This window comes from Priestia sp. YIM B13490 (assembly GCF_042787735.1).
Classification (GTDB): Bacteria; Bacillota; Bacilli; order Bacillales; family Bacillaceae_H; genus Priestia; species Priestia megaterium.
Map to the genome: position 1 here is coordinate 287736 of NZ_JBHZOT010000006.1, position 55000 is coordinate 342735.

Consider the following 55000-nt stretch of genomic DNA (forward strand, 5'->3'; position numbering starts at 1 on the left):
CTTGTCGGTTATAATCTTCTGTTTCGAACTGACGGTCAGCCATTTCATTTGTATCAGGCTGCTTTTTAGGCTGTTTTTTTGAATTCATTTTCACCACTCCTATTTAATAAAGTGAGACCACGGTTAGTGTGCGATGAAAGGAAATACATTATACATGCAAAAAGAGCTTCGGTTCGTCGAAGCTCTTTCTTTCATATTATTATTGTTTTTTATCTAAGAAGATTTTTTCAATATCATCAAGTACGATATTAGCTGCTAACACACCGCCTGCTGTATTCCAAGTAGCATCATCTACTTTATGAACATGGTCTTCTTGAGCTACTTTTAACTTTTTGAAAAGCGGATCGTTTATCCATTCTTTTTCAAGCTTTGTTGCTTCGCCGTCTCCCGTTTCATAAGAGAAGTAGAATAGCTGATCGCCGTCCATTGCCGGAATGCGTTCTTTTGTTGCATTCATTTCAGCAAAATCATTTTTGTCTTGAGATTCAGGGCGAGCAAAGCCAAGCTGATCTAAAATAACGCCTGAGAACGAATCTTTATGATAGATACGAACGTCTCCAGCTGTAAAGCGTACAACTGAGATTTTTTGTTTTAACTGATCACCAAGACGTTTCTTTAAATCTGCTACGCGATTGTCATAGTCAGCTAATACTTCTTTACCTTTTTCTTCTTTATTCACAGCTTTTGCATATAACTTAAAGTTTGATTTCCAGTCTCCGCGCAGCTCTTCAGAAAATACAGTCGGAGCAATTTGACTCAGCTGATCGTATACTTTTTCTTGGCGCATCTTATTTCCGATAATCAAGTCAGGTTTTAAAGCTGCGATTGCTTCTAAGCTTGGTTCGCTTTCTGTACCTACACTTTTAACGCCTTTCATCTGACCTTTAATATGGTCATACCACGGATTTCCTAACCATGATTGAACAGCACCCACAGGCTTTACACCCATTGCAAGAAGAGCTTCAGTACCTTCGTTTGTTAAAACGACCACTCGTTTAGGTGTTCCTTTAATCTCTGTTTTATCCATTGCGTGTTTTACTGTATAAGTTTCGCCAGAACCCTCAGTTTTTTCTTTTTTATTATCGTCAGCGCTGTTTGAATTACCGCAGGCTGCCAGCACAAGCAGTGTCATAATGGTAAGAATAGATAACAAATATGACAACTTGCCTTTAGAATATGTATTCACATCTCTTCCTCCTCTTAAGTGATAATGATTTTCATTAACAATTAAGATAATATTCTAACTTTTAAGCGGTGTCAATTAAAAATTGAAAATGATTCTCAAAATCATTGACACTTTTTTCAATGTTTCCTAAACTAAAGGTTAGATATATATAGGAATCATCTTAGAGGAGAGCAATGAAAATGATGCTACGCAGTGTTCAAATGAAAGTAATGGGGCTCATCATTGGAATCATGCTGCTTTTAATCTGTATTGGATTAAGTATCGTACTCGGATACACAGATACAAGTATCAAGACAGCATTTGAAGCTTTTCAAGCGTTTAACGGTTCGAATGAGCACATAGTTATTCAAAATATTCGATTGCCGCGCGCTATAATCGGTGCTGTGGTAGGTATTTGTTTAGGAATTGCAGGAGCAATGATGCAGGCGCTAACGAAAAACCCACTTGCTTCACCAGATATTATTGGTGTGAACGCTGGGGCCAGCTTTTTTATTGTTGTTGCAGTGATGATTTTTTCGGTCAATTCACTTCAAGCTTTTACATGGATTGCATTTTTAGGAGCGGCATTAACCGTAGTGGTTGTCTATTTTCTTGGGTCCATCGGAAAAGAAGGATTAACGCCTATTAAATTGACGCTCGCAGGAGCGGCTATTGCAGCCTTTTTCTCTTCTTTAACACAAGGTCTGCTGGCTGTCGATGAATCTTCACTTGATCAAGTTCTCTTTTGGCTGGCTGGGTCTGTTCAAGGGCGCAAGGTGGAAATGCTGTATGACATACTGCCTTATGTAGTGCTAGCAATTATTGTCACGTTTTTTATTGCTTCAAAAATTAATATTTTAACGATTGGTGAAGATGTAGCTAAAGGATTAGGTCAAAGAACGGCTCTTGTGAAAATTATAAGCGGGATCATTATTGCCATTTTAGCTGGTGGAGCCGTTGCAGTAGCCGGTCCGATTAGCTTTGTTGGAATCATTGTTCCTCATGTTGTAAGAGCAATTGTAGGACAAGATTATCGCTGGGTATTTCCCTATAGTGCGGTTGCCGGCGGGATTTTAATTTTATTAGCTGATGTTGCGGCTAGATATGTCATTATGCCTCAAGAAATCCCTGTTGGAGTCATGACTGCTGTTATTGGTACACCTTTCTTTATCTACATGGCAAGGAAAGGGGCCAAGGCGTCATGAAAACATACTTATCTCTTCGCTTAAAGCGGATTTCATTTTTAATTAACATAAAAGCAGCTTTGATTATCACTGGTTTTTCAGCTGCACTTATTGCTCTTTTTTTATTAAGTGCAGGTACGGGTGACTTATTTATCAATCCCTTTCGTGTGATTAACATTTTAGCGGGTCATGGACTGGAGTTTGAACGGTTAGTTGTTACCTCCTTTAGACTTCCGCGCATTATCGTTGCCATTTGTGCCGGTATTTGTTTAGCCATTGCAGGTGCTATCTTGCAGGGGCTTGTGCGAAATCCGCTTGCTTCACCAGACTTAATTGGATTAACAGGGGGAGCGTCAGTCGGTGTAGTGTTATTTTTGACACTATTTAGTGATAAAAGCAACTCGTTAACCGTAAGTATTAATTGGATGCCTGTTAGCGCATTTTTAGGTGCATTGGCAGTGGCGCTTTTACTTTATGTGTTTGCCTGGAAAAATGGCGTCTCTCCTATTACACTAGTATTAATAGGAATTGGATTAACAGCGTTAACGAAAGCTATGACCACGCTGTTTATGATTATGGGTCCTATCTATCGCGCAAGCCAGGCAAATATTTGGATTACAGGAACGGTGTATGGCTCAAACTGGGCCAGTGTTTCCGTACTAGTTCCTGTTACAATAGGGCTGGTTATAATCACGATTTTAATGATTCGAAATTTAAATGTTCAAGAATTAGGTGAAGAAATTGCGACTAACGTTGGAAGTCGCGTTCAAAAAAATCGATTGGCACTATTACTGATGAGTACAGCTTTAACAGGAAGCGCCGTTGCATTTGCCGGCGGGATTAGCTTTGTAGGATTGCTTGCTCCACATATTGCCCGAAAGCTGGTAGGTTCTTCGTTCGGAGCTTTAATACCGCTATCGGCACTAATCGGAGCGATTTTAATCACAGCAGCAGATTTAATTGGCCGAACATTTTTCTTGCCAATCGAAGTGCCAGCAGGTGTATTTACAGCTGCAATTGGCGCACCGTACTTCATTTATTTACTATACAAACAAAGAAACGTATAGCATTCTTTGTAGAAGGAGCGATTCGCATGCATTCGTTAGAAACAAAATCGCTAACATTATCATATGGAGAAGCGATGATTATAGATGAGCTTGACGTTACCATCCCAAAGGGTGAGATTACGGTTTTTATCGGCAGTAATGGATGCGGAAAATCTACGCTGCTGCGTTCACTAGCAAGACTATTAAAGCCACATGCAGGCTCTATTTTACTAGAAGGCTCTAAAATTTCCTCTCTTCCGACCAAGGAAATTGCAAAGCAGCTAGCAATTCTTCCGCAAGGTCCTGTTGCACCTGAAGGGCTGACAGTGCTTCAGCTTGTTAAACAAGGGCGCTATCCGTATCAAAATTGGTTCCGTCAGTGGTCTCAAGAAGATGAAGAAAAAGTACAAAATGCACTCGAAGCAACAGGGTTAGCAGACTTGGCTGATCGTCAAGTTGATTCGCTTTCTGGAGGACAGCGTCAGCGCGCATGGATTGCTATGACATTAGCACAAGATACGGATATTATTTTACTTGATGAACCGACAACGTATTTAGATATGACGCATCAAATTGAGATCTTGGACTTGTTGTTTGAACTGAATGAAAAAGAAAATCGTACCATCGTAATGGTGCTGCATGATTTAAACTTAGCCTGCCGCTATGCTCATCATATCGTGGCGCTTCAAGATAAAAAAATCTATGCACAGGGAAGACCAGAAGAAGTCATTAACTGCGATTTAGTACAGCGAGTCTTTAATATGAACTGTGAAGTGACGGTGGATCCGTTATTTGGAACGCCTCTTTGTATTCCTCATGGGCGCGGACGATGTATTGTGAATAAGCTGCGCGTTGAAACGCAGCATGCTCAATAAGAAAGAGCAAAGCGAGTTAGCAGAAAAATTCCGCTGTACGTTTAAAGATAACTCGCTGTATAGGTTGTCTCCCTCCAGCTGCATGGATGAAAGCACGCTGCGGATGCAGCTGCTATGGATTCAACAGACGATGGAGGCTGATAACTTGAGAGCAGCTGCCTCCATGTTAGCTAAGCGGTATAGCTTTGTTGTGGTGGCGGCTTTGTATTCATTTATTGTGTTTCAAAAAAAGATAAATGCATCGACTAAAAATGTTTCGTTGCATACAGAAGACGCTGAAACGATGTGGCTCCCAAAAGTGTTCATCTCAGAAACTGAGACGAAAGAAGTAACAGAGGACAATCGGAAAATTCTTCTTGATGAACTTCTTGATGAATTGTTTGCTCATCACATTGAGCGGATATGGTCGTCACTGCGTAAAGTGACAAAAATCTCGAAGCTGACGCTGTGGGAAAACGTAGCTGTTTATATCCACTGGCTTTGTGATTTGCTTTTAGCAAATAAAGAAATAGAAAATGTGCAAGTACAAAAGAATTTACGATATGTGTTGGAAGAAGCTGAGGGTCATCACTTTGGTTCATACCATCATAATCCGTTTGCTAGGTACAGTTCACCTCTTCAAGTAGAGAAGCAAAAGCAGGAGATAAGAGGTCGGCAAACGTGCTGTTTGTCTTACCAAACAGGAGATAAAAAGACTTATTGTCGAACGTGTCCGGTTATTTGTAAACCAAAGAAAGGAGTGATTGTGCATGAGTAAAACCTTTCAAGAGCAATTCGACGGTTTAATTGAAAAGTATACGGAACTAATGGTTGGTCAAAGTGACGAGCAGCTACAAGAAAAAGTAAAAATGTGGGCACTTTACAACCATATCTCAAAATCCATGCCGCCTTTAACCAAGCATTGGAATCAATTATACCCAGAAGCAAAAGCGGAAATGGTCGAGATTGTGAAGGAAATAAAAGAGCTGAATGAAGCGCATCGAGCGTCACAGCGAAAACCAGAATAAAAACATTCATCACAAAGCTGATGGATGTTTTTTTATCCAAAAGCTCTCGGTCGCTTTTTGGTTTTGTGTGCATACGTTAATAAAGGGTGCCTATCTAGTTTGAAAAATGGTAAAATTAATGATAATTAAATAAATTTTGTGAGGCGTATGACAAGTGAAGGCGGGGGGTTGCTTTGGAACAAACGATAAGAAACTTTTTTTTATTGTTATCAAAAAGCAAAAAGTTAACAAAGCTGGCTAAGCGCTATGGCTTACGTTTTGGAGCAGCACGTTTTGTTGCAGGGGAAACCATCGATGAAGCTGTTAGTGTGATAAAAAAGCTAAATGAACAGGGATTAAAAGTAACGATTGATTATCTTGGCGAGTTTGTGGAAAGTGAAGTTGAAGTGGATCATGCTGCAGCTCAATGCATAAAGGCCATTCACCTTATACACAAAGAAAGATTAGATTCAGAAATTTCTTTAAAATTAACGTCTATGGGACTAGATATTTCAGAAGATTTGGCGCTTCATCATATGCGGCGTATTCTTGAAGAAGCGGAAAAACATAGCGTATTTGTGACGATTGATATGGAGGACTATAAGCGATGCAGCAAGACGATTAAGCTATTTAAACAATTAAAAAATGAGTATGAACACGTAGGGACGGTGCTTCAAGCATACTTATATCGAACAGAAAGTGACATCCGTGAATTAGATGCTTATGCTCCTAAATTAAGGTTAGTGAAAGGGGCGTACAAAGAAGCAGCAGACGTGGCGTTTCCTGATAAAGAAGACGTGGACGAAAACTTTCAAAACATCATTGGACTTCACTTATTAAACGGTCACTACACAGCAGTTGCTACTCACGATGAACGAATCATTCAGTATACAAAAGAGTTTGTTAAAAAGCATGGAATTTCAATGAATCAGTTTGAGTTTCAGATGCTATACGGGATTCGATCAGAAAGGCAAGTTCAGCTCGTAGCAGAACAATATAAAATGAGAGTGTACGTTCCTTATGGAACGGACTGGTATGGGTACTTTATGAGGCGCCTTGCAGAAAGACCTGCAAATGTCGCATTTGTCTTAAAAGGAATTGTAAAAAAATAATAATGAAATGGTCGTGATGACAAAGTAAGAAATAATCAAAAATCGAACATGATTCGATTACTCATGTTCGATTTTGAGGTTAATGTTCTTGAGTGTTATGCTTTGTGTACTGTTGGTTTTGAGATGTCTTTTTGCCGCGTCCGTGCGGTTCATTGACCGGTCCAGCATTTCCTTTAACGCTTGCTGCGCTTACGCCTGCTGACGATGGATCCTTCTTTAATTTGCTCACAAAATCACCTCCTGTGTATTAAGATAACCAAACACATTAAAAATAGTTAGAGATAATATTGTGAATATATTGCGAAAATTTAAAAAATGTTTTATAGTAAAAACAGAGATTAACAGTGACTCTCTTTTTTTACGCATAAAATGAATGACCATTCATTCAATATATTAAAGGGGATGTGGGGATAATTATGAACATAAAAAAAGCCGCCGTTTTAGGTTCAGGAGTTATGGGCTCTGGAATTGCAGCTCATTTAGCAAATGTAGGAATTCCAACGCTTTTGCTAGACGTGGTTCCAACTTCATTAACAGCAGACGAGGAAAAAAAACAGCTAACGCTTGAAGATAGACAAGTGAGAAATCGGTTGAGTACAACTGCTCTAGCTAAATTAACGAAGCAAAAACCGGCACCTTTAACGTCGAAGTCATCACTATCGTTAATTACGCCAGGAAATCTTGAAGATCATTTACAGCAGTTAAGCGAGTGTGATTGGATTATTGAAGTAGTAGTGGAACGTCTTGATATTAAACAGCAGTTGTTTGAAAGAATTGACAGTGTACGAAAAAAAGGAAGTATCGTAAGTTCAAATACTTCAGGAATATCGATCCACGAAATGGCTAAAGGACGCTCAGAAGATTTTAAAGCGCATTTTTTAGGAACGCACTTTTTTAATCCACCGCGTTATTTAAAGTTATTAGAAATCATTCCAACTCATGACACAAAATCAGAAATTGTTGAATATATGAAAACGTTTGGTGAAGATGTATTAGGTAAAGGAGTAGTTATTGCAAAAGATACGCCTAACTTTATCGCCAACCGTATCGGTACGTATGGTTTACTTGTGACCGTTCAAGAAATGTTAAAAGGCAATTACAGTGTGGGAGAAGTTGACTCTGTGACGGGCCCCTTAATTGGAAGACCAAAAAGCGCAACGTTTCGAACACTAGACGTAGTGGGTCTAGACACATTTATTCATGTGGCCAACAATGTATTTGACAAAGTAGAAGGCAAAGAAAAAGAAGTGTTCGATGTCCCTTTATTTATGAAACAAATGCAGGAAAATGGCTGGCTGGGAAGCAAGTCAGGGCAAGGCTTCTTTTTGAAGAAAGGAAAGGAAATTTTGGAACTTGATCCTAGTACACTTCAATACGTCGAGAGAAAGAAGTTAAAAACAGCTTCTACCGAATTAAGCAAGCAGGCAAAAGGGCTGCAAAATAAAATGAAAGCGCTTATATATTCTGATGATCGTGCCGGACAGCTTCTTTGGAATGTGATCAGTCCCGTTCTTGTATATGCAGCACAGTTAAAAAATGAAATCGCCGACGATATCGTGGCCGTTGATCAAGCTATGAAGTGGGGATTTGGCTGGAAAATGGGTCCTTTTGAGACGTGGGATGCAATTGGTTTAGAAAAGTCAATTGAGAAGATGGAGCAGTCTGGTTTAGCAGTTCCGCAGTGGGTAAAACAAATGCAGGAAAATGGATTTACAAGCTTCTATAAAGAAATGGAAGGTCAAACGCTTTACTACGAAGATGAAGAGTATAAAGCGGTAAAAGAAAATAAAAAGGTGATTCACCTGTCATCTTTACGTTCTCAAAATAATGTCATTTTAGAAAACAGCGGAGCGAGTTTAATTGATTTAGGAGATGATGTGGCGTGCCTGCAGTTCACCTCTCCTAACAATGCAATCGGGCTAGATATTATTAGTTTATTAAATCAGTCTCTTGAAGAAGTGAATAAGAACTATAAAGGGCTGGTCATAGGAAATCAAGGGAAAAATTTCTGCGTTGGCGCTAACTTAGCTATGATTTTAATGGAAGCACAAGATGACAATTATTTTGAAATTGAATTTGTCATTAAACAATTTCAACAGGCAATGATGAAGGTGAAATACAATGAAAAGCCGGTTGTTGCAGCTCCATTTGCGATGACTCTTGGAGGCGGAGCAGAAATTTGCTTACCGTCAGCTAAAATTCAAGCTTCTGCTGAAACTTACATGGGCCTTGTAGAAGTAGGAGTCGGACTCATTCCTGGTGGAGGAGGTAATAAGGAGCTTTATATCAAACAGCTAAATGGTTTACCTAACGGTGTAACGCTCGATCTTCAGCAAATTGCCAATAAAACATTTGAAACAATTGCTACTGCAAAAGTATCTGCTTCTGCTGCAGAAGCTAGACAGCTAAACTTTTTAAATCGTCATGATGGCATCAGCGTAAACGGAGATCACTTGCTGAATGATGCGAAGAACTCAGTCCTTGCTTTACATGACACGGGCTATAAACCACCTGTAAGAACTAAAATTCCTGTGGTTGGAGAAACAGGATATGCAACGTTGCTGCTAGGAGCTCAATCCATGAAGTATTCAGGGTATATATCAGAACATGATTATAAAATTGCTAGTAAGTTAGCATTTGTGTTAGCTGGAGGACGTGTAGCGTTTGGTTCGGAAGTTGATGAAGAGTATTTGCTGGACTTAGAGAGAGAAGCGTTTTTAAGCCTTGTTGGAGAAGCGAAGTCTCAAGAACGTATGCAGCACATGTTAGTTAAAGGAAAACCACTGCGTAATTAAGGGGGAGAAAAAATGAGAGAAGCAGTTATTGTAGCAGGTGCTAGGACACCGGTTGGAAAAGCAAAAAAAGGTTCACTGGCAAGTGTTAGGCCTGATGATTTGGGAGCCATTGCGGTTAAAGAAACTCTTCGCCGAGCAGGCGGATACGAAGGACCAATTGATGATTTAATTATTGGTTGTGCGATGCCTGAAGCAGAACAAGGTTTGAATATGGCTCGAAATATTGGCGCTCTTGCGGGTTTGCCTTATACGGTGCCAGCAATAACGATTAATCGTTATTGTTCATCAGGTTTGCAAAGTATTGCCTACGGTGCAGAACGAATTATGCTAGGGCAAGCCAAAGCAGTGTTAGCTGGAGGAGCAGAATCAATGAGTTTTGTTCCGATGTTTGGAAACGTAGCGCGTCCAAATGTTCAGCTGGTTGAAAATGCGCCGGAATATTATATGGGCATGGGACATACAGCAGAACAAGTAGCGATGAAATACGGCATTTCACGTGAAGACCAGGATGCGTTTGCTGTACGCAGCCATCAAAAAGCAGCAAAAGCACTTCAAGAAGGGAAGTTTAACGACGAAATTGTTCCGGTGGAAGTGACGCTTCGAAAAGTGGATGAAAACAATAAGCTCCGTGAACAAAAGCTGATGTTCTCTCAAGATGAAGGAGTTCGTCCTGGCACAACTGCGGATGTATTAGGAAAACTTCGTCCAGCTTTTTCGGTTAAAGGATCCGTAACAGCTGGAAACTCTTCGCAGACAAGTGACGGAGCTGCATCCGTTTTTCTAATGGATAAAGAGCAAGCTGAAGCAGAAGGGTTAAAGCCTTTGCTTAAGTTTCGCTCATTTGCAGTTGGAGGAGTTCCGCCTGAAGTAATGGGGATTGGCCCGATAGCTGCCATTCCTAAAGCTCTTAAACTAGCAGGGCTGGAGCTTTCTGATATCGGATTGTTTGAATTAAATGAAGCATTTGCTTCTCAAGCACTTGGCGTTATTCGTGAATTAAATATTAATGAAGATAAAGTAAATGTAAACGGAGGCGCTATTGCCTTAGGTCATCCATTAGGCTGTACCGGAGCTAAGCTGACTCTTAGCTTAATGCACGAAATGCAGCGTCGAAATGAGCAGTTTGGAATTGTCACGATGTGTATTGGCGGAGGAATGGGAGCTGCTGGTGTATTTGAATTGTTAGCATAATCATTTCAAAGGGGGATATGAACATGTCAAATAAAACAAAACAAATGATTAAAGGTGGAAGCTTTTTAATTGAAGAAGGCGATGCAAGCCGCGTCTACACGCCGGAGGATTATACATCTGAACAAAAGATGATTGCCAAGACGACAGATGAATTTGTAGAAAATGAAGTCCTTCCACAAGTGGAATATTTAGAAAAGCATGAGTTTGACCGTTCTGTAAAGTTATTAAAACAAGCTGGTGAATTAGGTTTGCTTGGTGCAGATGTACCGGAAGAATACGGTGGACTCGGTTTAGATAAGATTACCTCGGCTTTAATTGCTGAAAAAATGTCTCGAGCAGGCGGATTTTCCATCACTCATGGTGCTCACGTAGGAATTGGGTCATTGCCAATCGTCTTATTTGGAACAGAAGAGCAAAAACAAGCATATTTACCTGCTTTAGCAGTTGGGGAAAAAATAGCAGCATATGCGTTAACAGAACCTGGTTCTGGTTCCGATGCCCTCGGTGCTCGCACAACAGCTCGCCTTAACGCAGAAGGCACACACTATGTGTTAAATGGAGAAAAGCAGTGGATTACAAATGCCGGATTTGCTGATGTGTTCGTCGTGTACGCGAAAATCGACGGCGATAAATTTTCTGCTTTTATCGTTGAACGCGAATTTCCAGGCGTATCGGTTGGACCGGAAGAGAAGAAGATGGGAATCAAGAGTTCATCAACAAGAACGTTGATTCTTGAAGATGCACTTGTTCCAAAAGAGAACGTGTTAGGTGAAGTGGGAAAAGGTCATGTGATTGCTTTTAACATTTTAAATATTGGGCGCTACAAGCTTGGAGTTGGAGCAGTTGGAGCAGGGAAACGTGCGTTAGAAATCACGTCTCAATATGTTAACCAGCGTCAGCAGTTTAAAACGCCAATCGCTAAATTTTCATTAACCCAAGAAAAATTAGCAACAATGGCTTCTAAATTATATGCAACTGAAAGCTCCGTCTATCGTACGGTAGGACTTTTTGAAGACCATATGGGCCAGCTTTCAGAAGAACAGCAAAAAGACGGAAAGCAAATTGCCGCTTCCATTGCTGAATATGCGATTGAATGCTCATTAAACAAAGTGTTTGCCACGGAATCTCTTGACTACATCGTAGATGAAGGCGTCCAGCTTCACGGAGGCTATGGTTTTATGAGTGAGTATGAAATTGAGCGCCTGTATCGTGATTCCCGCATTAACCGTATTTTTGAAGGAACAAATGAAATTAATCGACTCTTAGTACCAGGCACATATTTACGCAAAGCGCTAAAAGGAGAGCTTCCGCTGCTTCAAAAAGCACAAACGCTTCAAGAAGAATTGATGATGCTTATGCCGCAGGAAGTAGGAAATGAGCCGTTAGATCAAGAAAAAATGCTTGTGCAAAATGGAAAGAAAATTGCGCTCTTGCTTTTAGGTCTAGCTGCACAGAAGTATGGGAAAGAGTTAGAGAAAGAACAAGAAATTCTCGTTAATATTTCCGATATGATTAGTAACGTATATGCAATGGAATCCACTGTTTTACGTACTGAAAAAGCGATTTCCAAAACAGGTGCAGATCAAAACAGCTTGAAGGTAAAATATACGCAAGTATTTTGCCAAGAAGCATTTAATCGAATTGAAGCAGATGCAAAGGAAACGTTAATTGGCGTTGAACAAGGTGATACGCTTAGAGTCATGCTTTCGTCTCTTCGCAAGTTAACTCGCTATACACCAATTAATGTAATTAGTGTAAAGCGCGAGATTGCAAAAACGCTCCTAGAAGTAGAGAAGTTCACAGTTTAAGGGAAAAGGAGCTCGTTTTACGAGCTCCTTTTTGTTTAAGAAGCCTCTATCTAGGTAAATGATAAAGGATGTGTTAAAATACGAAAAAAGCTTAAAATAAAGGGTGGTTGACGAAATGTCATTATTTTTTTATTCATATCCAAAGTGTGGTACGTGCCGAAAAGCCAAGAAGAGGCTGGATGATAACGGAGTAGCGTATGAAGAAATCCATATTGTAGAAAACCCGCCAACAAAAGAGCAGCTGCAATCTTATTATCAGAACAGCGGCTTAGAATTAAAAAAATTCTTTAATACAAGCGGTAAAAAATATCGCGAATTAGGACTTAAAGATAAAGTAAGCAGTGCGAGTGAAGATGAACTTCTGTCGATTCTTGCGTCAGATGGCATGTTAATTAAGCGTCCGCTGCTAACAGATGGACAAAAAGTAACGCTTGGTTTCAAAGAAGAGCAGTTTGAGGACGTGTGGAAGTAAGTTTTCAAATAGAAAATTTTTACCTTTTACGTTACACTGTTAATAGGAAGTTATTTTAGGTTGTAGAAAGTGTTCTCCACGTTGAAGGCGCTTTTTATATAAACAAATTACGATACATATTTTGGAGGGATTAAGATGAGTACACCAAAAGATTTGCGTTATTCTGAAGAGCATGAATGGGTAAAAACAGAAGGAGACGTTGTCCGCGTAGGTATTACGCATTTCGCTCAAGCTGAGCTTGGCGACATCGTATTCGTTGAACTGCCAGAAGTAGGAGCAACAGTAGAAGCTGACGAGCCGTTTGGCAGCGTTGAATCAGTAAAAACAGTTTCTGAGCTTTACGCACCAATTAGCGGTGAAGTTGTAGCAGTAAACGACAACTTAAGCGATAGCCCTGAACTTGTTAATGAATCTCCATACGAAGAAGCATGGATGATTACAATCAAACCGTCTGATGCTTCTCAAGTAGATAAGCTAATGACAGCAGAGCAATACGAAGAAATGACAAACGAAGGATAATATTCCTCCATAAATTGTCTTTATGAAAAGTTTTTGACTGGACACTCTATTAGTAAACAAGCTAAAGGAGTGTCTTTTTATGTTTGAAAAACAAAAAATGGACGTTACAGATCGCGTTACAGCTAAATTTCATGACGGCGGTATGAAATTATATGTTGATAAGCAGCCAATTGGTGAAGTTAGTTACGGAACAAGCGGCAATGAATACCGCTTTGAAGAAGGTTATTCGCAAGAAAATAATAAGTTCTATCAATATACGGATGTACAAAAACAAGGTGAAACGCAAAAATATACAGACTGCGACGAAGAAGCAGGATGGTGCTAAACAGTGGCAACTGCCACTGTTTTTCTTGTCTTATGGAAACAATATGGCCTAAGCTGCTTTTTAAAACAGTTCTTTCTTGCAAATTTCTTTTAAAAAACAGGTGAACTGTGATACATTAACGAATATTGTATAGCATAAAGAAATGATGTTACTATACAACTGACGATTATGGGTGATGAAAATGGGGCTAATTGAAATTGAAAAAGTAATTATTGTCGAAGGAAAATCAGATAAAAAGCGTATCCAAGATATCATTCGAGAACCAATTGAAATTATCTGTACAAACGGTACGATTAGTTTATCAAAGCTGGATGAAATTATTGACTGTACGTTTAACAAAGAGGTATACATACTTGTTGACTCTGATGATTCAGGGAATAAGCTAAGAAAACAATTTAAACGAGAGCTTCCGGAAGCAGAGCATCTATATATTGATAAAATGTACCGAGAGGTTGCTGCCGCCCCTAGACATCACATAGCAACAGTATTACTGAGTGCCAATATCGATGTTAATGCAGAATTTTTAACATAAAAGGAATGAGCAACATGCAAGAATGGAGCGAAAAACAGCTTGAAGATCAGTTAAAAGAAGGACAAAGAACGTTTATCTTTTTCCATACACCTTTTTGCGGGACATGTCAGCTGGCAAAAAAAATGTTAACCGTAGCAGAAGCGATGCTGCCCGGTGTGACCATCGGAATGAGCAATTTAAATTATATGCCTTCAAAAGCAGAAATATTTTCAATTGAAAGTGTACCTTGTTTGATTGAAGTGAAAAATGGCGAAATGGTAAAAAAACTCTATGCGTTTCATTCCATCGAGCACGTACTTGAAGAGCTTCGATAATCAAACGTTTGTTTAAAATGAAGAAATTGAAAGAGAGTGAACCGTTGGGGCTGTTGGAATCTTGGGATATTATCCCAAGAACAAAACCTGTTGACAGCCTATCTGACACATGCTAAAATCACACTCATGAATGTTCATAAATGAATGAATATTTCCCAAAAACAAAATAATTGTTGCGAACTCTTATCAAGAGAGGTGGAGGGACTGAGCCCTGTGAAACCCGGCAACCGTCAGACTAACTGAAATGGTGCCAATTCCTGCAAAGCTATGTGCTTTGAAAGATGAGAGAAAGGATTAAATATCGAGCCTTTCTGTCATGCGCAGAGAGGCTTTTTTGATGGGGAAAATTGTTTTACGGCTTTTTCATCCTATAGGGCAACCTAACATAATTAAGTTTTTACTAAAGAAGGTGAAGAAATATGATTACATTAACAGACGTTACAAAAATTTATCAGGCCAAAAGTGGTCAAATAACAGCTGTTGATAATGTGAATCTAACCGTTAACCAAGGTGAAATTTACGGAATTATTGGTTATAGCGGAGCGGGGAAAAGTTCTTTAATTCGCTTGCTAAACGGGTTAGAAACACCAACGACAGGAACGGTCGAAGTAGCAGGTAATGATATTGGAAAAATTAAAGGCGGAAAACTCAGAAAAGCTAGACAAGAAATTAGTATGGTATTTCAGCACTTTAATATCTTGTGGTCGCGTACGGTGCGAGAAAATATTGCTTTTCCGTTAGAAATAGCAGGGATCTCAAAAGAAAAAAGAATGAAACGAGTAGACGAGCTTATCAAGTTAGTCGGGCTTGAAGGGCGTGAAAATGCTTATCCATCACAGCTTAGCGGTGGACAAAAGCAGCGTGTTGGTATTGCTCGAGCGCTAGCCAATAACCCAAAAGTATTGCTGTGTGATGAAGCAACATCAGCGCTTGATCCTCAAACGACAGATTCCATTTTAGATCTGTTAGTAGATATTAATGAGAAGCTAGGGTTAACCATTGTATTGATTACTCATGAAATGCATGTTATTCGTAAAATTTGTCATCGGGTAGCCGTTATGGAAAATGGGGCAGTGGTAGAAGAAGGACAAGTGCTAGAAGTATTCAGAAAACCTAAGCAGCCGATTACAAAACGGTTCGTTCAACAGATTTCTGAACCAGAAGAAACGTTTGAAACAATTGAACAAGTACAGGGGTTATATCCAAGCGGGCAAATTATTCAGCTTACGTTTGTTGGCGGAAAAGCAGAGCAACCGCTCATTACAACGATTTTAAAACAGTTTGATGTAACGATTAATATTTTGCAAGGAAAGATTTCTCATACACAAACAGGTTCATACGGGACGTTGTTCGTTCATTTAGACGGAGAATTAACAGAAGTTGAAAAAGTCATTGCATACATTCATGAGCAGCAGGTAGAAGTGGAGGTAATGACAAATGCTTGAGAAACTATTTCCGAACGTTATTTTAGATGATTTTATTCAAGCGACAAATGAAACACTATATATGACGGCTATTTCAGTTATAGCCACGTTTGTTCTAGGTATTTTATTGGGCTTGCTTTTATTTTTAACGTCCAAAGGACAGCTCTGGCAAAACAAACCTTTATATGCCATTGTGTCAGCAGTTGTAAATATCTTTCGTTCCATTCCATTCATTATTTTAATTGTTTTACTGATTCCATTTACCAAAGCATTGGTAGGAAGTATTTTAGGCGCTAATGCAGCGTTACCTGCTTTAATTGTGGGAGCAGCACCATTTTATGCGCGTCTTGTAGAAATTGGTCTGCGTGAAATTGATAAAGGTGTTATTGAAGCTGCTAAATCAATGGGAGCAACAACAAGCACTATTATCTTTAAAGTGCTGTTACCTGAATCGCTGCCAGCTTTAATTTCTGGTTTGACGGTAACAACGATTGCGCTAGTCGGCTATACGGCAATGGCGGGTGTGATTGGAGCTGGAGGTCTTGGGAATCTTGCATATTTAGAAGGATTCCAGCGCAGTCATAATGATGTAACGCTAGCTGCTACGATCTTAATTTTGATTATTGTATTTATTATCCAACTTATTGGAGATGCGATTACTGCAAAAATTGATAAAAGATAAAGGGAGGATTATTTATTATGAAAAAATGGCTTTCGGCTTTAGCACTAACATCTGCGCTAGTAGTAGGATTAGCTGCATGTGGATCTAACAATGGATCAAAAGATGAAAAGAAAATTGTTGTGGGTGCATCTAATACGCCTCATGCTGAAATTTTAGAACAAGCAAAACCGATTTTAGAAAAACAAGGAATCGACTTAGAAATTAAAAAATTCCAAGATTACATCTTACCGAACACAGCTCTTGCAAACAATGAAATTGATGCAAACTACTTCCAGCACGTTCCTTATATGAATTCAGTGCTGAAAGATCACAAGGGTGAAAAAGGGTATGATTTTGTAAGTGCCGGTGCCATTCACATTGAACCAATCGGTATCTACTCTAAAAAATACAAAAGCTTAAAAGATCTTCCGAAAAACGGCACAGTTATTATGCGTGATGCAGTAGCAGAGCAAGGACGTATTTTATCGATTTTTGAAAAAGCCGGCGTAATCAAATTAAAACCAGGCGTAAAGAAAACAGATGCACAAATTAAAGATATCGTAGAAAACCCGAAGAATTTAAAATTTAAAGCCGATGTTGAAGGCGGATTGCTACCTCAAATGTACAAAAATAATGAAGGTGACGCTGTTGTTATCAATGCTAACTATGCTATTGATGCTGGTTTAGATCCAGTAAAAGATCCAATCGCAGTGGAAAGCAAAGAAAATAACCCTTATGCAAACATCATTACGGTTCACAAAGGCGACGAAAATAAAGATACAGTGAAAGCTTTAGTGAAAGTTCTTCACTCTAAAGAAATTCAAGACTACATTAAAGAAAAATACAAAGGCGGAGTACTGCCGGTAAATAAATAATAGAAGAAAAGCGCTTGCCCACTCTGGGCAAGTGCTTTTTTTGTATGCGGGAAAACGAATAACTCTTATTTTTCTCACGCATACTAACCGTGAAAACTTTACTGATGATGGGAGCTGACGTTATGCAGCAAGAAGCACGTCATTCAACTGAGCAAGCACTTCATGATTATAAAATGGGTGTTGGGAAATTTAGCGAAAAATTGCCGGAAGTAACAAAAACGTTTAATGCGTTTACTGAAGCATGTTTTGGAGAAGGTTCTCTTTCTAAAAAAGAAAAGCAGTTAATCGCGCTAGGAATCAGCGTAGTAGCTCAAGACGAGTACTGTATGATTTATCATACAAAAGGCTGCATCGATCAAGGCGCAACTGAGCAAGAAATTTTAGAAGCATGCGGAGTGTCAGCAGCATTTGGCGGAGGCGCAGCGATGAGTCAGTCCGTTACGCTTGTCCAAGAGTGTATTTCAGAACTGACTAGTCATACGCACTAAGTAAATAAAGCGGGTAAAAAAGCTTGTCTTAGAAGGCTCTATGGAGTCTTTTAAGGCAACTTTTTTATGAGTGGATTTAGTCTTGAAAAACGTACATAATGGTTTAAAACCTTTTGGGTCAAAAGGTTGCTATAAGTTTTCATTTGTTATAAGATTGTAATGAGAATAAAATGAGAATAATTAAAAAGATATAGGTATATCGTTTTTTACTATATACGTCTATAACTGGAGGTTTTAATATGGCAGGGTCAACTTTAACAATTAAAGATCTTCATGTTGCAATTGAAGGTAAAGAAATTTTAAAAGGTGTTAATTTAGAAGTTAAGGGCGGCGAAATCCATGCAATCATGGGACCAAACGGTACTGGTAAATCAACATTATCTTCAGCAATCATGGGACATCCTAAATACGAGGTTACACAAGGAAGCATCACGCTAGACGGCGAAGATGTACTTGAGATGGAAGTAGATGAGCGCGCTCGTGCAGGTCTATTCCTAGCTATGCAATATCCAAGTGAAATCAGCGGGGTAACAAATGCTGACTTCTTACGTTCAGCAATTAATGCTCGTCGTGAAGAAGGCGAAGAAATTTCACTAATGAAATTCATCCGTCAATTAGACAAAAACATGGATTTCTTAGAGATGGATCAAGACATGGCTCAGCGTTACCTAAACGAAGGTTTCTCTGGCGGTGAGAAGAAACGTAATGAAATTCTGCAATTAATGATGCTTCAACCAGGAATTGCAATTTTAGATGAAATCGACTCTGGTTTAGATATCGATGCGTTAAAAGTTGTATCAAAAGGTATTAATGAACTGCGCGGCAGCGAGTTTGGTTGCTTAATGATTACTCACTACCAACGTTTACTAAACTACATTACACCAGATAAAGTTCACGTTATGATGCAAGGTCGCGTTGTAAAATCAGGCGGACCAGAATTAGCACAGCGTCTAGAGGCAGAAGGTTATGATTGGATCAAACAAGAATTAGGTATTGAAGACGAAACTGTAGAGCAAGAAGCTTAAGAGTTAGGAGGATCTCTATGACTATTGATACGAAATTACCATTTGATCAAGAGTACATCAGCAGCTTTTCAAAAGAAGCTAATGAACCAAGTTGGCTGCTAGATCTTCGCTTACAAGCTCTTGCGAAAGCAGAAGATCTTGCACTTCCAAAGCCAGATAAAACAAACATTTCGAAATGGAACTTTACTGCATTTGACAAGCACACTTCACAGGCAAGCACAATCTCATCTGTAGACGAGCTTCCAGAAGTGGTTAAAGCATTGATTGATACAGAAGCTGTTAAAAATCTATATGTTCAGCGTGACCAAACAGCTGCATATTCAACATTAACAGAAGAGCTAAAGTCTCAAGGCGTTATCTTTACAGATATTCAAACAGCTGCTAAAGAGCATAGCGACCTTGTCGAGAAGTACTTCATGAAAGACGGAGTTAAAGTAGATGAGCACCGTTTAACTGCATTAAACGCAGCGTTATTAAACGGCGGTGTATTCGTGTACGTTCCTAAAAATGTAGAAGTACAAGAGCCGCTTCAAGCTGTATTTGTCCGTGAAGATGAAGAAGCTGCTTTATTCAACCATGTGATTGTTGTAGCTGAAGACAACAGCTCAGTAACATATGTAGAAAACTACATTGCTACTGCTGAAGAGTCAAAAGGTGTTGTCAATATCGTGACGGAAGTATTTGCTAACAGCAATGCAAAAGTAACATTTGGGGCTGTTGACTACTTAGCTAAAGGCACAACTACTTATGTGAACCGCCGTGGCGTAGCGGGCAAAGATGGTCGCATTGAGTGGGCTTTAGGCTTAATGAGTGAAGGAAATACAGTTTCAGAAAATACAACGTATCTAATGGGCGACGGTTCATATGGAGATACAAAAACGGTAACAGTTGGACGTGGAGAACAGTCTCAAAACTTAACAACAAGTATCGTACATTTTGGAAAACATTCTGAAGGCTACATTTTAAAACACGGCGTTATGAAAGAAAGCGCGTCTTCAATCTTTAACGGTATCGGTAAAATTGAACACGGTGCTTCTAAATCAAACGCTGAGCAAGAATCTCGTGTGTTAATGTTAAGTGAAAAAGCACGTGGAGACGCAAACCCAATTCTTCTAATTGATGAAGACGATGTAACAGCAGGACACGCTGCATCTGTTGGACGCGTAGATCCAATTCAGCTTTATTACTTAATGAGCCGCGGTATTCCGCAAACAGAAGCAGAACGTCTAGTTATCCACGGGTTCTTAGCACCAGTTGTAAACGAGTTGCCAATCGAAACGGTTAAAAAGCAATTAACAGATTTAATTGAAAGGAAAGTTCGATAATGAATATCTCTGATATTCGTAAACAATTTCCTATTTTAGACCAAGAGGTAAATGGCAGCCCGCTCGTTTATTTAGACAGTGCAGCAACTTCACAAAAGCCGCTTGCTGTAATTGAAGCAATTGAGAAGTATTATAAAGAATATAACTCAAACGTACACCGAGGTGTTCACACGCTTGGTACAAGAGCAACAGACGGATATGAAGGCGCTCGTGAAAAGGTTCGTAAGTTTATTAATGCAAAATCAACGGAAGAGATTATCTTTACGCGCGGTACAACGACAGCTCTTAATACAGTAGCTGCAAGCTATGGCCGTGCTAATCTCAAACCTGGTGATGAAATTGTGATTACTTATATGGAGCATCACAGCAACATCATTCCTTGGCAGCAAGTTGCCAAGGAAACAGGTGCAACGTTAAAATATATTTCATTAACAGAAGATCATGCACTTTCACTAGAAGAGGTAAAAAGCACGATTACATCCAACACCAAAATTGTATCGATTATGCAAGTATCTAACGTATTGGGCACGATTAACCCAGTAAAAGAGATTGCAGAAATTGCACATGCTAACGGTGCAGTAATGGTTGTGGATGGTGCGCAAAGTACGCCTCATATGAAGGTGGATGTACAAGATTTAGACTGTGATTTCTTTGCTTTCTCTGGACACAAAATGGGCGGACCGACTGGAATTGGCGCTCTTTATGGAAAGAAAGAGCTTCTTGAAAAAATGGAACCAATCGAGTTTGGCGGCGAAATGATTGACTTCGTAAACCTATACGAATCAACGTGGAAAGAGCTTCCTTGGAAATTTGAAGGAGGTACGCCAATCATTGCAGGTGCAATTGGTTTAGGTGCAGCGATTGATTTCTTAGAAGAAGTTGGTTTAGATAATATTCAAGCACATGAGCACAAGTTAGCGCAGTATGCACTGGATCGCTTATCGCAAGTAGATGGAATTACGATTTACGGACCGAAAGAGCGAGCGGGTGTTGTGACGTTTAATATTGAAGATGTGCATCCGCACGACGTTGCAACAGTAGTAGACGCTGATGGAATTGCGATTCGTGCAGGTCATCACTGTGCGCAGCCGCTGATGAAATATTTAAACGTATCTTCTACTGCACGTGCAAGCTTCTATTTGTATAACACGGAAGAAGAAGTAGATAAATTGGTGTCATCATTAATAAAAACGAAGGAGTATTTTACAAATGGCTTTTAATAATTTAGATACTCTCTATCGTCAAGTAATTATGGACCATTATAAAAATCCGCGTAATCGTGGAACGTTGAATGAAGATACTGTGAACATTCATATGAATAACCCGACTTGTGGAGACCGCATTGAACTTTCTTTAAAAGTAGAGGACGGCAAAGTGGTGGATGCAAAGTTCGAAGGCGAAGGATGTTCAATTTCAATGTCATCAGCTTCAATGATGACACAAGCAATTAAAGGTCAAGAAGTAGACAAAGCGTTTAAAATGGCCCATATCTTCTCTGACATGATGCAAGGTAAAGAGTATGATGATAGTATAGATTTAGGAGATATTGAAGCACTTCAAGGTGTAGCAAAATTTCCTGCGCGTATTAAATGTGCAACACTAGCGTGGAAAGCGATGGAAAAAGGTCTTAACGAACAAAAATAAGACCTTCATTCATTCCCAATCCTATCAAGTAGGGGGTAATAAAAGATGGCTAAAAAAATGCCAGAAATCGGCGATTATAAATATGGATTTTCCGATAAAGACGTATCAATTTTCCGCTCAAAACGCGGTTTAACGAAAGAAATCGTAGAAGAAATTTCTCGTATGAAAGAGGAACCACAATGGATGCTTGACTTCCGTTTGAAATCTCTAGAGCACTTCTACAACATGCCAATGCCACAGTGGGGCGGAGACATGGCAAGCTTAGACTTTGATGAAATTACGTACTACGTAAAACCATCTGAGAAGTCTGAACGCTCTTGGGATGAAGTTCCTGAAGAAATTAAACAAACGTTTGATAAACTAGGTATTCCTGAAGCAGAGCAAAAGTATCTTGCGGGTGTATCAGCTCAGTACGAATCTGAAGTTGTTTATCACAATATGAAAGAAGATCTTGAAGCACAAGGTATCGTATTTAAAGATACGGATACGGCGCTAAAAGAAAACGAAGATATTTTCCGTGAGCATTTTGGAAAAGTTATCCCGCCAACGGATAACAAATTCTCTGCACTTAACTCGGCGGTTTGGTCTGGTGGATCATTCATTTACGTACCAAAAGGCGTAAAAGTAGATACACCATTACAAGCTTATTTCCGTATTAACTCTGAAAATATGGGACAGTTTGAGCGTACGTTAATTATTGCTGATGAAGGCTCACACGTTCACTATGTAGAGGGCTGTACAGCACCTGTTTATACAACAAACTCTCTTCACAGTGCCGTTGTAGAGATCATCATCAAAAAAGATGCGTATTGCCGCTATACAACAATTCAAAACTGGGCGAACAACGTATACAACCTTGTAACAAAACGCGCGGTTTGTGAAGCAAATGCAACAATGGAATGGATTGATGGAAACATCGGTTCTAAGTTAACAATGAAATATCCAGCTGTTATCTTAAAAGGTGAAGGTGCACGTGGTATGACATTATCTATTGCCCTTGCTGGTAAAGGACAGCACCAAGATGCTGGTGCAAAAATGATTCACTTAGCACCGAACACATCTTCAACGATCGTATCAAAATCAATTTCAAAACAAGGCGGTAAAGTAACATACCGCGGTATCGTACACTTCGGCCGTAAAGCAGAAGGTGCACGTGCGAACATTGAGTGTGATACGCTGATTATGGATAATCAATCAACTTCTGATACAATTCCGTACAATGAGATTTTAAATGACAACATCTCACTTGAGCATGAAGCGAAGGTATCGAAAGTATCTGAAGAACAATTATTCTATCTAATGAGCCGCGGTATTTCTGAAGAAGAAGCAACAGAAATGATTGTAATGGGCTTTATTGAGCCATTTACAAAAGAGCTTCCAATGGAATATGCAGTAGAAATGAACCGTCTAATCAAATTTGAAATGGAAGGTTCAATCGGTTAATAATAGATCAAAACTCGTTTGCTGTTTATGCAAACGAGTTTTTTTGTATCGTTTGTATTAAAATAAAGAAAAGCGAAGCTAAGAACATAGAGGAGGAGTGGCATGATTTATATTGGAGTTACAGGCTGGGGAGATCATGATTCATTATATGAAGCGGGGGTTTCATCAAGAGACAAGCTTGCCGTATATGCAGGCCATTTTCCAATTGTTGAAGTCGATTCATCTTTTTATGCAATTCAACCAACATCAAATGTAGAAAAATGGGTGAACGATACACCGGAATCTTTTCGTTTTGTGGTAAAAGCCTATCAAGGTATGACAGGCCATATGAGAGAAGGAAATCCGTTTGATAGCAAAGAAGAAATGTTTCATGCGTTTTTAGAATCAGTGAAGCCTTACGTAACATCGAATAAGCTTGGTATGATTTTATTTCAAATGCCACCCTGGTTTGACTGTACAAAAGAAAATGTAGCCTATTTGAGATATAGCCGCGAGAAGTTTGGCAATTTGCCAGTAGCGCTTGAGTTTCGAAATCAATCTTGGTTTAAGCCATTTTTCTACGATAAAACGCTGACGTTTATGGAACAAGAGAAGTGGATTCACGGTATTTGTGATGAACCGCAGGCAGGAGAAGGCTCTATTCCTATTGTGATTCATGCTACAGATAAACAGAAAACACTTATCCGTTTTCACGGACGAAACGTACACGGTTGGAATAAGCCCGCAGAAGGCAATTGGCGAGCAGTAAGGTTTTTGTATCGTTACAATGAAAAAGAGCTCCTAGAGTGGAAAGAACGGCTTGAAAAGCTACAAAAACAAACGAAGGACATTTACCTGTTATTTAATAATAACTCGGGCGGAGATGCTGTACATAATGCCAAACAGCTCATGAGTTTATTAAATATTGAATATGAGAATTTAGCTCCTAAACAATTAGATTTTTTTAATGAATTTTAGAACTGAGTCCTATAAAAGTTTATATAAATAAGGAAGAAGGAATATAAACGTCAAATAGGTAGAAAAGTATATGTAAAACCTCACTTTTTTCTTTCAAAATCATAAATTGATTAAGAAAGGAGTGAGTTACTATGATTACCTTAGTGCCTATCGTAATTGAAGGTCATACGTTTAATGCAGTTACCGTATTGCTGCCAAAAACAACTCTGTTAACAATCTCATCAGATAAAGGGTACATTATGTGCGGAGCACTAGACGTAGGTCTATTAAATGATAAATTAGCTGATCGTCAAATAATAGCTGGAAGAGCTGTAGGTGTACGTACAATTGAGCAGCTTCTTGAAGCGCCTCTTGAATCTGTAACGCTTGAAGCTGAAAAAAGAGGGATTTTTAAAGGGACAATTGGTAAAGATGCTTTATTGAAAATGCTTTAATATAGTGGAAAATTTAAGATAAAACTTTTTAAAAGAAGCGTGAACCTCCTTATACATGCATACATATAGCTTGTAAGGAGGGATTTTTTTTGGTTAAACTTCGTCGGAAATTAACAAGAAAAGGCCCGCTTCCTTTTCGCTACGTTCTGTTGCTCACCTTTCTTTTTTTTATGCTTTCCACAGGGGTAGGATTATGGCTAATTAATAGAGGGATTGAACCGACGTTAATGAAATATGCTGAAGCACAAACAAAAGAGATTGCAACTTTAGTTATTAATAAAGCGGTGAATAAACAGGTACTTGATCAACTGGACGTAGATGTTATTAAAGTGGAATCCACACCTAACGGTCAAGTAGCCAAAATTGACACAGCGCTTGTAAATCGGGTCAGAGCTCAAACTACGTCATTTGTCCAGGCTAACTTAAAAGAAGCAGAGAAAGGGAATTTAGATGCACTTGAACTTCCAACAGATATTCGTATTGAAAAAAGTGAAAAGTTGCGGAATCAAGGAATTGTATACCAAGTTCCGCTTGGGCAAGCGACTAATAATGCGCTGCTTGGAAATCTAGGTCCGCTGATTCCGGTTAAATTTCATGCTATTGGTGACGTTCAAACAGACGTAGTGCGAAAAATCGAAGAGTATGGAATAAATAATGCGTTTCTTGAAGTATCTATCAAAGTAAAAGTAAACATGCAAATCATTATCCCATTTGCAACTAAAAAAACAACCGTTACGGCTACAATCCCGGTCGGAGGCACCGTTATTCCTGGAAACGTTCCTGACTATTTTAACGGTGGAAACTCGTCTTCTCCGGCGATTGAACTTCCGAAGAAAAATTAACAATATTATATTAACGTGATAAAGTATTATTAAAAAAGCAGGTGCGGAAGTTCAAAAAGACTTTCATACTTGCTTTTATTCATTAGAAAATTTGTCTGAATTTTCTATAAAAAATATTTTGACATACTATCTTCTCCCTTCTATAATTTGAGATAGGAAGTTATAGAAAGAATAATCTAAAAATTATAAAAATTCTCGGTGATCTACGATAAAAAGAGAGTAGGGAGAGAACAAGAGGGGGAATTACAGTGGAAAATAGGCCGCAGTGGGGATCGAGAGCAGGGTTTATTTTAGCAGCAGCAGGTTCAGCAATTGGACTAGGGAATATATGGAGGTTTCCAGCTACTGCATATGAAAACGGAGGAGGAGCATTTTTTCTTCCCTATTTATTTGCTTTGTTGACGGCAGGAATTCCTATTTTAATCATGGAGTTTGCTATAGGTCATAAATATAAAGGTTCTTCTCCTTTATCATTAGCGAGACTAAGTCCAAAGGCTGAGTGGCTAGGCTGGTGGCAAGTAGCTATTTCCTTTTTTATTTCAGTTTACTATTCCGTTATTATCGCGTGGGCGATGTCGTATTTTATCTTTTCATTTAAGTTAAGCTGGGGAAAGGATACGGAAGCGTTTCTATATGGAGATTACTTAAAGTTAGCTGAAGCACCAGGACAAACAGGAAGCATCGTATTACATGTTTTAATTCCGCTTGTACTTGTATGGATTGTCACGTTAGGTGTGTTATTAAAAGGAATCAAAAAAGGAATTGAAGCGGCAAACAAAATCTTTTTACCAACACTAATTGTTCTATTTTTAATCATCGTTATTCGAGCAGTAACATTGGACGGAGCAATGGAAGGTCTGCACGCTTTCTTTAAACCAAACTGGAGCGCAATTGGAGATGGAAAGGTTTGGATTGCGGCATATGGTCAGATTTTCTTTAGTTTATCTGTTGGTTTTGCTATTATGATCACTTATTCCAGTTACCTTCCAAAAAAATCTGATTTAACTAATAATGCGTTTATTACTGGATTCGGTAATTCCGCTTTTGAATTACTAGCAGGAATCGGTGTGTTTAGCGCACTTGGTTTTATGGCTACTCAGCAAGGTATCCCAATCGATAAGGTGGTTCAGGGAGGGGTAGGACTAGCCTTTGTTGTTTTCCCGCAAATTATTAATGAATTTCCGGCCTTTAAACAGCTGTTTGGAATGTTATTTTTTGCTTCCTTAACATTAGCAGGATTAACGTCGCTTATTTCAATTATTGAAACCTTTGTAGCAGGCATTCAAGATAAATTTACTATCTCACGTACAAAAGCTGTATTAATAGGCGGAGGAATCGCTTCAATTTGCTCGCTGTTATTTGCAACACAAGGCGGACTTTATTTCTTAGATGTGGTCGACTATTTCATTAATAACTTCGGAGTTGCTTTAGCAGGCTTAGTAGAAGTTGTATTAGTTGCTTGGGTATTTAAAAAGTTGAGCAGCCTTCAGCAGCATGCAAATGAAGTCTCTGATATCCGAATCGGATCATGGTGGAAGATATGTTTAGGAGTCGTTACACCACTTGTACTTGGGTATATGATGTTTGATAACTTCCGGAAAAATATTTCGGAAAATTACGAGCAGTATGCAACGACTTTTGTAGGTCCTTTTGGTTGGGGCGTGGCAGCTCTGGCTGTTATTTTAGGAATTGTTTTCTCTTTTGCACGATGGAAAGATGGGACGATCCGTTTATCAGTTAAAGAGAAGGGGGTTTCTAAATAATGGATGGAAGTTCAATTACAATGATGGTTGTAGGAATGGTCATCATATGGGGCGGCTTGGCCGCGAGTATTGCTCATGCTGTGAAAAAAGCAAAAGAAAGCAAAGCGTCAGGATAAAAAAACAGGAAGCGTCGGCTTCCTGTTTTTTTATTTTTTCTTTAGTTCTAAACGATCATTTCTTTCCCACGTTCTTAACTGAGGATATGGGTCAAACGACCACTCATTTTTGCCGTTATCTTTATACATTCCATAATGCAAGTGAGGAGGGAATTTCCCAGAAGTCCCAGGAGGTCCATAACCGGAACTTCCTACTCCGCCAATGAGCGTTCCTGGTTCTACAATTTGTCCTACTTTTAAATTTTTTGCAAATCCGCTTAAATGAGCTAAATAGTGATAGTTATTATGAAGGTCACGAATACCGATTCGCCAGCCTCCATATTTATTCCATCCTTTAAGCTCAATAATGCCATAGCAAGGGGATTTTACTGGAACTCCGTAATCTGCAAAAATGTCTGTTCCTTCATGAATTCGTTTGCCACCCCAGCCGCGCGCATCTCCCCATGTACTTCGATAACTGTAGTTCGCACGGAGAGGCACCGGAAATGAAGAACCTTTTAAATCAATCCGACCGTAATGGCGAAAAATTTTGGCATTCCCTAAAATAATATCAACTGCTTTAGCCCGGTGATAATAGTTCCAAAGCGCAATTTTAATATAGTCTTCGGACACCCCGAACGTCCGAATATAATCTGCCATTGTAAAAAGCATATCTTCATCATTAAATTGGTCTGCTTTTTTGTCTCCGTTCCCATCTTTGCCCATTCCCCCGAGCAGAGAAATAGTAAGTGGGTTTGTATCTTCCAAATTTGGATTTAAAGAACCTGACCATTTTTCTGGAGGATAATAAATGGCGATCGCGCCTTTTTCTCTTGGAATATCTTTATGAGAGCGTCGAATATTTCGTTCATACTGGTCAATCCCAGCAAAGTAGTACCAAGGAATTGTAGTAGCGGCTTCCATTTGTTTATACAGCTCTAATCTCTTTTGAATAAGCATTTTTTCTTGATCTGCTGATGATTCAGCTATTACATGGTGCCATCCTGTGAATATAGACATGAACATAAAAAGTAAGATAATCGTTTTGCGCATCGTGTTTCCCCCTTTCTAAAGATAGTGTGTAATACTAGTTTGCAGCGAGAAAAAAGATTTCATAAATATTAATTAATGGAAATCGCTTCAAAACTTTTTTAAAGAATTTTATTCAGAAGATAAATGGAAATTATACGGAGGATGAAAACGCACGCATTTGAATGGGAAATAGAAGAAAACTGAGGAAAATAAAGAGCAGACAACTTGTCGAATCTCACTTTTTTATGATAAAGTGACATATAGTTATGTTTTTAATATGTAGTTAAAATTAAGCATATAGGTTATAGACATTTTCTAGATTGGTGGAGTTGATAATATGGCAACAAAAGAAGAGCATGTCCGCAAACCCGAGTGGCTGAAGATTAAGCTAAACACAAACGAAAATTACACAGGCTTAAAGAAAATGATGCGTGAGAAAAACCTTCATACAGTTTGTGAAGAAGCAAGATGTCCGAATATTCATGAGTGTTGGGCTGTTCGTCGTACGGCAACTTTTATGATTTTGGGAGAAGTATGTACACGTGCCTGTCGTTTTTGCGCGGTTAAGACAGGTTTACCAACAGAATTAGATTTAGAAGAGCCAGAACGCGTAGCGGATTCTGTTCAGCTAATGAACTTAAAACATGCGGTTATTACAGTAGTAGCTCGCGATGATTTAAAAGACGGAGGAGCAAGCGTATTAGCTGAAACAATTCGTGCGATTCGTCGTAAAAATCCATTCACAACAATTGAAGTATTGCCTTCTGATATGGGCGGTGTGGAAGAGAATTTACGTATTGTAATGGACGCGCGTCCTGATATTTTAAATCATAATATTGAAACAGTGCGCAGCCTTACGCCTCGTGTTCGTGCTCGTGCTAAATATGAGCGTTCTCTTGAGTTCCTTCGCCGTGCAAAAGAAATGCAGCCGGATATCCCTACGAAATCAAGTATCATGCTTGGTCTAGGAGAAACAAAAGAAGAAATTATTGAAACGATGGATGATTTGCGTGCGAATAATGTAGATATTATGACGCTAGGCCAATATCTACAGCCAACTAAAAAGCACATAAAAGTTCAAAAATATTACCATCCAAATGAATTTGAAGAGCTAAAAGAAATTGCATTATCAAAAGGATTCAGCCATGTTGAAGCAGGTCCTCTTGTACGTTCTTCTTACCATGCAGATGAGCAAGTTAACGCTGCTGCAAAAAACAAAGCACAAGAAAGCAAATAAGGTAAAAAGAGGCTGGAACAAAAGTAGTTTAGCCGAAGTGAAAAATGAACCACTAATCAAACTGTTTGATTAGTGGTTCGTTTTTTTGTTACGGTTAACGTAAAATTTATCTGTTTTGTTCCTTCTAGCAGTTGATTAGAGGGCAAGGCGAAGACTCCTGCGGGAACAGCGGAACAGGTGAGACCCCACAGGAGCGCAAGCGACGAGGAGGCTCAGCGGCCGCCCGCGGAAAGCGAAGCCTTGCACGGAAATCAACTGCGGTGTCACAAGCGGTTCAGCTCATGTGTCTCATTTCTTCGTCTTTCGATTACATTCTTTTAGTTACGCCTCAACTTTTTTGTTTATTCCACCATATCTTTGTCCGTCATCGGTTCATTCAATTCGTTTTTCTCTCTTCCATTTGCATCTTCTCCGCTGTTCATGTTACGCCCTTGGGGAGATTTTAGCATTTGTTGAATAACGGCATCGATTCGTTTTCTAGCATCATTTGTTTGTGTATTCATTTCACTGATATTTTCGATTTGGTCCATATGTTTCGGATTATCTGAGACGTATACATGATAATAACGAGGGACTACAGACATAGCTGTACGTTTTACCTGATCGGCTGCGTTATTCCTATTTTTAGCATCTGTTTTATAAGCAACAAGCACATCTTTATCGGTTACTAGCGTAGCGGCTTGCTTAATATTTGGTATAGCGGTGCTCAGTTTACTAATATTGTCGGCTGCTTCTTCTCGATTAAATGTTCCTACTTGGTTCATATTGGAATTTTGCTCATTTGTGTTTTTAGTGTATCGGACATATCCATAATTTGTGCCGCTATTATTATTTGGATTATAATAATGATTAGGCTCGTTTACATTAATGGCATCTGGGTTGTTTGGTGATAAATTTTCATTTTCAGCTGTGTTTTTATTTTGACAGCCAATGGTTAAAATACTTGTTATCAAAGCGATTCCAAGAATAGATTTCTTCACCATTTCCACCTCCTGTAGTTAAATATCGTACGCCAGGTAAACCGGCGAACCTTCATGTGGAGCATAAAAGATCAGTAGGTATACCGATAAAACTCCTACAGGATTAGAGTGCTGCTTATACGTGAAAAATTTCATGTTAATTGATGGTTTCATCATCATAATTATGGTATGGTAAATTTTAAGAGAAGAGGTGTGAGCAATGGTCTGTATCAATAATATTTGTTATGAAGTATTAAAAGATGAGCGTGAGGCATTTAATGAAGAGGCATTTAGAGGTCGCTTTATTGATGTGCTGAGCCGCTATGACTATATTGTGGGAGATTGGGGATACAATCAGCTTCGACTGCGAGGCTTTTTTGATGACCGAAATCAAAAGGCAACGTATGATACGAAGATTAGTACGCTTCAAGACTATTTACATGAATATTGTAATTTTGGCTGTGCGTATTTTGTCTTAAAAAAAGTCCATAAGTAAAAAAAGGCAAGCCGAAGACACTAATTGTCCTTCACGCTGCCTTTTTTTTTAGATGATTTCATATAAAAATTCGCGAAGTTCCTGACCGTCTTCACTGTTTAATTTAAATACTTCTTCAAGATAGTTTGGTTCTTCAAGGTCATCTTGTCCAATGATGGCAAAGCGTCCTCCTTGAATATCAAGAACAACTTGTTTGCCATAATAACGGTCGGTTTGGATAATAGCTAAATCAAATCGTTGATTTTCGCCCATAAAGCTGACAAACCGGGTCTTTGTAGATACAACATCGTCATATAGATAAAAGCGTTCGCTCATAGGTATACTCCTTTCATAGGTTGTATGTGTATCATATCAAATAAGGTCAAAAACAAAAATGAATTTATCAAATGGATAATGGGTCATGATAAAATAGAACAGGAACCCCGTTTGTTTATGAAAAAAGATTTATAGAGAGCTGACAACTAGGGAGGAAATAATATGTACTTTGTAGATCGTGAAAAAATAGAAGCCACGCTTGTTTTTTTTGATGAACATGTTCGCTTGTTTGCTGAGCATTCGAGCTGGAACACAGAAATAGAGAAAAAAGCATTAGAGAGAATTGTACACCTTTTAATTGAAAACGTTTTAGATGTAGGAAATGCAATGATTGATGGGTTTATTATGAGAGATCCAGGCAGTTACGACGATATCATTGACATTTTAGTTGACGAGAAAGTGGTTAAAAAAGAGGAAGAAACGCCATTAAAAGAGATCGTTCAATTGCGTAAAAGCGTTGTTCAAGAATATGTGGATGTTAATCATCAGGATATTTATCAAAAAGTGATGCAGCATAAAGACGTACTGGCAGCATTTTCAGAGCGCGTAAGGACATATCTAGAGACAGAGTTAGGGCCTGTGTCTGCTTTTCGTAACTAAAGGCAAGCAAGTTGTAGTTGTATAAAAAATAAGCTATGATTTCAAGTATGAGACTTGAAAGGAGATCACACAACATGAAGGAATATAAAGGATATTTGATTGATTTAGACGGAACAATGTACAAAGGAACAGAGCTAATTGCCGAGGCGCGTGATTTTGTTATTAAATTAAAGGAAAAAGGAATTCCTTATTTATTTGTAACAAACAACTCAACAAAAACGCCTGATAAAGTAGCTGAAAAGCTAGAGGCATTTGGCATTCCTGCAACAGAAGAGCAAGTTTTTACAACGAGCCAGGCAACAGCTAATTATTTACACGAACGCAAAGCAAACGCTTCAGCTTATGTAATTGGTGGAGAAGGAATCCGACATGCGCTGCTTGAAAAAGGATTTACCATTGAAGAGGAAGATACGGATTTTGTAGTTGTTGGTTTAGATCAAGAAATTACATATGAAAAATTAGCAAAAGCATGTTTAAACGTTCGAAACGGCGCCTTTTTTGTTTCAACGAACGGAGATATTGCGATTCCTACTGAAAGAGGCTTACTGCCCGGTAATGGATCTATCACGTCTGTTATTACGGTTTCTACTCAAACAAATCCAGTATTTATTGGCAAACCAGAAAGTATTATTATGGAGCAAGCCCTTGAAGTCATCGGTACGCCAAAAGAAGAAACAATCATGATTGGTGATTACTATGATACAGATATTTTAGCAGGGATGAATGCAGGCTTAGATACATTATTAGTCCATACAGGTGTAACAACAAGAGAGTTACTAGAAGGATATGAGAAAAAGCCAACATATACGGTAGATTCACTAAAAGAGTGGATGGAGCGAATTTAAAAAGCTGTCAATTGACAGCTTTTTTTGTTTTTTAACCTATTCTTGACTGGCAGCCCGATGCGCTAACCGGCTAGAAGCAGCGGCGGCAATTGCGCCTACTAAATCATCTAAGAAAGTGTGGCACTCTCCAGTCGATTTATCGTTTAATCGTTCTAGAATACCCGGCTTTTGTTTATCAATATACCCGTAATTGGTAAAGCCGATTGATCCGTACACATTTACAATCGATAATGCTAAAATCTCGTCGATACCGTATAAACCTTCGTCTTTCTCAAGAATATCCAACAGAGGCGGCTCAATCACTTTTTTTTCTGTGAGGACGTCTAGTTGAATACCCGTTAAAATAGCATTTTGAACTTCCCGTTTAGAAATGACGCGCTCAACGTTATATAAACAGTCTTCGATTGTTAAATTTGGGTGATACTTTTTTTGCAAGTAATAGACCAGTTCAGCAATGTCTGTAAGAGCCACGCCGCGTTCTATTAACCATTCTCTTGCTTTTTTTTCTAACTCACTTTGTGTATGTTTTTTCTCCAAGTATCATCACCTGTTTTCTATATATTTTTAAGTCTAAAGTTGTTTCATACTACTAACCCGGAGTAAATAACTATAAATGGTGTATTTCTAATCTATTCATTCCTCCGTAAATATTATGACAAGTAATGTTGTTTTCCATCATATAATTTCTTGAATGAATGAAGAGAGGGATTAAAATGATACAAACCATTTATGAGCATTACGGATTACGTCCAAATGAATTTATGCCCGTAGGTAAATTTGAAGGTTTTCAGTATCGAGATATTTTATATACAATCATTAATGTAAAACAAATGGAACAAGACGAGTTAAATGAACTATATCAAATGAGTCAATTTCTGATGGGCCAAGGTGATCGCCATGTGGCAACATTTATGCCTAATTTGAATGGTGAAATGATTACAGAAACTGAAACTGAAAAATTTATCATTTGCCGCTGTCTTGCGGAAGAGAAAAACCCCAACTTTTCACCTGGGCACGAGCTAGCTGTTTTTCATCAAAAAGGGAGACTGTTTCCTTATGAAGTGGAAAAAGCAAACCGGCTAGGGCAATGGAAGTCCATGTGGGAGAAGCGTCTCGACCAGATGGAGCAATTTTGGTATGGAAGATTACGTGCTTTGCCTAATCAAGAGATGGAAAAACGTTTTTTAGAAACTTTTCCTTATTACCTAGGATTAACGGAAAATGCTATTCAATACCTAGTAGACACGGAAATTGACGATTTGCCTCGTTCAGTTGACGCTGCGACGATTTGTCATCATCGGTTCGGGCAAAAAACATGGGGGGAAGACTACGTTTACAAGCTCCCAGCAGATTGGGTCTTCGATCATCCGAGCAGAGATATAGCTGAATATATAAGGGAACAATATTTATTAACATACGCTGTCGATGAAAGGCACATGCATCAGTTTTTAAGTGAATATGAAAAGGTAAATCCGCTTTCTTCTTTTTCATGGAGACTGTTATATGCTAGACTTCTTTTTCCGGTTCATTATTTTGAGGTCATTGAAGGGTATTACAGTGTACAAGATGAGAGGCAAAAACAAAAGTATTATGAGAAGCTGGAAGGAGTATTAGCTCATTCTTCTCACTACGAAGCTTTTCTGAAGCGCTTTTACCAGTCGGTGGGTATTTCAACGTCTCGTTATCACATTCCTGAATTAACATGGATTCATTAAAAAGCGATTACTATAGAATATGATAAAATAGAAAAATAGGTGTTGGATAATCCAAACCTGTTTTTCTATTTTGTTTTTGTGCATGCAGTTTAAAAAGGATAAAGAGGTGGCGTACATATGGACAAGCCGTTTGTATTTATTACGAGAAAAATACCGAATGAATTAATCGAACCTTTAAAGGCAGTAGCGAATGTGGAAATGTGGAATAAAGAAGATGAGGCAGTCCCTCATGAGCTGCTTTGTGAAAAAGCTAAGCGCGCACATGCTCTATTAACAATGCTTTCAGATCGTATTGACAGTGAATTGCTTACGCAAGCTCCTCATTTAAAGCTTGTAGCTAACTTGGCGGTCGGATTCGATAATATTGATGTAGAAGCGGCAACTGAACGAGGAATTATCGTTTCTAATACCCCCGATGTTTTATCTGATACAACAGCAGATTTAACGTTTGGTTTATTAATGAGTGTAGCTAGACGTTTAGTAGAAGCTGCTGGATATGTGAAAGAAAATCAGTGGAAAAGCTGGAGTCCATTTTTGTTAGCGGGTAGAGATATTCATCATAAAACATTAGGTATTGTTGGAATGGGGAAAATTGGAGAGACGCTTGCGAAACGTGCTACAGGTTTTGATATGGAAATCTTGTACCACAATCGAAGCCGCAACCTTCAAGCAGAAAAAAAGCTCAATGCAGTTTACTGTGAGTTAAATGAGCTGCTTGAACGATCTGATTTTGTTGTTTGTTTGACACCGTTAACGGACGAAACCAAACATTTATTTAATGTTTCAGCATTTGAACAAATGAAAACAACTGCGATTTTTATTAATGCTTCAAGAGGAGCAGTGGTTGATGAGCAAGCATTGTTACATGCGGTTCAATCCGGTGAAATTGCTGGAGCTGGCTTGGATGTATTCGATCAAGAGCCTATTTCTGCTTCTCACCCTCTTCTTCAGTTGCCTAATGTTGTAGCTCTTCCTCATATCGGCAGTGCGAGTATCGAAACGCGCACGGAAATGATTTCTTTATGTGTTAAAAACATTAAAGCAGTACTTACAAACGAGTCTCCTATTACAATTGTAAATAAAGAAGCGTTTGCGAAAAAATCATAACAGAAAAAGGCAATTTCATTTCCGTGAAATTGTCTTTTTTTTGTTAAAAAACAGTGGGAGCCATGTTATGATAATAAAATGAAATATTTTAAAAATTTACATTTATCTTTATATACCAATTTTTTTAACGAATTTACGAGAAAAGATGGCAAGTAAACCTTGTAAAAAAGAAAAATAAGGTCTATAATGTCCTCTATAAGAGAACAAATGTATACGCAGAAAGAACACAGAGGTGAGGAATATGACAAAAAGTATTTCAGTAGGATTATTAGGGTTAGGAACGGTAGGAAGCGGAGTAGTCAAAATTATTGAAAATCATCAGGATAAATTAAGTCATCAAGTCGGGTGTCCTGTAGAAGTTAAAAAAGTAGTAGTTAAAGATATTGATAAGAAACGTGACGTAGAAATCAGCGAAGAGAAATTAACAACGAATGTTGAAGACGTTTTACATAACGCGGAGATTGACGTTGTCATTGAAGTAATGGGTGGCGTTGAAGAAACAAGAGACTATATCTTAACAGCCCTTCGTAATAAAAAGCATGTTGTAACGGCAAACAAAGATTTGATGGCAGTTTACGGCTCAGAATTGTTAACAGTAGCTTCTGAAAATAACTGTGATTTATTTTATGAAGCAAGTGTAGCAGGCGGTATTCCAATTCTTCGTGGATTAGCAGATGGATTAGCATCTGATCGTATTACCAAAATGATGGGAATTGTAAATGGTACAACAAACTTCATTTTAACGAAAATGACAAAAGAAGGAAGCGCTTATGATGAAGTGTTAAAAGAAGCGCAGGATTTAGGATATGCTGAAGCGGATCCAACTTCTGACGTAGGTGGTTTAGATGCTGCTCGCAAAATGGCAATCTTGGCTACACTAGGATTTTCAATGAAAATTGACTTAGACGATGTTCGTGTTCAAGGTATTACAGAAGTAACGGAAGAAGACTTGCAATATAGTAAACAATTAGGCTATACGATGAAACTGATTGGATATGCACATCGTGACGGCGACAATGTAGAAGTGAGTGTTCAGCCAACTCTTTTAGCAGACACACATCCTCTTGCTTCAGTAAGCGATGAGTACAATGCTGTATATGTATACGGAGAAGCTGTTGGAGAAACGATGTTTTATGGACCGGGGGCAGGAAGCCTGCCAACTGCCACTGCTGTCGTATCAGATTTAGTAGGTGTTATGAAAAACATGCGTTTAGGTGTGAATGGTAAAAGTGCGGTAACGCCTCAGTATCCAAAACAGTTAAAAGCAGAAGATGAAATGTTCTCGAAGCATTTCTTACGTATTCATGTTAAAGATCAAGTTGGAGCATTTGCAAAATTAACAACGCTATTTTCAGAGCGTGGCGTGAGCTTCGAAAAAATTATTCAACTTCCTGTGAAAGGAAGCGAATTAGCTGAGATTGTTGTTGTTACACACAAAACATCTCAAAAAGATTATGAGGAAATCCTTCAGCAGCTTCGGGATTTACCAATTGTAGAAAATGTAAAAAGCAGTTACCGCGTAGAGGGAGTTGGCACAGTATGATGTGGAAAGGTCTATTAGCTGAATATAAAGAGTTTTTACCTGTAACAGAGAAAACACCTATGCTTACACTACATGAAGGAAATACACCTTTAATTCATCTTGCTCATTTATCAAAAGAGCTAGGCATTGATTTACATGTGAAAGTAGAAGGGTTAAATCCAACGGGGTCATTTAAAGACCGCGGAATGGTAATGGCTGTAGCAAAAGCCAAAGAAGAAGGAAGCAATACGGTTATTTGTGCATCTACAGGTAACACATCCGCAGCTGCAGCAGCTTATGCATCACGCGCTGGCATGCGCTGTATCGTTGTTATTCCAAATGGAAAAATTGCGATGGGGAAATTAGCTCAAGCTGTTATGTATGGTGCAGAAATTGTAGCAATTGAAGGAAACTTTGACCAAGCACTTTCTATGGTTCGTAAGCTGAGTGAAACATCACCGGTTGCACTTGTAAACTCTGTAAACCCATACCGTATTGAAGGGCAAAAAACAGCTTCTTTCGAGATTTGTGAACAGCTTGGAAAAGCGCCTGACGTTTTAGCTATCCCAGTGGGGAATGCAGGAAATATTACAGCTTACTGGAAAGGCTTCAAAGAATACAGTGAGCGTCACCAAACGTCTCTTCCTCACATGCACGGGTTTGAAGCAGAAGGTGCAGCGGCGATCGTGCGTAATCAAGTTATCGAAAATCCAGAAACAATTGCAACGGCTATTCGAATCGGAAATCCAGCAAGCTGGGATTATGCTGTAAACGCAGCAAAAGAATCAAACGGGAAAATTGATGAAGTAACAGATGAACAAATCTTAGAAGCATATCGTACAATTGCACGCAAAGAAGGTGTATTTGCAGAGCCAGGTTCTTGCGCTTCAATAGCTGGGGTGTTTAAAGATGTAGCTTCTGGTAAAATTGCAAAAGGTTCAACGGTTGTAGCTGTACTAACAGGTAACGGATTAAAAGATCCAAACGTAGCAATCGATGCTCATAACGTAAAGCCAGTGGTTTTACCAAATGATGAAGAAAAGGTATTTGAGTATATCCAAGGTGTCGTTGCTTCATGCTAGAAAATGAGCGTTTTGTCATTACGGTCCCAGCTAGCTCTGCTAATTTAGGGCCAGGATTTGATTCCATTGGAGTGGCTTTATCTCGCTACTTAAGATTAACAGTAGAGTGTCATGAGGAATGGATTTTTATCCCTGAAACGAAAGAAGTGCAAAGTATTCCTACAGGTACAGATAACTTAATGTATGAAGTGGCACAAGACGTGGCTCGTCAATTTAACATTGACCTTCCAAGTGCGAAGGTCAATGTTTGGAGCAACATTCCATTAGCAAGGGGACTTGGAAGCAGCGCATCGGCTATCGTAGCTGGAATCGAGCTGGCTAATGTACTGTGTGACTTGCGTTTATCAAAAAGAGAAAAGCTTCGCATCAGCAGCTTAATGGAAGGACATCCTGATAACGTCAGCCCGTCTATTTACGGGGGCATCGTTGTTGGTTACCATCATGAAAATGAAACATATATTGCTCAAATACCTGAATTTGATGTCGATATCGTGATGGCCATTCCAGAATATGAATTAAAAACAACCGATGCTCGTGATGTGCTGCCTTTGGATATTAATTATCGCCACGCAGTAGAAGCTGGGGCAATCGGGAACATGCTAGTAGCAGCCCTTTTAAATAAAGATTTACCTCTGGTAGGCGAATTTATGGAGAAAGATTTATATCACGAACCTTATCGTATGAGACTCGTGCCAGAGCTTTCTCTTGTGCGAAAAGAAGCAAAAGCTCTCGGCGCATACGGTGTGTCACTAAGTGGAGCCGGTCCGAGTGTATTATGTTTAGCACCAAAAGGAAAAGGCAAAGCGATTGCCGAACATATGTATGCTTTAATGCCGAGCTGCGAAATAGATGTTTTACAAATTGACCGCAAAGGTGTATTTGTAGAAGCTGAAGTCACAACGAGTTAATAAAAAAATCCTCATTCATTTGAATGAGGATTTTTCATTCGCAAGCCCCAATAAAATGGGAGGTTGCTTTTATAATAAAATCAAAGAGATTAGAATACTTGTTCTACTTCAACTACACCAGGTACTTCTTCTAAAAGGGCACGTTCGATACCAGCTTTTAGCGTGATTGTTGAACTTGGGCAGCTTCCGCAAGCGCCTAAAAGACGTAACTTTACAATACCATCCTCTACGTCTACTAGCTCACAGTCTCCACCGTCGCGAAGTAAAAACGGACGAAGTTTTTCTAATACTTCTTGAACTTGCTCGTGCATTTCTGACATAACTATCGACTCCTTTCTTCTACTCTTATTATAAACGGTCTTTCATGAAAAATCTATTGGAGTATACATCGTAATGTTACCTTAAAAGAAAAAGATGTGCAATGAATCAGTTTTGTGTAAAATAGTATTCATAATGAAGTAAAAGTGTGAATAATCGTACAGTTTGAATGTAAAGATTTAAGGGGGATGTGCTATGCAATCAACTGAGGTAGAAGTGTGTATTTATGGAGCTGAAATTGTTTGTGCAAGCTGCGTTAACCTGCCTTCTTCAAAAGACACCTATGATTGGCTAGAGGCAGCTATTTCTCGTAAATATCCGAATCAGCCGTTTGCTATCACGTATGTAGATATAAACGAGCCGCATACGGATCCGGAAAAAACAGCTTTTTCCAAGCGTGTGATTGAAGAAGATTTATTCTATCCTGTAGTGGTCATTAACGGAGAAATTGTTGGGGAAGGCAACCCGAAATTAAAGCGCGTATTTGAGGAAATGGAGAAGTATGGTTTCTGCGCATCATAATGAAAAAAGCCGTTAGATTGTCAGTCATCTAACGGCTTTTATTTTATCCACTATGGTGTTTATACATCCAAAGAATACCTGATTTTAATAATCGAGCTACGCGTCCTGTAATTGGACGTTCGGCAACTAAGCCAAATCCATGCTTTTTGCCTAATGAACCAAGTATGCCTTTTAATTTAATAGTTGGCAATTCATCCGGAAGCGCTTCGCCTTTCCAGCGGTGAAGAAGTACTTGCACGATTTGTTCAGCTTGACCTTCTGCCAGCTGAGCGCTTGGTGCATGCGGTAGGCTTGCACAATCACCTAAAATGTAGACATTTTCGTCGTCAGGCAAGTTATGGTATTTCGTTAAGACGACGCGTCCTTGAGGGTCTTTTTCTACGTCTAAATCGCGTACCACTTTATTTGGCTGGATACCTGCTGTCCACACGATTGCATCGCTTTGAATGGGCTCATCATGATTATAAAGAATGTTCGGTTCTACTTTTGTAATATTAGCACTATTTACGATTTCAACACCGTTTGAAGTAAACCAAGTTTGAACGTAATTACTTAAACGTTCTGGGAAAGCAGACAAAATTAATTTACCGCGGTCAAATAAGATGATTTTTAAATCCGGGCGGCTTTCTCTTAGCTCGCTTGCTAGTTCTACTCCGCTTAATCCAGCTCCTACAATTGAAACAGTAGCGTGGGCTGGCAAGTTGTTTAATGTCTGATAAGTTGCTCGTGAAGCATCAATGGATTGAATGCTGTATGTATGCTCAAGAGCTCCGGGAACTCCATGATATTTATCTTCGCATCCGAGTCCTACAATCAGGTCATCATAAGCGATCATTTGATCATCCACATAGACACATTTCTCTTTTAGGTCTATGCGTTTTACACAGCCGTAGTGAATCTTTAAGCGAGGGTGTTCAGGAAAAGCAACACGAACATGCTGATCAGAAATTGTTCCAGCTGCAAGTGCATAGAATTCAGTTTTTAGTGAGTGATAAGGTGCTTTGTCAATAAGTGTTACTTCTACATCGTTAGGCAATTGATTCGGAAAAAGGCGCTGCAAAACGCGCATACCACCGTATCCGCCGCCCAGTATGACAAGGTTCTTCATGTGAATTTCCCCTTTAGCTTCATGCATTTTTGTTTTCTCTCTATTATTCTTGCTTTTAAGAATAGGAGAGTACAAATTACCGTTAATAAGGATGGTTGCCAAAAAGATATGAAAGGCTATATAAGATAACATATTTTACTTAAATAATAATTTAATATAACCTCGTTTGGTTTTCTATACATAAAAGTATAACTAAATTAATAAAAAACCACAATATGTTTCAACATAATTTCAAGCTATCCCTATAATAAAGCTTTATTTATACGTTTTTTTGAAAAAGTCTGTGAAGCTAAAAAGCGTGCGCAAAATGAACGTGAATTTCCAAAGTTGACGTTGAAAATGAAAGAAGATAGGATAAACTAATAGTAGAGAGGTGAAAAACGTGATACAGCCAATTATTGAATTTTGCGTTAGTAATTTAGCCAGTGGTTCTCAAGCAGCTTTAGCAAAGCTTGAAAAAGATCCAAATCTAGATATCATTGAATACGGATGTTTAGGTTATTGCGGGAAATGTTCACAATCTTTATTTGCCTTGGTAAATGGAGAGATTGTTACAGCGGAAACACCTGAACAGTTAGTGGATAATATTTACATTCATTTAGAAGAAAATCCAATGTTTTAAACTATCCCCGCTGTCGTATCTCTTTTTATCAGGAGAGGGACATGAGGCTAATAGAATAGATGATGTAAGCACGGCTGTCTTGCCGTGCTTTTTTATGCGTTTTTGCGCAAATATCTGCGCTTTAATCATTCTCTTTGCAATCATAATGCTTCTTGTGTTTTTTAATACTCCAAATGAGGACAAAATAAAAAACCCCTTAATCTTTATGATTAAGGAGCTAAAAAAACGGGGGATGATATTATTGTGTACAAAAGAGAATCACTTTATACTAGAGCTACATAAAAAAATAATGGGTGATAATATGAAAGAATTTCAGTTTACAAAAATGCATGCACTTGGCAACAACTATATCTACGTAAATATGTTTGAAGAACATATAGAAGAGCAAGAGTTAGCACCGCTTGCTGTAAAAGTCTCAAATGTTTATACGGGAATTGGATCGGATGGAATGATTCTTATTTGTCCATCTGAACGTGCAGATGTGAAAATGCGCGTATTTAATAATGACGGCTCGGAAGCAAAAAACTGCGGAAACGGTTTAAGATGTGTAGCTAAATATGCATATGAACATAATTTAGTAACAAGCGAAAGATTTTTTATCGAAACGCTTTCTGGAGTTGTAGAAGCAACGGTGCATCCGCAGGGAAATGAAGTTCCAGAAGTGACAATCGATATGGGAGCGCCTATTTTAGCTAGAGAACAAATTCCAATGACGGGAGCAAGCCAAGACCAAGTCGTTAATGAAGAGATGGAATTTGGAAAAGAACGGTTAAAAGGGACGGCTGTATCAATGGGAAATCCTCACGTTGTCTTTTACGTAAATAATATTGAACAAGCGCCTCTTACTACATTAGGGCCTGTGGTTGAAAAAGATTCGCGTTTTCCAGAAGGAGTGAACGTTGAATTTGTTGAGGTAGTGAACGAAAGAGAGCTGAATTTTCGTGTATGGGAAAGAGGTTCGGGTATCACTCAAGCATGTGGAACAGGAGCATGTGCTGCTGTTGTTTCGTCTGTATTAAATGAGAAGACGAAAAAAGATGTTCCTACTGTCGTACACCTCGCTGGAGGAGATTTAACGATTGTTTGGCAAAATAAAGGCAATGTATTAATGACAGGTCCAGCCAATGTGATTTGTGACGGCGCGTATTATTATTAGAAACGAAGAAGCAGACGATTTGTCGTCGCAGACATTTCGTCGTATACTAAACAAAAAAGGAGGTCTGTTTAAAAATGAGTCAAGATATCCTAACAATTACAGAAGCTGCAAGCTTTCAAATAAAAGATATGATGAAAGAACATGAAGAAGAAAATGCTTATTTACGTGTTAATGTAAATGGAGGAGGCTGTTCAGGTCTTTCTTACGGCATGGGTTTTGCTCACGAAGTAAATGAAAACGATATGTTGTTTGAACAACATGGCATTAAGATTCTTGTAGATAGCGAAAGTGCTCCAATTTTAAAAGATGTAAAAATTGATTACAAGCAATCTATGCTAGGCGGAGGGTTTACAATTGATAACCCGAACGCCATTGCAGCATGCGGCTGCGGCTCTTCTTTCCGTACAGCAAGCAACGCAGGTGCTCCTGAAGAGTGCTAAGTATATTTTTATAAAAAAGCTTTCTTCACCTCATCTGGTGAAGAAAGCTTTTTTAGTGAGAAATTTTTGTATGTTACATCATCTGTCAAACTTGTTGACTGAATAATCAGTCTTTTTTATACTCAATAAAAAAGAGGAGATGAAGGGATTTGATAGATGCGACTCGTTACGAAGCGGAACAAGTAGGAGGGTACGGAAGTTTTCGCAAAAAAAACACCCTGCCTATTCTATGGAAGGGGTTTATAAACTGGTTAAAACTTGAAAGTAGGAAAATGGAGTCTAAGGATGCAAAAAGTATTCACTTCAGTGAATCGCATTTATTTGTTCAACATTTGCCTTTTTCCTCAGGTGAAGCCTGTCATCAAAACTCGTCCTCTGCGCCTCTTAACCATTCTGAACCTTACATTCGCTATTATGAAAATGCTAACGCATCTCTGGCTGAAAGCTACGGAGCAGTTGAAGGAGAGCATATTTTACTTATTGAACGTATTGTCGGTCAATCAGAGGTAGTAAAATATTTAAGTAAGCTCGAAGGTTTGAAGGCCTACAGAATGAGCGTAACTAGTCAAGAAGGAAACCATTCTTTTTATGAAATCTGTTTAGTAAGCAGTGATGCAGAAATGATGAGTGAAATCATTCATCGAATGGTTACACCAATCCAGCAATGAAAAAAAGCAGGCGAGAGCCTGCTTTTTTTATGAGAACATTGACGTACTGTGCATAGGCTGTAAGCGAGCCTTTGGATCAATGTATGCTTTAGCGTTATTCACGGCAGTCGGACCTTCGCCAAATCCTGCCACGATGAGTTTTACTTTTCCATCATATGTGCAGACATCACCTGCTGCATAGATGCCAGGAATATTTGTTTCTTGCTTTGAGTTAACAACAATTGCATTTTTCTCTAAATCTAAGTCCCATTCTTTAATTGGACCTAGAGAAGAAACAAATCCAAAGTTTACAATAACATCATCTACGTCTACTACTGTCTTTTCTTCGCCTTTTGTATTTTCTAACACAACTTGTGTAATACGGTCATCTCCAATAAATTCAACCGGTACATACGGTGTTTTAATATCAACTGATGAATTATGCAAGTTTTCTACGCTGTGTTCATGAGCGCGGAACTTGTCTCGGCGATGCGTTAACGTTACTTTTTCTGCGATCGGCTCTAACATAAGAGACCAGTCTACAGCAGAATCCCCGCCCCCGCACACTAATACTTTGCGGCCTTTGAATTTATTCATATCATCCACAAAATAATGAAGATTCGTTTGCTCGAACTGTTCTGCGTTTTCTAGCTCGATTTTACGGGGCTTAAATGCACCGTTTCCAGCCGTAATAATAATTGTTTTTGAATAGTGGACTTCAGAATTAGTAGTTAATCGAAATACGCCGTCCGCTTGTTTTTCTACCTTTTCTACGGCTTGCTCTAGCGCAACTGCAGGTTTAAATTGATCCATTTGCTCTTTTAGGTTATTGACTAATTCTTGAGCGCGTACTTTTGGAAAACCAGCTACGTCATAAATATATTTTTCAGGATATAAAGCAGAAAGCTGTCCACCAAGCTGTGGTAAGCTTTCAATAATTTTTACGCTCGCTTGACGCATACCGCCATAAAATGCTGTAAATAAGCCTGTAGGGCCGCCTCCGATGATGGTAATATCATATACTTGTTTATCTTCTTTCATTTATAATCACCTCTAGATTGTTCTGTGCCAATGCATATTCTACTTTATGATAGCATAGTAAATTATAAAATATCATTAAAACACGCTGGAATGTTTGAGAAACTTTCTCAACTTAAAGATCAGTATTTGTAATCATTAACATAACCACACGTTTTGGTCAAATATAAAACTGGGTATACAGGAAAGTAATTGAAAATTTAAAAGCTTGTAAATACAAAGTGAAGGGTTGAAAAACCGATTAAAAAAGCATAAGATGTTTGTGTAAATCAAGCTAGGGCTTATGCTTACATTTTTTTTGAAAAAGAAAAATGTATTTTTTTAAAAAAGAACGTGAAGTGATTCACATTATTTTTCTTATATGAATAATAAATGGATAGCGATGATCGTTCTTGCTCAAACTAACATAAAAAAGCAAACCAAATAAAATTGCTCTTATCATTATATTTGTAAGACATACTTGTGACTATAACTAAAAAAGGTGGATGACATTCCTATGAAAAAGCCTAAAATCGTCATTTTGGGTGCCGGGTATGGCGGCATTATGACAATTGTTAATTTACAAAAGAAACTGGGTGCTAGTGATGCGGAAATTGTTTTGGTAAATAAAAACGATTACCATTACGAAACGACATGGCTTCATGAAGTATCAGCAGGTACAATTCATCAAGATCGCTCTCGTGTTCCTGTTAAAAATTTAATTAACACAAATAAGGTTACATTTATCAAAGACACGGTCGTAGATATTAAGTTAGATGAAAAGCGTGTTCTTCTTGAAAACAGTGAGCTAACGTACGATTATTTAGTTGTTGCTTTAGGGTATGAAGCAGAAACTTTCGGAATTAAAGGTTTAAAAGAACATGCATTTACCATTACGAGCATTAATGCAGCACGTCAAATTCGTGAGCATATTGATTATGTGTTTGCGACGTACAACAATGAAGTGGAAAAAAGAGACGAACTTCTGACCATTATTGTTGGGGGTGCTGGCTTTACTGGCATTGAATTTGTGGGAGAATTAGCAAATCGAGTCCCTCAGCTTTGCAAAGAGTTTGATATTCCGCGTGAAAAAGTACGCGTTATTTGTGTAGAAGCAGCCCCTACGGCTTTGCCAGGTTTTGATCCAGAACTTGTAGAATATGCGGTAACACAACTAGAACGAAAAGGAATCGAGTTCAAGATCGGAACAGCGATTAAAGAGTGTACAGAAGAAGGAATTATTGTATCAAAAGATGACCAAGTAGAAGAAATCAAATCAGCAACAGTTGTATGGGCTGCGGGTGTTCGAGGCAGTCATGTGATTGAAAAAGCTGGATTTGAGAACATGCGCGGACGTGTAAAAGTAAGCAATAGCTTGCTGGCACCAGGGCATGAAGATGTGTTTGTTATTGGAGATTGTTCACTAATGATTAACCCTGAAACAGAACGTCCTTATCCGCCAACAGCTCAAATTGCTATGCAGCAAGGCGGTACCTGCGCTGAAAATATTAGCCGTTTGATGAAAGGTCAAAAGGAATTAAGCGAGTTCAAACCAGATATTAAAGGAACGGTATGTTCGTTAGGGCATGATGACGCAATTGGCGTTGTATATGGTCGAAAACTATTTGGTTCAAGCGCATCTTTTATGAAAAAAGTTGTTGATAATCGCTCGCTTTTCCTTCAAGGCGGAGCAGGTCTTGTATTGAAAAAAGGAAAATTTAATTTCTTTTAAAACAAAAAGCAAAAGGTCTTTAAACCTTTTGCTTTTTTTGGTATTAACTTACTTTTCTGTGATTGACGCCTTCATTACTCTTAAGTAAACTGAGAGTATAAAGAGTAACGGAGGCGAAAAGCAATGGAAATGAGTGTGCCTGTACTAATTATCTCCATCTTGTTGTTTTTTGTTTTGTTTTTTGGAATCGGTTTCTTATTGAATATGCTGCTTCGCATGTCTTGGATTATGGCCATTATTTATCCCGTGATTTTTATTTTTATTATTGATGATGTAAGAGCGGTGGATTACATTCAACATCCCACTCACTCCTTTCAGCAGCTAGGGACAAAAGTGCTGTCTTTAGCCACAGCTGACATTGTGATTTTAATGGCTGGTTTTATAGGTGCACTAGCTTCAGGCATTACTATTAAATCTTTACGAACAAGAGGGTACCAAATGTTTTAAATGTAAATTCTTCTCGCAAACGAATAATTTGTTTTTATGTTGGAAACAAATAGATTCGTGAGAGGAGTTGTGGAAATCACAATGATTGGAAAAATAGCAAAGCGATTCATTATGTGCCTACTACTGGTCGGAGCGCTGTTTACAACATATGAAGCAATTACCGGCGTCCCAATAACTACAGTCATCAAATATATGCCTTTTATAAACAGTACAGGGCATCCTCTAATGAATGAAAGGCTCTTGCCATCATTTCTAAAACCACTAAGAGCTGAAGCGGCTAGCAATGACAAAGAGCGTCTGACGATTGAAGAAGCATTTGATTGGTCGCGTTATCCAACTAAGAATGTATTGGCTACGGGTTACACAGCTGGTTACGAATCAACTGGGAAAAATCCCAATCATCCAGGGTATGGTATTACATATTCGGGCGTTAAAGTAAAACGTGACTTGTATTCAACCATCGCTGCTGATTTAACCATATTTCCAATCGGCACGATCTTGTTTATTCCGGGCTATGGCTATGGAGTGGTAGCAGATAAAGGTGGGGCTATTAAAGGCAATCATCTTGATTTATATTTTGAGACTGTTTCCGATGTGTACAACATATGGGGTAAAAAAGAATTAAACGTCTATGTAGTAAAATCAGGGGACGGCCGCTTAACTGAAGAAGAGTTAACAATGCTGAATGAAAAAAAGTCGATGCAAGTTTTTCGCCAGCAGGTAAAATAAACGAGAAACACATGAAGAACTCTTCATGTGTTTTCTTATGTTTTATGGCCATACATAATACGTTACAAAAGCAACTGCTATCCCGGTTAAGGCCCCAAAGAAAACTTCAATAGGCTTATGTCCAAGTAGCTCTTTTAGCTTCACTTGTTTTTCGTCTTCTTCATTGGTCGTCCACAGCTTTGCCTCTTTTACTGCGCGCTGAAAGTCTTCAACCAAACGATTTAAAACCGTTGCTTGCTCTCCTGCATGTCTTCTTACTCCTTTAGCATCGAACATGACAATAATGGCAAAAATAGCGGAGAGAGCAAAAATAGGGGATTTAAGACCTTCTGCTAGCCCAATGGCAGTTGCTAAGGAAGTTACTGCTGCGGAGTGGGAGCTTGGCATGCCTCCCGTACTAAAAAATAAGCTGCCGTCTATTTTCTTAGTAGCTACAAAAGAAAGGGGAATCTTAATAAATTGAGCAAAGAAAATAGCGATTAATGAACTCCAAAGTGGAAAATTTGAGAATAAATCCATTGAGACGTCCTCCCTCAACTTAAAATGTCTGAAAAGCTAAACCCGTATGATGAAAAAAGCGGTAGATGAAAGTATATGTGTGAAACTAAGGTTTTTGAACTGTGATTAAAAATTGTATTTCTGCTATCATATGTATATAGATGAAAACAGTGGTGAATATGATATATATTCCACTTGCTGAATAGATTAAACAAAGCAGATGATAAATAAAAATAAAATCTCTATACGTAAAAGGGAGGAATTTTATGTTTTCGCATGTAGAAACATTTGGTGCTGATCATCAAACAGAAGCGCTCGTAATCGGGTTATTTAATCAAAATCAACAATTTGAAGGCCTTCTAAAAGAAATTGATGAAGCTTTAGGTGGACAGCTCATTCATTTGATTAAAGAAGGGGATATACGTGTACAAGAAAAACGTATATCAACGATTCATACACTAGGAAAATTAGGAGCAAAACGTCTTTATTTTGTGGGACTCGGACGAAAGCAAGCGCTAACTAAAAATGGGCTCAAAGAGAGCTTTGGGCTGTTATTTAAAAAGTTAAAAGAAGCGAAGATTTCAAACGCATCGGTTGCCCTTTCTACATTTGATACGGGAGCGTGGTCAGAACAAGAAACTGCAGCTTTATTAGGAGAAGCTCAACAGCTTGCTATGTACGAGTTTGAAAACTACAAAAAGAAATCAAACGAACCTGACAAGCAGCTTGAGAAAATTGAACTGTTTTCTTTTTATAAAGACGTGGTACAATCTGCTTTGGTTGGATATACGTATGGAAAAGCAACAAACTCAGCGCGCACCCTTGTTAACTTACCAAGCAACATGCTAACGGCTACAGATTTAGCTAATTATGCAGTAGAAATGGCACATACATATGGTTTTGAATATGAAATTTTAGAAAAAGAAGAGATGGAAACATTGGGAATGGGCGCACTGTTAGCAGTTAATCAAGGTTCCGCAGAGCCTCCTAAAATGATTGTCCTGAAATATCAAGGAAAAGAAAAATGGGAAGACGTTATTGGGTTAGTAGGAAAAGGGATTACCTTTGACACAGGTGGTTACTCTATTAAATCTAAAGACGGGATTGTAGGTATGAAAACAGATATGGGCGGAGCTGCATCTGTTCTTGGTGCAATGGAAGCGATTGGAGAATTAAAACCTCATCAAAACGTAGTAGCTGTCATTCCATCAACTGACAACGTTATTAGCGCGCGTGCTTTTAAGCCAGATGACGTAATTACAGCAATGAATGGAAAGACAATAGAAGTACTGAATACAGACGCTGAAGGGCGTTTAGCGTTAGCTGATGGTATCTCCTATGCCAAACACCACGGAGCAAATTATTTAGTAGACGTGGCGACATTAACGGGTGGTGTAATTGTAGCTCTTGGTACACATACAACGGGGGCAATGACGAATGATTCTGCTTTATTGCAGCAAATAGAAAAAGCGAGCATTGAGACAGGCGAACCGATTTGGGAGCTGCCTATTACGGAACGAGACAAAAAGCGTGTTCGGGGAAGTAAGGTAGCAGATTTAAATAACTCTCCTGGACGAGAGGGGCACGCAATTATGGCAGGAACTTTTATTGGTGAGTTTGCAGAGCAAACACCATGGGTTCACTTGGATATTGCTGGAACTGCAACATCCGCTGCTTCTCATGAGTTAGGACCTTCAGGTGCAACAGGCGTGATGGTGCGAACACTAGCTGCAATGGTTTGTTTATTTGAAGCCAATTAATGAAAAAAGTATAGCAGTGATAGAAAAAAACGTAAAAAGAAGCATCGATGATGCTTCTTTTTTAATATGTTTACATAATGTTTTTTCTTTTTAGTAAGAAAAGATTATTTAGAAAAATCCTTATATCGTTAAGGGTGTAGAGAAGTTAAACAAACGTTTATTTAGTAAGATGATTGACTTTTTTTCTATACCTAATATAATGAATATGTTGTTTATCTCTCTAATGTTTTAATGAGATAAAGTAAAAAGAAAAATGGAGGTTTCAAAATGAATGCAGTATTAATAGCTGTGCTCGTGATGCTGATTTTGAGCTTAATGCGCATCAACGTTGTCTTTTCTTTAGCAGTAGGAGCGCTAATTGGAGGACTTGTTGGCGGTATCAGCCTCACAGATACAGTAAGTATATACACAGATGGTCTTGGAAATAGTGCTTCTGTTGCATTAAGCTATGCTTTGCTTGGAGGATTTGCAATGGCTGTTTCGCGGACAGGGCTGCCTGATGCCGTTGTTCAACTAGCGTTAAAAATAGTAGGGAAAGAAGGAGAAACGAAAAAGAAGTCACTGTCAAAAGTACTGATCTTATTGATCATCCTTATTATTTCATGTTTTTCTCAAAACGTTATTCCGGTTCACATTGCATTTATTCCGCTTTTAATTCCACCTCTATTAAAAGTATTTAATCAGTTAAAAATCGATCGCCGATTAGTCGCAACCGTTATTACGTTTGGACTGGTTACACCTTATATGTATTTGCCGGCAGGATTCGGTAAGATTTATCACGACATTTTATTTACTAACATTAAAGAAAGTGGACTAACGATTGATAAAGGAGATATTACCGCAGCGATGGCTCTGCCAGCTTTAGGAATGATAGCGGGCTTATTGTTTGCTGTTTTTATTTCATACCGCAAACCACGTCGGTATGAAGACTTTGATATTGATCAAGGTGCAGAAGAGAGTACAGGTTATACAACAAGAGGCATTATTATAGCTTTGGTTGCGATTGTAGCAGCTTTAACTGTGCAGCTCTTAGTAGATTCTATGATTTTTGGCGCGCTGGCAGGAATTGTTGTACTTTACTTCAGCGGAGCTTTGAAGTGGAGTGAAGCAGATCCAGTATTAACAAACGGAATGAGAATGATGGCTTTCATTGGATTCGTTATGCTGTCAGCCTCTGGTTTTGCAAAAGTTCTTCAAGAAACTGGAGACGTAGAAGCGCTTGTAAAAGATTCTGTTGCTCTTATTGGAGGGAATCAAATGCTGGGGGCATTTCTTATGCTTGTCATCGGGCTTTTAGTGACAATGGGCATTGGTTCTTCTTTCTCTACTATTCCAATTATCGCGACTATTTTCGTTCCTCTTTGCTTAGAACTTGGTATGAGTCCAATGGCAACGATTTGTATTGTTGGTACAGCAGGAGCGCTTGGAGACGCTGGTTCACCAGCTTCAGACAGTACGCTTGGACCCACATCTGGATTAGCAGTCGATCGTCAGCATGATCATATTTGGGATACGTGTGTACCAACTTTTCTTCACTATAACATTCCACTTATTATTTTTGGGTGGATTGCCTCGGTTATCTTGTAAATAGAGGCCCGATAATGAAAAAAAGCAGCCGATCAAAACCGGCTGCTTTTTTCATGCTTGAGAAAGAGTAGAAGCAGTACTGTCACAAGCTCCTAATGCTTGCTCTACAGCCTGAAGAGATTGTTCAATACGTTCACGATTTGAATCTTTCTCTACTGTTTGAAGAGCTTGTTCAAGGCTTGCTTTTGCCTGATTTAATGATGTGCAAGAATCTTGCACGTAACCTCTAGCGTTTTTAGACATTCTTCTTCCTCCTAACTAACCAAAAATGAGAATCAATAAGTAGTATGAGTAATTTGCAGGGAATTATGAGGAGAAATAATAAAAAGGGTTAACTCTTATGAAAGGAGTTAACCCTGTCAGCCTAACTGTTTAAATTGGTTGGAATGTAGAAGTTCAAGCACTTTCTTATCAAGCTCCTTAATTTTCTTTACAGCCAGATTATATTCCAATTCACGGTAATGGTGTTTGCCGCCTGGCTCTTCATCAGCTTCGTCAGCTAGTTTGACTACTTTTTGAAGAGGGCGTTGTTGAATTGTTCCTTCAGGCAAATATGAGTCTGTGTGTAGTAAAATAGCTAAAGCAATTTCTTTTGCCGCCTGAGGTTCCTCACCCAAACGAATGAGTAATTTATGTGCACGTTCAGCCCCTTTAATAGCGTGAATATCATTTTGACGATACTTCTCATAATCCCACTGACCATTTGTGTACCACTCGTAGTGGCCAATATCATGAAGTAGCGCTGCTTTTGTAGCTAAATCCGGGTTTACATTATGCTGTACGGATAGACGAAACGCATGATAGGCGACGGATACAGCATGCGCAACGCCAGATCGAGTTAAATATTTTTGAGCGATAGGATGCGTGAAAATTTCTACTAGCGTAACATGTCTCATCATGTCATCCCTCCTAAAGAAAAAATATATTTCCAAATACAATATCATATTTGTATCCTAAATACAATTATCGTGTAATTTGTTTTTACATACAAAAATGGCATATATTATAATATTCGAAACGAAACAACATGTACATCTTTTTTTGAAGAAAATAAGACTTTTTTCCTTGTATTTTACCATCTAATATTTAACGATACGTGACAGCAGTCAAATTGGTTATCGGGATGAATAAACGTAATTTTAATATAGTCTGGAGTATAAAAAACATCGATTTTTGTCTTAACACCAGTGGAAAGAATGAGTCTTTTTACTTCACTCATTTTGGATTCTTGAGCAGCGGCTTTTATTTTTTTTATTAAATTTGGCGAAGTATTAGCTCTTTGAATAAATATAGTAGCGCTTTGCATCGTAGAGGGAATAACTTTAAGAGATTGCTGAAATGTCGCGATGTCCGCCTCAGGTAAGTTAGGTACCCTGTATGTATAAGGGTGAGGCATGTAGTACGGTAGCCAATAGTAAGACAAGGGAGCAAATGATTTCATATAAGAACCCTCCTAGAAAACGGATTTTTATTATGTATATGTAGAGGGTTCGTATATGTTGTAGCAAAACCGTTATTGTATACTAGATACAAAGGGAGGTATGGATATGAAAACAAAAGATACGCTGTTAGAAGCATTAGGAATTGAGATTATTAGTGCGAGTGAACAAAGAGTGGAGGCGACGATGCCTGTTGATGAACGAACGCGTCAGCCATTCGGGCTTTTACACGGAGGAGCATCGGTGGCGTTAGCTGAAACTGTGGCTAGTCTAGGTGCCATTAAAAGTGTAGATCTCGAAAAAGAAATCTGCGTAGGTTTAGAAATTAATGCCAATCATATCAAAGGGAAAAAAGACGGAATCGTTACAGCTATAGGCGTTCCTTTACATAAAGGAAAAAAAACAGCGGTTTGGGAAGTGAAAATTCAAGATGAAGAAGAGAATTTAATCTGTATATCCAGATGTACGCTTGCTATTCTGCCTAAAGCTTAAACATAAGAATGCTTACTTAGTCTAGAAGGTGTGAGGTATGCTTTTAGAGCCAGGAGGAGCCACCTCACACACTTGAGTTAGAGTTTAAAGAGAATTTGGAAGAGCGGATACGTAAAAAAGTGAAAAAATAGGTAAAAAAATAAGCGAAATTATGTCTATTCGTGACAGTTACCCTGCGCATAGAGACATGCTCTAGAATATAGTAGTAGTAAAGTATTCTTTTTATTCAGCAACTAGAATATTCATAATATTAAAAATAAGAACAGAAAATAGACCTTCCGATTGTTCAATCGTGCTATAATAGCATTAATATAGTAGGGCGGTTTATTTTACAAAGGGGTGATAATATTGGATAAGAACTCTCAGTATTTATTCATTGATTTTGAATTTACAATGCCAGAGTATAAGGGTTTTCCAAAAGGCTTTTTTCCGGAAATCATTGAAGTTGGTTTGGTGTTTGTTAAAAATCAAGAAATCATTGATCGTTTCTCCTCTTACGTACAGCCTACACACTTTACAAAATTAACTGAGCGCTGTAAATCATTTCTCCATATCGAACAAAATCAAGTAAATGAAGGCATTACGCTAGAGCAGCTTGTACAGCGACTGGGCATGTATAAACACAGCACGATCATTACATGGGGGAACATGGATATGAAAGTATTAAGGCAGTGCTGTCAAAAAAATAAGGTGCCATTTCCTTTTGCAGGTAAAGAAATTGATCTTTCAATGGAGTATAAGCGCTTTTTTGGAGATCAAAATCAAACTGGCCTTTGGAAAGCTGTGCAAGAGTACGGTAAAGAAGGAACTGGAAAGCACCACTGCGCGCTTGATGATGCGATGACGACACTCAACATCTTTAAGCTTGTAGAAAAAGATAAGCGGTACCTTCAAAAACCAGAGCCAACGACCATAGGAGATCGAATCGATTTTTCAAAAGTATTAAATAAATTTGCATTATAAAAGCCAAATCACTTCTACGTGAATTTGGCTTTTTACTTAATGAATACCGTACTCTTTTTTTAACTCTTCTAAACAGGCAATACTTGCTTGAGCAAAAGGGCTATCTTTGGCTTGTTGCTCAGCTATCTTTAATTCAAGCGCTTTTTTTAGTGAATTTTTATAATCGGGAACGCTGTCTTCATAGAGATGAACCATTTTTTGAGGAATATTGGCCTGCTCTCGAAATGCAAGTGCTTTTCGCTCATGAAAAAAAGGTACGTCCACTTGTCCAGGGTTATGTAAGTCACCTTGTTCTGGATGCTTTAACACAGCTTGAATCCGCACAACATAATGCAGGTCTCGAACTTGTGTAATTTCACCGATGTATTTCCCAGTTTTATAAAGTGCCGTAACGGTTTGACCAAT

64 protein-coding genes and 1 riboswitch (2 of these 65 only partly in view) are annotated in these 55000 nt (G+C 38.6%); of the genes, 49 read left to right on the plus strand and 15 right to left on the minus strand.

Annotated elements, in window-relative coordinates; translation table 11 throughout:
- Nucleotides 1–88, minus strand: the 5' portion of a protein-coding gene (locus ACFX4R_RS19555) for a YozQ family protein (protein ID WP_013085357.1). Its footprint begins 86 nt before the window's first position; the window shows 88 of its 174 coding nt (coding positions 1–88); its start codon is at nucleotides 86–88; its stop codon lies off the left edge, out of view.
- A gap of 111 nt (nucleotides 89–199) precedes the next feature.
- Nucleotides 200–1186, minus strand: a complete 987-nt coding sequence (locus ACFX4R_RS19560) for an ABC transporter substrate-binding protein (protein WP_034648466.1) — start codon at nucleotides 1184–1186, stop codon at nucleotides 200–202.
- Nucleotides 1187–1365: 179 nt separating this feature from the next.
- On the opposite strand from ACFX4R_RS19560, the gene ACFX4R_RS19565 reads away from it, so the two are divergent.
- The 6 genes from ACFX4R_RS19565 to ACFX4R_RS19590 all read left to right on the plus strand — a co-directional run bounded on the left by ACFX4R_RS19565 (nucleotide 1366) and on the right by ACFX4R_RS19590 (nucleotide 6368).
- Nucleotides 1366–2370 (plus strand): FecCD family ABC transporter permease, encoded by a 1005-nt coding sequence (locus ACFX4R_RS19565; RefSeq protein ID WP_043977266.1) that lies wholly within the window; start codon nucleotides 1366–1368, stop codon nucleotides 2368–2370.
- Nucleotides 2367–3416 (plus strand): FecCD family ABC transporter permease, encoded by a 1050-nt coding sequence (locus ACFX4R_RS19570; protein WP_043977265.1) that lies wholly within the window; start codon nucleotides 2367–2369, stop codon nucleotides 3414–3416. Before ACFX4R_RS19565 ends, ACFX4R_RS19570 begins: the two co-directional genes overlap by 4 nt.
- A 26-nt stretch (nucleotides 3417–3442) precedes the next feature.
- Nucleotides 3443–4270: an ABC transporter ATP-binding protein gene (locus ACFX4R_RS19575; protein ID WP_013059664.1), complete on the plus strand. Its 828-nt coding sequence runs from the start codon at nucleotides 3443–3445 to the stop codon at nucleotides 4268–4270.
- Nucleotides 4260–5027 carry an IucA/IucC family C-terminal-domain containing protein gene (locus ACFX4R_RS19580; RefSeq protein ID WP_043977262.1) on the plus strand — a complete coding sequence of 256 codons (768 nt, stop codon included), beginning with the start codon at nucleotides 4260–4262 and terminating at the stop codon, nucleotides 5025–5027. Before ACFX4R_RS19575 ends, ACFX4R_RS19580 begins: the two co-directional genes overlap by 11 nt.
- A complete protein-coding gene (locus ACFX4R_RS19585) occupies nucleotides 5020–5277 on the plus strand; it encodes a YusU family protein (RefSeq protein ID WP_013059662.1) in 258 nt (85 codons plus the stop codon). The genes ACFX4R_RS19580 and ACFX4R_RS19585 overlap by 8 nt, the downstream gene beginning before the upstream one ends.
- A gap of 173 nt (nucleotides 5278–5450) precedes the next feature.
- The gene (locus ACFX4R_RS19590; protein WP_043977260.1) at nucleotides 5451–6368 is read left to right on the plus strand and encodes a proline dehydrogenase family protein; all 918 of its coding nucleotides are present in this window, start codon (nucleotides 5451–5453) and stop codon (nucleotides 6366–6368) included.
- A gap of 79 nt (nucleotides 6369–6447) precedes the next feature.
- Here ACFX4R_RS19590 and ACFX4R_RS19595 read toward each other — a convergent pair whose 3' ends face one another.
- Nucleotides 6448–6597 carry a YuzL family protein gene (locus ACFX4R_RS19595; RefSeq protein ID WP_230933763.1) on the minus strand — a complete coding sequence of 50 codons (150 nt, stop codon included), beginning with the start codon at nucleotides 6595–6597 and terminating at the stop codon, nucleotides 6448–6450.
- Between the two features lie 184 nt (nucleotides 6598–6781).
- On the opposite strand from ACFX4R_RS19595, the gene ACFX4R_RS19600 reads away from it, so the two are divergent.
- From ACFX4R_RS19600 to ACFX4R_RS19705, 22 genes are all read left to right on the plus strand, one after another.
- Nucleotides 6782–9163, plus strand: coding sequence for a 3-hydroxyacyl-CoA dehydrogenase/enoyl-CoA hydratase family protein (locus tag ACFX4R_RS19600; RefSeq protein WP_237075098.1), 2382 nt, complete (start codon nucleotides 6782–6784; stop codon nucleotides 9161–9163).
- A 12-nt stretch (nucleotides 9164–9175) separates the two neighbouring features.
- Nucleotides 9176–10354, plus strand: a complete 1179-nt coding sequence (locus tag ACFX4R_RS19605) for an acetyl-CoA C-acetyltransferase (protein ID WP_028409611.1) — start codon at nucleotides 9176–9178, stop codon at nucleotides 10352–10354.
- A 23-nt stretch (nucleotides 10355–10377) separates the two neighbouring features.
- Nucleotides 10378–12162 carry an acyl-CoA dehydrogenase family protein gene (locus tag ACFX4R_RS19610; protein ID WP_043977255.1) on the plus strand — a complete coding sequence of 595 codons (1785 nt, stop codon included), beginning with the start codon at nucleotides 10378–10380 and terminating at the stop codon, nucleotides 12160–12162.
- Between the two features lie 115 nt (nucleotides 12163–12277).
- The gene (locus ACFX4R_RS19615; protein WP_377570109.1) at nucleotides 12278–12634 is read left to right on the plus strand and encodes an arsenate reductase family protein; all 357 of its coding nucleotides are present in this window, start codon (nucleotides 12278–12280) and stop codon (nucleotides 12632–12634) included.
- 135 nt (nucleotides 12635–12769) lie between these two features.
- Nucleotides 12770–13153, plus strand: a complete 384-nt coding sequence (gene gcvH, locus ACFX4R_RS19620; RefSeq protein ID WP_013059655.1) for a glycine cleavage system protein GcvH — start codon at nucleotides 12770–12772, stop codon at nucleotides 13151–13153.
- Nucleotides 13154–13232: 79 nt separating this feature from the next.
- On the plus strand, nucleotides 13233–13478 hold the full coding sequence (locus ACFX4R_RS19625; protein ID WP_013059654.1) for a YusG family protein: 246 nt from the start codon (nucleotides 13233–13235) through the stop codon (nucleotides 13476–13478).
- A gap of 181 nt (nucleotides 13479–13659) precedes the next feature.
- Nucleotides 13660–14010: a toprim domain-containing protein gene (locus ACFX4R_RS19630; RefSeq protein ID WP_025752660.1), complete on the plus strand. Its 351-nt coding sequence runs from the start codon at nucleotides 13660–13662 to the stop codon at nucleotides 14008–14010.
- Nucleotides 14011–14024: 14 nt separating this feature from the next.
- Nucleotides 14025–14324 (plus strand): thioredoxin family protein, encoded by a 300-nt coding sequence (locus ACFX4R_RS19635; protein ID WP_043977253.1) that lies wholly within the window; start codon nucleotides 14025–14027, stop codon nucleotides 14322–14324.
- Between the two features lie 180 nt (nucleotides 14325–14504).
- A riboswitch (SAM riboswitch) is annotated at nucleotides 14505–14612 on the plus strand.
- Nucleotides 14613–14743: 131 nt separating this feature from the next.
- Complete coding sequence (locus ACFX4R_RS19640) at nucleotides 14744–15769, plus strand: methionine ABC transporter ATP-binding protein (protein ID WP_043977252.1); 1026 nt, start codon at nucleotides 14744–14746, stop codon at nucleotides 15767–15769.
- Nucleotides 15762–16430 (plus strand): methionine ABC transporter permease, encoded by a 669-nt coding sequence (locus tag ACFX4R_RS19645; protein WP_013085342.1) that lies wholly within the window; start codon nucleotides 15762–15764, stop codon nucleotides 16428–16430. Before ACFX4R_RS19640 ends, ACFX4R_RS19645 begins: the two co-directional genes overlap by 8 nt.
- Nucleotides 16431–16447: 17 nt before the next feature.
- Nucleotides 16448–17284 carry a MetQ/NlpA family ABC transporter substrate-binding protein gene (locus ACFX4R_RS19650; protein ID WP_014457885.1) on the plus strand — a complete coding sequence of 279 codons (837 nt, stop codon included), beginning with the start codon at nucleotides 16448–16450 and terminating at the stop codon, nucleotides 17282–17284.
- A gap of 122 nt (nucleotides 17285–17406) precedes the next feature.
- Nucleotides 17407–17772 carry a carboxymuconolactone decarboxylase family protein gene (locus tag ACFX4R_RS19655; RefSeq protein ID WP_013059648.1) on the plus strand — a complete coding sequence of 122 codons (366 nt, stop codon included), beginning with the start codon at nucleotides 17407–17409 and terminating at the stop codon, nucleotides 17770–17772.
- A gap of 239 nt (nucleotides 17773–18011) precedes the next feature.
- Nucleotides 18012–18797 (plus strand): Fe-S cluster assembly ATPase SufC, encoded by a 786-nt coding sequence (gene sufC, locus ACFX4R_RS19660; protein ID WP_013059647.1) that lies wholly within the window; start codon nucleotides 18012–18014, stop codon nucleotides 18795–18797.
- A 17-nt stretch (nucleotides 18798–18814) separates the two neighbouring features.
- A complete protein-coding gene (gene sufD, locus ACFX4R_RS19665) occupies nucleotides 18815–20122 on the plus strand; it encodes a Fe-S cluster assembly protein SufD (RefSeq protein ID WP_043977250.1) in 1308 nt (435 codons plus the stop codon).
- On the plus strand, nucleotides 20122–21342 hold the full coding sequence (locus tag ACFX4R_RS19670; RefSeq protein WP_013059645.1) for a cysteine desulfurase: 1221 nt from the start codon (nucleotides 20122–20124) through the stop codon (nucleotides 21340–21342). Before sufD ends, ACFX4R_RS19670 begins: the two co-directional genes overlap by 1 nt.
- Complete coding sequence (sufU, locus tag ACFX4R_RS19675) at nucleotides 21332–21766, plus strand: Fe-S cluster assembly sulfur transfer protein SufU (protein WP_013085338.1); 435 nt, start codon at nucleotides 21332–21334, stop codon at nucleotides 21764–21766. The genes ACFX4R_RS19670 and sufU overlap by 11 nt, the downstream gene beginning before the upstream one ends.
- 45 nt (nucleotides 21767–21811) lie before the next feature.
- Nucleotides 21812–23209 carry a Fe-S cluster assembly protein SufB gene (gene sufB / locus ACFX4R_RS19680; protein ID WP_013059643.1) on the plus strand — a complete coding sequence of 466 codons (1398 nt, stop codon included), beginning with the start codon at nucleotides 21812–21814 and terminating at the stop codon, nucleotides 23207–23209.
- 102 nt (nucleotides 23210–23311) lie between these two features.
- Nucleotides 23312–24166 (plus strand): DUF72 domain-containing protein, encoded by an 855-nt coding sequence (locus ACFX4R_RS19685; RefSeq protein ID WP_377570112.1) that lies wholly within the window; start codon nucleotides 23312–23314, stop codon nucleotides 24164–24166.
- Nucleotides 24167–24297: 131 nt separating this feature from the next.
- Nucleotides 24298–24600, plus strand: a complete 303-nt coding sequence (locus ACFX4R_RS19690) for a YunC family protein (RefSeq protein WP_028409608.1) — start codon at nucleotides 24298–24300, stop codon at nucleotides 24598–24600.
- A gap of 89 nt (nucleotides 24601–24689) precedes the next feature.
- A complete protein-coding gene (gene yunB / locus ACFX4R_RS19695; protein WP_013085335.1) occupies nucleotides 24690–25442 on the plus strand; it encodes a sporulation protein YunB in 753 nt (250 codons plus the stop codon).
- A 248-nt stretch (nucleotides 25443–25690) separates the two neighbouring features.
- Nucleotides 25691–27205: a sodium-dependent transporter gene (locus ACFX4R_RS19700; RefSeq protein ID WP_043977246.1), complete on the plus strand. Its 1515-nt coding sequence runs from the start codon at nucleotides 25691–25693 to the stop codon at nucleotides 27203–27205.
- Entirely contained in the window at nucleotides 27205–27321 is a 117-nt protein-coding gene (locus ACFX4R_RS19705; protein WP_016765823.1) for a methionine/alanine import family NSS transporter small subunit, read from the plus strand. The genes ACFX4R_RS19700 and ACFX4R_RS19705 overlap by 1 nt, the downstream gene beginning before the upstream one ends.
- 30 nt (nucleotides 27322–27351) lie before the next feature.
- On the opposite strand, the gene ACFX4R_RS19710 is transcribed toward ACFX4R_RS19705, so the two are convergent.
- Entirely contained in the window at nucleotides 27352–28353 is a 1002-nt protein-coding gene (locus tag ACFX4R_RS19710) for a M23 family metallopeptidase (protein ID WP_043977245.1), read from the minus strand.
- 316 nt (nucleotides 28354–28669) lie between these two features.
- Between ACFX4R_RS19710 and lipA the strand changes: the two genes are divergently transcribed.
- Nucleotides 28670–29569 carry a lipoyl synthase gene (gene lipA, locus ACFX4R_RS19715; protein ID WP_013059637.1) on the plus strand — a complete coding sequence of 300 codons (900 nt, stop codon included), beginning with the start codon at nucleotides 28670–28672 and terminating at the stop codon, nucleotides 29567–29569.
- Between the two features lie 341 nt (nucleotides 29570–29910).
- Here the strand turns inward: lipA and ACFX4R_RS19720 are convergent, their stop codons facing one another.
- Nucleotides 29911–30552: a YhcN/YlaJ family sporulation lipoprotein gene (locus ACFX4R_RS19720; protein WP_377570115.1), complete on the minus strand. Its 642-nt coding sequence runs from the start codon at nucleotides 30550–30552 to the stop codon at nucleotides 29911–29913.
- A 196-nt stretch (nucleotides 30553–30748) separates the two neighbouring features.
- Here ACFX4R_RS19720 and ACFX4R_RS19725 point away from each other — a divergent pair, with 196 nt between their 5' ends.
- Entirely contained in the window at nucleotides 30749–31024 is a 276-nt protein-coding gene (locus tag ACFX4R_RS19725; RefSeq protein ID WP_013059635.1) for a YutD family protein, read from the plus strand.
- 48 nt (nucleotides 31025–31072) lie between these two features.
- On the opposite strand, the gene ACFX4R_RS19730 is transcribed toward ACFX4R_RS19725, so the two are convergent.
- On the minus strand, nucleotides 31073–31339 hold the full coding sequence (locus tag ACFX4R_RS19730) for a DUF3055 domain-containing protein (RefSeq protein ID WP_013059634.1): 267 nt from the start codon (nucleotides 31337–31339) through the stop codon (nucleotides 31073–31075).
- A gap of 162 nt (nucleotides 31340–31501) precedes the next feature.
- Between ACFX4R_RS19730 and ACFX4R_RS19735 the strand changes: the two genes are divergently transcribed.
- Both ACFX4R_RS19735 and ACFX4R_RS19740 read left to right on the plus strand, forming a co-directional pair.
- Nucleotides 31502–31939 carry a DUF86 domain-containing protein gene (locus ACFX4R_RS19735; RefSeq protein ID WP_043977243.1) on the plus strand — a complete coding sequence of 146 codons (438 nt, stop codon included), beginning with the start codon at nucleotides 31502–31504 and terminating at the stop codon, nucleotides 31937–31939.
- A 74-nt stretch (nucleotides 31940–32013) separates the two neighbouring features.
- Complete coding sequence (locus ACFX4R_RS19740; RefSeq protein WP_013059632.1) at nucleotides 32014–32784, plus strand: TIGR01457 family HAD-type hydrolase; 771 nt, start codon at nucleotides 32014–32016, stop codon at nucleotides 32782–32784.
- Between the two features lie 36 nt (nucleotides 32785–32820).
- On the opposite strand, the gene ACFX4R_RS19745 is transcribed toward ACFX4R_RS19740, so the two are convergent.
- Nucleotides 32821–33321, minus strand: a complete 501-nt coding sequence (locus ACFX4R_RS19745; protein ID WP_013059631.1) for a phosphatidylglycerophosphatase A family protein — start codon at nucleotides 33319–33321, stop codon at nucleotides 32821–32823.
- A 176-nt stretch (nucleotides 33322–33497) separates the two neighbouring features.
- Here ACFX4R_RS19745 and yutH point away from each other — a divergent pair, with 176 nt between their 5' ends.
- The 5 genes from yutH to thrB all read left to right on the plus strand — a co-directional run bounded on the left by yutH (nucleotide 33498) and on the right by thrB (nucleotide 39118).
- Nucleotides 33498–34499: a spore coat putative kinase YutH gene (gene yutH, locus ACFX4R_RS19750; protein ID WP_013059630.1), complete on the plus strand. Its 1002-nt coding sequence runs from the start codon at nucleotides 33498–33500 to the stop codon at nucleotides 34497–34499.
- 117 nt (nucleotides 34500–34616) lie between these two features.
- Nucleotides 34617–35606: a 2-hydroxyacid dehydrogenase gene (locus ACFX4R_RS19755; RefSeq protein ID WP_043977241.1), complete on the plus strand. Its 990-nt coding sequence runs from the start codon at nucleotides 34617–34619 to the stop codon at nucleotides 35604–35606.
- Between the two features lie 241 nt (nucleotides 35607–35847).
- Nucleotides 35848–37149 (plus strand): homoserine dehydrogenase, encoded by a 1302-nt coding sequence (locus tag ACFX4R_RS19760; RefSeq protein WP_043977239.1) that lies wholly within the window; start codon nucleotides 35848–35850, stop codon nucleotides 37147–37149.
- Nucleotides 37149–38210 carry a threonine synthase gene (gene thrC, locus ACFX4R_RS19765; protein ID WP_025752680.1) on the plus strand — a complete coding sequence of 354 codons (1062 nt, stop codon included), beginning with the start codon at nucleotides 37149–37151 and terminating at the stop codon, nucleotides 38208–38210. The genes ACFX4R_RS19760 and thrC overlap by 1 nt, the downstream gene beginning before the upstream one ends.
- Nucleotides 38204–39118: a homoserine kinase gene (thrB, locus tag ACFX4R_RS19770; protein WP_043977237.1), complete on the plus strand. Its 915-nt coding sequence runs from the start codon at nucleotides 38204–38206 to the stop codon at nucleotides 39116–39118. The genes thrC and thrB overlap by 7 nt, the downstream gene beginning before the upstream one ends.
- 89 nt (nucleotides 39119–39207) lie before the next feature.
- Here the strand turns inward: thrB and ACFX4R_RS19775 are convergent, their stop codons facing one another.
- Complete coding sequence (locus ACFX4R_RS19775; RefSeq protein ID WP_013059625.1) at nucleotides 39208–39438, minus strand: NifU family protein; 231 nt, start codon at nucleotides 39436–39438, stop codon at nucleotides 39208–39210.
- Nucleotides 39439–39631: 193 nt separating this feature from the next.
- Here ACFX4R_RS19775 and ACFX4R_RS19780 point away from each other — a divergent pair, with 193 nt between their 5' ends.
- Nucleotides 39632–39958, plus strand: a complete 327-nt coding sequence (locus ACFX4R_RS19780; protein ID WP_043977235.1) for a YuzD family protein — start codon at nucleotides 39632–39634, stop codon at nucleotides 39956–39958.
- 43 nt (nucleotides 39959–40001) lie between these two features.
- Here ACFX4R_RS19780 and ACFX4R_RS19785 read toward each other — a convergent pair whose 3' ends face one another.
- Nucleotides 40002–41066: an NAD(P)/FAD-dependent oxidoreductase gene (locus ACFX4R_RS19785; RefSeq protein ID WP_097824959.1), complete on the minus strand. Its 1065-nt coding sequence runs from the start codon at nucleotides 41064–41066 to the stop codon at nucleotides 40002–40004.
- Nucleotides 41067–41448: 382 nt separating this feature from the next.
- On the opposite strand from ACFX4R_RS19785, the gene ACFX4R_RS19790 reads away from it, so the two are divergent.
- From ACFX4R_RS19790 to ACFX4R_RS19805, 4 genes are all read left to right on the plus strand, one after another.
- Nucleotides 41449–41688, plus strand: coding sequence for a YuzB family protein (locus tag ACFX4R_RS19790; protein ID WP_025752683.1), 240 nt, complete (start codon nucleotides 41449–41451; stop codon nucleotides 41686–41688).
- A gap of 301 nt (nucleotides 41689–41989) precedes the next feature.
- Entirely contained in the window at nucleotides 41990–42844 is an 855-nt protein-coding gene (gene dapF / locus ACFX4R_RS19795) for a diaminopimelate epimerase (protein WP_043977620.1), read from the plus strand.
- A gap of 74 nt (nucleotides 42845–42918) precedes the next feature.
- Nucleotides 42919–43284, plus strand: coding sequence for a HesB/IscA family protein (locus ACFX4R_RS19800; RefSeq protein WP_043977231.1), 366 nt, complete (start codon nucleotides 42919–42921; stop codon nucleotides 43282–43284).
- A 149-nt stretch (nucleotides 43285–43433) separates the two neighbouring features.
- The gene (locus tag ACFX4R_RS19805) at nucleotides 43434–43952 is read left to right on the plus strand and encodes a hypothetical protein (RefSeq protein WP_043977229.1); all 519 of its coding nucleotides are present in this window, start codon (nucleotides 43434–43436) and stop codon (nucleotides 43950–43952) included.
- 27 nt (nucleotides 43953–43979) lie between these two features.
- Here the strand turns inward: ACFX4R_RS19805 and ACFX4R_RS19810 are convergent, their stop codons facing one another.
- Nucleotides 43980–44972, minus strand: a complete 993-nt coding sequence (locus tag ACFX4R_RS19810; protein WP_013059618.1) for an NAD(P)/FAD-dependent oxidoreductase — start codon at nucleotides 44970–44972, stop codon at nucleotides 43980–43982.
- A 493-nt stretch (nucleotides 44973–45465) separates the two neighbouring features.
- Between ACFX4R_RS19810 and ACFX4R_RS19815 the strand changes: the two genes are divergently transcribed.
- From ACFX4R_RS19815 to ACFX4R_RS19825, 3 genes are all read left to right on the plus strand, one after another.
- A complete protein-coding gene (locus tag ACFX4R_RS19815) occupies nucleotides 45466–46680 on the plus strand; it encodes an NAD(P)/FAD-dependent oxidoreductase (protein WP_025752690.1) in 1215 nt (404 codons plus the stop codon).
- 123 nt (nucleotides 46681–46803) lie between these two features.
- Nucleotides 46804–47127: a YuiB family protein gene (locus ACFX4R_RS19820; RefSeq protein ID WP_043977225.1), complete on the plus strand. Its 324-nt coding sequence runs from the start codon at nucleotides 46804–46806 to the stop codon at nucleotides 47125–47127.
- An 81-nt stretch (nucleotides 47128–47208) separates the two neighbouring features.
- Nucleotides 47209–47856 carry a 3D domain-containing protein gene (locus ACFX4R_RS19825; RefSeq protein WP_013085320.1) on the plus strand — a complete coding sequence of 216 codons (648 nt, stop codon included), beginning with the start codon at nucleotides 47209–47211 and terminating at the stop codon, nucleotides 47854–47856.
- 42 nt (nucleotides 47857–47898) lie between these two features.
- Here ACFX4R_RS19825 and ACFX4R_RS19830 read toward each other — a convergent pair whose 3' ends face one another.
- The gene (locus tag ACFX4R_RS19830; RefSeq protein ID WP_013059614.1) at nucleotides 47899–48375 is read right to left on the minus strand and encodes a divergent PAP2 family protein; all 477 of its coding nucleotides are present in this window, start codon (nucleotides 48373–48375) and stop codon (nucleotides 47899–47901) included.
- Nucleotides 48376–48620: 245 nt separating this feature from the next.
- On the opposite strand from ACFX4R_RS19830, the gene ACFX4R_RS19835 reads away from it, so the two are divergent.
- Both ACFX4R_RS19835 and ACFX4R_RS19840 read left to right on the plus strand, forming a co-directional pair.
- Complete coding sequence (locus tag ACFX4R_RS19835; protein WP_043977222.1) at nucleotides 48621–50114, plus strand: leucyl aminopeptidase; 1494 nt, start codon at nucleotides 48621–48623, stop codon at nucleotides 50112–50114.
- 267 nt (nucleotides 50115–50381) lie between these two features.
- Nucleotides 50382–51701, plus strand: a complete 1320-nt coding sequence (locus ACFX4R_RS19840) for a Na+/H+ antiporter family protein (protein WP_165575737.1) — start codon at nucleotides 50382–50384, stop codon at nucleotides 51699–51701.
- 51 nt (nucleotides 51702–51752) lie between these two features.
- On the opposite strand, the gene ACFX4R_RS19845 is transcribed toward ACFX4R_RS19840, so the two are convergent.
- From ACFX4R_RS19845 to ACFX4R_RS19855, 3 genes are all read right to left on the minus strand, one after another.
- Nucleotides 51753–51944 carry a hypothetical protein gene (locus ACFX4R_RS19845; protein WP_013059611.1) on the minus strand — a complete coding sequence of 64 codons (192 nt, stop codon included), beginning with the start codon at nucleotides 51942–51944 and terminating at the stop codon, nucleotides 51753–51755.
- A gap of 116 nt (nucleotides 51945–52060) precedes the next feature.
- Nucleotides 52061–52597: an HD domain-containing protein gene (locus ACFX4R_RS19850; protein ID WP_028409590.1), complete on the minus strand. Its 537-nt coding sequence runs from the start codon at nucleotides 52595–52597 to the stop codon at nucleotides 52061–52063.
- 176 nt (nucleotides 52598–52773) lie between these two features.
- A complete protein-coding gene (locus ACFX4R_RS19855; RefSeq protein ID WP_162215059.1) occupies nucleotides 52774–53142 on the minus strand; it encodes a YuzC family spore coat inner layer protein in 369 nt (122 codons plus the stop codon).
- 106 nt (nucleotides 53143–53248) lie between these two features.
- On the opposite strand from ACFX4R_RS19855, the gene ACFX4R_RS19860 reads away from it, so the two are divergent.
- Both ACFX4R_RS19860 and kapD read left to right on the plus strand, forming a co-directional pair.
- Entirely contained in the window at nucleotides 53249–53632 is a 384-nt protein-coding gene (locus ACFX4R_RS19860) for a hotdog fold thioesterase (protein WP_013059608.1), read from the plus strand.
- 348 nt (nucleotides 53633–53980) lie between these two features.
- Entirely contained in the window at nucleotides 53981–54595 is a 615-nt protein-coding gene (kapD, locus tag ACFX4R_RS19865) for a 3'-5' exonuclease KapD (RefSeq protein ID WP_013059607.1), read from the plus strand.
- A gap of 36 nt (nucleotides 54596–54631) precedes the next feature.
- Here the strand turns inward: kapD and kapB are convergent, their stop codons facing one another.
- On the minus strand, nucleotides 54632–55000 hold the 3' portion of the coding sequence (gene kapB / locus ACFX4R_RS19870; protein ID WP_013059606.1) for a kinase-associated lipoprotein KapB. It continues 12 nt past the right edge of the window; 369 of the gene's 381 nt are visible here — the last part of the coding sequence; its start codon lies off the right edge, out of view; its stop codon occupies nucleotides 54632–54634.

What these genes read in the sequence shown, in the direction of transcription:
- ACFX4R_RS19670 (WP_013059645.1), top strand. Translation starts at nt 20,122, where the DNA reads ATGAATATCTCTGATATTCGTAAACAATTTCCTATTTTAGACCAAGAG.
- sufB (WP_013059643.1), top strand. Translation starts at nt 21,812, where the DNA reads ATGGCTAAAAAAATGCCAGAAATCGGCGATTATAAATATGGATTTTCC.
- ACFX4R_RS19820 (WP_043977225.1), top strand. Translation starts at nt 46,804, where the DNA reads ATGGAAATGAGTGTGCCTGTACTAATTATCTCCATCTTGTTGTTTTTT.
- ACFX4R_RS19850 (WP_028409590.1), bottom strand. Translation starts at nt 52,597, where the DNA reads ATGAGACATGTTACGCTAGTAGAAATTTTCACGCATCCTATCGCTCAA.
- ACFX4R_RS19710 (WP_043977245.1), bottom strand. Translation starts at nt 28,353, where the DNA reads ATGCGCAAAACGATTATCTTACTTTTTATGTTCATGTCTATATTCACA.
- ACFX4R_RS19775 (WP_013059625.1), bottom strand. Translation starts at nt 39,438, where the DNA reads ATGTCAGAAATGCACGAGCAAGTTCAAGAAGTATTAGAAAAACTTCGT.
- ACFX4R_RS19760 (WP_043977239.1), top strand. Translation starts at nt 35,848, where the DNA reads ATGACAAAAAGTATTTCAGTAGGATTATTAGGGTTAGGAACGGTAGGA.
- sufU (WP_013085338.1), top strand. Translation starts at nt 21,332, where the DNA reads ATGGCTTTTAATAATTTAGATACTCTCTATCGTCAAGTAATTATGGAC.
- ACFX4R_RS19610 (WP_043977255.1), top strand. Translation starts at nt 10,378, where the DNA reads ATGTCAAATAAAACAAAACAAATGATTAAAGGTGGAAGCTTTTTAATT.
- ACFX4R_RS19655 (WP_013059648.1), top strand. Translation starts at nt 17,407, where the DNA reads ATGCAGCAAGAAGCACGTCATTCAACTGAGCAAGCACTTCATGATTAT.
- ACFX4R_RS19685 (WP_377570112.1), top strand. Translation starts at nt 23,312, where the DNA reads ATGATTTATATTGGAGTTACAGGCTGGGGAGATCATGATTCATTATAT.
- ACFX4R_RS19615 (WP_377570109.1), top strand. Translation starts at nt 12,278, where the DNA reads ATGTCATTATTTTTTTATTCATATCCAAAGTGTGGTACGTGCCGAAAA.
- ACFX4R_RS19740 (WP_013059632.1), top strand. Translation starts at nt 32,014, where the DNA reads ATGAAGGAATATAAAGGATATTTGATTGATTTAGACGGAACAATGTAC.
- ACFX4R_RS19650 (WP_014457885.1), top strand. Translation starts at nt 16,448, where the DNA reads ATGAAAAAATGGCTTTCGGCTTTAGCACTAACATCTGCGCTAGTAGTA.
- ACFX4R_RS19630 (WP_025752660.1), top strand. Translation starts at nt 13,660, where the DNA reads ATGGGGCTAATTGAAATTGAAAAAGTAATTATTGTCGAAGGAAAATCA.
- yutH (WP_013059630.1), top strand. Translation starts at nt 33,498, where the DNA reads ATGATACAAACCATTTATGAGCATTACGGATTACGTCCAAATGAATTT.
- ACFX4R_RS19645 (WP_013085342.1), top strand. Translation starts at nt 15,762, where the DNA reads ATGCTTGAGAAACTATTTCCGAACGTTATTTTAGATGATTTTATTCAA.
- ACFX4R_RS19725 (WP_013059635.1), top strand. Translation starts at nt 30,749, where the DNA reads ATGGTCTGTATCAATAATATTTGTTATGAAGTATTAAAAGATGAGCGT.
- ACFX4R_RS19605 (WP_028409611.1), top strand. Translation starts at nt 9,176, where the DNA reads ATGAGAGAAGCAGTTATTGTAGCAGGTGCTAGGACACCGGTTGGAAAA.
- ACFX4R_RS19565 (WP_043977266.1), top strand. Translation starts at nt 1,366, where the DNA reads ATGATGCTACGCAGTGTTCAAATGAAAGTAATGGGGCTCATCATTGGA.
- ACFX4R_RS19845 (WP_013059611.1), bottom strand. Translation starts at nt 51,944, where the DNA reads ATGTCTAAAAACGCTAGAGGTTACGTGCAAGATTCTTGCACATCATTA.
- ACFX4R_RS19830 (WP_013059614.1), bottom strand. Translation starts at nt 48,375, where the DNA reads ATGGATTTATTCTCAAATTTTCCACTTTGGAGTTCATTAATCGCTATT.
- ACFX4R_RS19720 (WP_377570115.1), bottom strand. Translation starts at nt 30,552, where the DNA reads ATGGTGAAGAAATCTATTCTTGGAATCGCTTTGATAACAAGTATTTTA.
- ACFX4R_RS19690 (WP_028409608.1), top strand. Translation starts at nt 24,298, where the DNA reads ATGATTACCTTAGTGCCTATCGTAATTGAAGGTCATACGTTTAATGCA.
- ACFX4R_RS19800 (WP_043977231.1), top strand. Translation starts at nt 42,919, where the DNA reads ATGAGTCAAGATATCCTAACAATTACAGAAGCTGCAAGCTTTCAAATA.
- ACFX4R_RS19835 (WP_043977222.1), top strand. Translation starts at nt 48,621, where the DNA reads ATGTTTTCGCATGTAGAAACATTTGGTGCTGATCATCAAACAGAAGCG.
- lipA (WP_013059637.1), top strand. Translation starts at nt 28,670, where the DNA reads ATGGCAACAAAAGAAGAGCATGTCCGCAAACCCGAGTGGCTGAAGATT.
- sufD (WP_043977250.1), top strand. Translation starts at nt 18,815, where the DNA reads ATGACTATTGATACGAAATTACCATTTGATCAAGAGTACATCAGCAGC.
- ACFX4R_RS19815 (WP_025752690.1), top strand. Translation starts at nt 45,466, where the DNA reads ATGAAAAAGCCTAAAATCGTCATTTTGGGTGCCGGGTATGGCGGCATT.
- ACFX4R_RS19585 (WP_013059662.1), top strand. Translation starts at nt 5,020, where the DNA reads ATGAGTAAAACCTTTCAAGAGCAATTCGACGGTTTAATTGAAAAGTAT.
- sufC (WP_013059647.1), top strand. Translation starts at nt 18,012, where the DNA reads ATGGCAGGGTCAACTTTAACAATTAAAGATCTTCATGTTGCAATTGAA.
- ACFX4R_RS19625 (WP_013059654.1), top strand. Translation starts at nt 13,233, where the DNA reads ATGTTTGAAAAACAAAAAATGGACGTTACAGATCGCGTTACAGCTAAA.
- ACFX4R_RS19855 (WP_162215059.1), bottom strand. Translation starts at nt 53,142, where the DNA reads ATGAAATCATTTGCTCCCTTGTCTTACTATTGGCTACCGTACTACATG.
- ACFX4R_RS19705 (WP_016765823.1), top strand. Translation starts at nt 27,205, where the DNA reads ATGGATGGAAGTTCAATTACAATGATGGTTGTAGGAATGGTCATCATA.
- thrB (WP_043977237.1), top strand. Translation starts at nt 38,204, where the DNA reads ATGCTAGAAAATGAGCGTTTTGTCATTACGGTCCCAGCTAGCTCTGCT.
- ACFX4R_RS19735 (WP_043977243.1), top strand. Translation starts at nt 31,502, where the DNA reads ATGTACTTTGTAGATCGTGAAAAAATAGAAGCCACGCTTGTTTTTTTT.
- thrC (WP_025752680.1), top strand. Translation starts at nt 37,149, where the DNA reads ATGTGGAAAGGTCTATTAGCTGAATATAAAGAGTTTTTACCTGTAACA.
- ACFX4R_RS19570 (WP_043977265.1), top strand. Translation starts at nt 2,367, where the DNA reads ATGAAAACATACTTATCTCTTCGCTTAAAGCGGATTTCATTTTTAATT.
- ACFX4R_RS19860 (WP_013059608.1), top strand. Translation starts at nt 53,249, where the DNA reads ATGAAAACAAAAGATACGCTGTTAGAAGCATTAGGAATTGAGATTATT.
- ACFX4R_RS19575 (WP_013059664.1), top strand. Translation starts at nt 3,443, where the DNA reads ATGCATTCGTTAGAAACAAAATCGCTAACATTATCATATGGAGAAGCG.
- ACFX4R_RS19780 (WP_043977235.1), top strand. Translation starts at nt 39,632, where the DNA reads ATGCAATCAACTGAGGTAGAAGTGTGTATTTATGGAGCTGAAATTGTT.
- ACFX4R_RS19810 (WP_013059618.1), bottom strand. Translation starts at nt 44,972, where the DNA reads ATGAAAGAAGATAAACAAGTATATGATATTACCATCATCGGAGGCGGC.
- gcvH (WP_013059655.1), top strand. Translation starts at nt 12,770, where the DNA reads ATGAGTACACCAAAAGATTTGCGTTATTCTGAAGAGCATGAATGGGTA.
- ACFX4R_RS19635 (WP_043977253.1), top strand. Translation starts at nt 14,025, where the DNA reads ATGCAAGAATGGAGCGAAAAACAGCTTGAAGATCAGTTAAAAGAAGGA.
- ACFX4R_RS19755 (WP_043977241.1), top strand. Translation starts at nt 34,617, where the DNA reads ATGGACAAGCCGTTTGTATTTATTACGAGAAAAATACCGAATGAATTA.
- ACFX4R_RS19640 (WP_043977252.1), top strand. Translation starts at nt 14,744, where the DNA reads ATGATTACATTAACAGACGTTACAAAAATTTATCAGGCCAAAAGTGGT.
- ACFX4R_RS19580 (WP_043977262.1), top strand. Translation starts at nt 4,260, where the DNA reads ATGCTCAATAAGAAAGAGCAAAGCGAGTTAGCAGAAAAATTCCGCTGT.
- dapF (WP_043977620.1), top strand. Translation starts at nt 41,990, where the DNA reads ATGAAAGAATTTCAGTTTACAAAAATGCATGCACTTGGCAACAACTAT.
- ACFX4R_RS19785 (WP_097824959.1), bottom strand. Translation starts at nt 41,066, where the DNA reads ATGAAGAACCTTGTCATACTGGGCGGCGGATACGGTGGTATGCGCGTT.
- ACFX4R_RS19730 (WP_013059634.1), bottom strand. Translation starts at nt 31,339, where the DNA reads ATGAGCGAACGCTTTTATCTATATGACGATGTTGTATCTACAAAGACC.
- ACFX4R_RS19825 (WP_013085320.1), top strand. Translation starts at nt 47,209, where the DNA reads ATGATTGGAAAAATAGCAAAGCGATTCATTATGTGCCTACTACTGGTC.
- ACFX4R_RS19840 (WP_165575737.1), top strand. Translation starts at nt 50,382, where the DNA reads ATGAATGCAGTATTAATAGCTGTGCTCGTGATGCTGATTTTGAGCTTA.